Source organism: Nostoc sp., assembly GCF_036918245.1.
Lineage (GTDB): Bacteria > Cyanobacteriota > Cyanobacteriia > Cyanobacteriales > Nostocaceae > Nostoc.
This window is the reverse complement of record NZ_JBALEF010000033.1, coordinates 1-55,948: the sequence shown is the minus strand read 5'-3', so window position 1 is coordinate 55,948 and position 55,948 is coordinate 1. Positions and strand designations below refer to the sequence as shown.

Below are 55,948 nucleotides of genomic sequence, written 5' to 3'. Positions count from 1 at the left end.
TCTTTTTATCCCATTCTTACGGATGTTTTTAGAGCCACAGTCAGGACAATTCATGTTTTAGCACCCTATGTTCATACCCTATTATGCAACGCCAAATTATCTAGTTCAGAGGCGGTAAGGTCGCGCCATTGTCCCAATTGTAGGTCATCTAATTGTAGGTGAGCTATACTAACCCTGACCAGTCGCAAAGTCGGAAACCCGACAGCCGCAGTCATACGACGTACTTGGCGGTTTTTTCCCTCTGTCAAAGTCATTTCCAGCCAAGCTGTCGGTACATTTTTGCGAAATCTAATTGGTGGGGTGCGTTCGGGTAACTGTGGTTCTTCTGGTAATAGCTTAACTTCTGCTGGTTGAGTGCGGTAATCTTGAATTTCCACACCTGTTTGCAACCTTTTGATAGCTTCTGCATCTGGAATTCGCTCTACCTGTACCCAGTAAGTACGTTTATGACCAAAACGCGGATGGGCGAGGCGATGTTGCAATTGTCCATCGTTCGTTAACAGCAGTAATCCTTCACTATCCCAGTCTAAGCGTCCCACAGGATACACATCAGACACATCAATATAATCTTTTAAGGTGCTATGTGTGGGGGCATCTTTTGTAAACTGACTGAGAACGCCATAGGGTTTGTAAAAAATAATATATCGGTAATGATTAGTCATTTGTCATTGGTCATTTGTCATTGGTCATTGATCGAATGGCACTAAGAAAAGCGGAAACGCTTATCAATTAAGCAGTTTGTAATTGTTTACGTAATTCATGCCGTTCCTATTTTTGAAACATCTCTCCTTGATGCCCCATAAATTTCGCTGCGTCTGTAAATCACAGTTAGCGATCGCCTGACTCTCACTCATATTATGTGCGCTTAAAGACTTATCATTAAGACCTCAGAGGGGCGGAGGTGCAGAGGTACGGAGGGGAGGGGTTTTTGTGCTTTCTGCATAACATTCGGGAATTATAACTAATTAGCCGAACACGATATCATCTGATTACTGCTCAATGGCATTAAAAGCTGTAACCCTTATTCCTCATAGCTTAGAGCTTATCTTAGTGCCATTCGGTGCTATATCCCTGACCAATAGTAATCGGTTTATTTCCAGGTACTGTGGCGCTGCTGTGTTCAATTGTCCTCTCCTGTAGAGTGACCGCAGCGCGACCAGGCAGTGTGGTCGCCTGCTAACAACGCACGGCTCTGCATTGGCATCTGTTTGATATATAACTAACTGCATCAATTTTTGTCGCTGTGGTCTGCTATCTTGTAATGCCGTGCGCTAAGAGCGCCCCGCTTCGCTAACGTAGATGCTTGGCCACTTACGTCTAAATACTGGTGATAGCGATAAATCTGCCAAACTGTAGGCGTTACGAGTCAGCAATATTGCATCCGTCAGTTCAAAGGTCACATCATGCGCTCTACCTAAATGCTCATAAGCGGCTTGACGAAATTCTTCAAGTTTGGCAAGTTTCATATTGGCAGGTGAGAGTTTGTGGTTCTTCTCTCATCTACAGGCGTTGGGAGTCTGTGTTAACCGCAGACTGTCCCTCTAAAAATTTTATACTAACGACACGTACACTCCTTTGTTAACGATCGCCTGCTTTTAGTCTAAACTCCAGTTAACCTGAATCCTTACTTAAATAGGAGCTTTCAAAATTTTTTCCAAAATATCAACTGTTTCAAATACAGCCTGGTTATTAAGGGTGTTGAGATTAGCCCGGTAGTGAGAATAGTTTTCTGGTTGAATTAGCTTTTCGACAGCCCGCTCGATATTGTGAAAATTAGAAATTACAATCCCGAGTTCTTTATCCGTTATCCATTCACAAGAGAGTCTTTCCTGACTCATAGTGAAGGGATTGCGTTCTGTAATCACAGGTAACTTCATCGCTGTAGCCTCGGTGAGGCTACCAGGTCCTGGCTTACCAATAAAAAAATCGGCAAGATGCATATAATAAGGAATGTCTTCAGTAAAGGTAGTGACAAACCGCTTCTGAAAACCTTGACTTTGACGGAGTGCTGAAGCTAACTCTTCATTTCGCCCGCAAAGAAAAATGAGTTGGAGCTTGTCTTGAAAACATTCCAGACGTTGGGCAATTTCGAGTATAACCTTAGAGCCATAACCGCCAAACAGAACCAATCCAGTGGGCAAATCTGGATCTAGATCCAAGCGTTGTCTTTCGCTTCGGCGATCAACAGTAATGGGATCGTAGAACCGGGGATTAATGACCAATCCTGATGTGCGGAAGATTCGCTTTTCCTGATGCTCCAACGCGCGCGCTTGTTCGACTGCCTGTTCAGTAGGACAGATTAAGAATTGCTCCTGTGGTTCTATCCAGAAATGAGGAGGAGAATCCGCAAAATCCGTAAGAATAGTGACGAAGGGTGTTGTGGGTATTGCTTTTTGTAAGCTTTCCCTGAGTACTCGGTTATAAAATGGAATGCAGGATACTACTAAATCCGGCTGATTCTTCCGCCAGTGACTTTCAAGCAGAGCTATCAGCTCAGAAGAATTTTGACGAATGTTTGCCTTTGCCAAAGTCCGAAGTAATGGAAATAATGGAATGAGGAATGTCCAGCCTTTTTTTAGTACCAGGTTGTAGATATCATTTCCACTCTTACCAGTCATTCTGTAGAACATATCCGCATGTTCTATATTTTCAATTTCTTCAATATTGACTAGCTTAGGTTGCCAGTTCGGCTGTTGCTTCTTGATGACTTGGGACAAAGCATTTGCAGTGCTGCGGTGTCCACCACCACCACTATAAAAAATCAAATCTATTCTTGTCATCCAGTGACCTCTTCAAAAATGACTTTGGCAAAACCGCCCCACACATCTACATAACGCCCTCTTACTGAATAATTATCTACACAAATTATGCCACTAGTTAATTCTCTAATTCCTTTACGGATAGTATTTCTATCCCATCCCATCATAATAATTATCATTCCTATTTGTTGGTGATTTTATTTTTTGAACTTGCTCTAAGAGTCGAATGGCACTAAGAAAACCGTAAATTCCTGGTATTCCTGGCTTTTGGGTGTAGGTTGTGGGGAATTAAAAAGATGTTGTAGGATGTGACATACTCGCATTCAGTTGTCTTAAACACTACACCCAACACCCTACCCCCAACACCCTGACAAAAGCGAGGTTTCACATGAGTCTTCGCGCCATTCGATCCATTCACTGCTTAATAGCATAAATGTCTGTAATGCTTATGCACTAGAGCTTATAGCTTTTCTTAGTGCCATTCGGTCATTGCTCATTGGGCACTTGTACTGAGTGACTTGCCCTCTTGGTAGTCGTTGGCGCAGCCTCTCGTAGAGAAGGGAGTCGAAGTATTGGGCATTGGTCATTGGGTATAAGAGTTCGATAGTGGATTAACTTTACAGCAAGAAGTGCAAGCAATGAAAGCAATCGGCTGTCACCAAGCAATGAATTTAGATGGTGGTGCATTGAAAGCCTTTGCTGCTAACGGTAAAATTTTAGTTCCCGCCGGACGCTTACTAACTAATGTGATTGTTTGTTGTTTATGATGCTAAGAATCCTGCTCCTGCTGCTTTACAACAATCATGAGTCAGGTTTGAGAAAGGCGATCGCCCCATCATACCTGGTCGTTAAAAGCTTTTTATGGAGATTGCTGGAGTGCGATCGCTTATTTACAGCAGTTTTCATGTATTTGAACCACATCTGTTGTAGGGGCGCAAGGCCTTGCGCCCCTACCGCGTGGTCTATTTACCTGAAAATAGCTGTAACTGGCATTGCTAGAGTATCGATGAAAAAAAGTTTAAAATGCCGCAGCTACGCTCGTTGTAGACATCGCTTTTCTAAACGTCAAGGTATTATCTACTCGAACACCGTGCAGCATACATAAAGTCTGAGGTTTTGCATGAAAGTAGCAGTTTTCAGTACAAAAGCCTACGATCGGCAGTTTTTGTCAGCTGCAAATTCTCCCATCCAACACGAATTAGTGTTTTTTGAACCCCGTTTAAATCGGGATACGGCTATCCTTGCTGCCGGATTTCCGGCGGTTTGTGTATTTGTCCATGACCAGGTTGATGCCCCAACTTTAGAGATTCTCGCCTCAGGGGGAACTCGTCTGGTTGTGCTTCGCTGTGCAGGGTTTAACAATGTAGACTTACAAGCCACAGCAGATTTAGGAATTACTGTTGTGCGTGTTCCCGCCTATTCACCTTATGGGGTAGCAGAACACGCCGTAGGATTGATTTTGAGCTTAAATCGCAAAATTCATCGTGCCTATAACCGTGTCCGAGAAGGCAATTTTTCTTTAGATGGACTGTTGGGATTTAATTTGCACGAGCGCACAGTGGGAATTGTCGGCACTGGCAAAATCGGTCTGATTTTAGGACAGATTATGAAGGGGTTTGGCTGTCACCTACTCGCCTATGACGTTTATCGCAATCCCGAATTGGAGGCGCTAGGTGGAAAGTATGTAGAACTACCTGAGCTATTTGCCAATTCCGATATTATCTCCCTGCATTGCCCCCTGACTCTCGAAACCCATCACTTGATTAACACTGAGGCTATAAAACAGATTAAGCCAGGTGTGATGCTAATTAATACTAGCCGAGGAGCGCTGATTGATACCCAAGCTGTGATTGAGGGATTGAAGTCTGGTAAAATTGGCTATCTTGGTGTAGATGTCTACGAACAAGAATCGGAATTGTTCTTTGAGGATTTGTCTGGGGAAATTATTCAAGATGATATTTTCCAGCGTCTGACAACGTTCCCCAATGTACTCATTACTGGACATCAAGCCTTTTTTACAGCAGAAGCTCTCTACAATATTGCAGAAACAACTTTTGCTAATATTACCGATGTTGAACAGGGTCATTCTTGTGCAAATGAAATTCGCGCCTAAACCTTTAGCAATCTCAAATCCCAAATTGTGTTACCTCATAAATTATTAACACTTTTGCCCCCAGACATCACCAAGATGGTACACTACATCCATGCTAGGGGTGCCTAAATAACCAGGCTGAGATCACACCCTTAACACCTGAGTCTGGGTAATACCAGCGGAGGGAAGCTGTTTATTGAGGAATTACAATATGCGGACTGAATGGGTTGCTAAACGACGTGGGCAGGTTAATGTATCTCAAATGCATTACGCCCGCCAAGGTGTTATCACCGAAGAAATGCACTACGTCGCCAAACGGGAAAATCTCCCGGCCGATCTCATTCGTGAGGAAGTAGCGCGGGGACGAATGATTATCCCCGCTAATATTAATCACACTAATTTAGAGCCGATGGCTATTGGCATCGCCTCTAGATGTAAGGTAAATGCTAATATCGGCGCTTCCCCCAACTCTTCTAATCTTCAAGAAGAAGTTGATAAGCTGAATCTGTCCGTGAAGTATGGCGCTGATACCGTGATGGATTTGTCCACAGGTGGCGGTAACTTGGATGAAATTCGTACCGCAATCATCAAGGCTTCACCTGTTCCCATTGGTACAGTGCCAGTGTACCAAGCTTTAGAAAGCGTCCACGGCACAATCGAGAATCTGACTGCTGATGATTTTCTCCATATCATCGAAAAGCACGCCCAGCAAGGAGTAGACTATCAAACTATCCACGCAGGGATTTTGCTTGAGCATTTGCCTTTGGTGAGAAACCGGCTCACTGGTATTGTCTCTCGCGGCGGCGGGATTTTGGCGCGGTGGATGCTACATCACCACAAACAAAACCCGCTTTATACCCACTTCCAAGACATTATTGAGATTTTTAAAAAGTACGATGTCTCCTTCAGTTTAGGAGATTCCCTACGTCCCGGCTGCACCCATGATGCCTCAGATGAAGCACAATTAGCTGAATTGAAAACCCTCGGACAGCTAACTCGCAAAGCCTGGGAAGATGATGTACAGGTGATGGTGGAAGGGCCTGGACACGTGCCAATGGATCAAATTGAGTTCAACGTCCGTAAGCAGATGGAAGAGTGTTCAGAAGCACCTTTCTATGTTTTGGGGCCATTGGTAACAGACATTGCTCCCGGTTATGACCACATCACTTCAGCTATTGGAGCCGCAATGGCTGGATGGTACGGTACTGCAATGCTGTGTTATGTAACACCTAAAGAACATTTGGGTCTACCAAATGCCGAAGATGTGCGAAATGGGTTGATTGCCTATAAAATAGCAGCTCATGCGGCTGATATTGCTAGACATCGCCCTGGTGCAAGGGATAGAGATGATGAACTTTCCAAGGCGCGTTACAACTTCGATTGGAACCGTCAGTTTGAATTATCACTCGATCCAGAAAGAGCCAAGGAATATCACGATGAAACTCTGCCAGCAGATATTTATAAAACTGCTGAGTTTTGTTCGATGTGTGGGCCTAAGTTCTGCCCAATGCAAACTAAGGTTGATGCTGATGCGCTGACAGAATTAGAGAAGTTCTTGGCGAAAGAGGCTGTGACTCAAAGCTAACAGATTAGACCTCTTGCAAAAGTCGGAAAACCGCTGTAACTGGTATCAACTATAAGTTAAAACTCTTTTAAAACCTCATTCCCAGTCGGAGACTGGGAATGAGACAAAATGGTTTTGCTTCTCTCAAAATATCAGGTTAGGTTTTGCGATCGCACTTTTACTTCCTACAAGAGTAATCCAATTGCTATCGCTCCCCAATCAAAGCTAAATCAGTAATTCTGGTTGGTAATCTATGCGATCACATTTAATCGCGCCTACTTACTTCGGTAAAACCAGGCTTTGACGCACAGCACGCTTGCGGTCGCTTTTACGAATACCTCCAGCCATCTGATACTCATGGCTATTATTACCATATTTATAAGCAATACCACGCAAAATTTTCTCAGAATAGTCTGCCAAATCTTGTTCATTTTCAACGATCTGGGTTAGTAAGACATCAATAGTGGAGAGCGTAGTATTGTATGCTTCTAAAGATTGACGGAGACTTTCGATTTTTTCAGTATAATCTTTGACTGTTAAGCTCTCTCCGACATCGAGAGTTGGACTAATAGATTTAATGCTTGCTAGACGTAGTTCAGCTTTGCCAAGAGTACGTGAATTGCGTTTTGACCTTGCCATAATTAATACTCATTTTCTGAATTCCTGATAACTCTATAGTGGACAATTGTTGAAAAAGTTGTCATACGTGAAATTGTTGATTTTTCTAAAAAAGCCTAAAATTTAAATCCCATACAACATTTTTTGCCAATTGAAACCATATTTATTGTTGAAGCACAGCAGTGCTGTACCTCAAAAGCCTGTTCTATTTAAGGGAAGATGCTGTAACACAAGTCTGTTTCTGATAACGTGAAGGCGGAAGCTGTTACAGGCTGCGCGTAACAGGGAAACGTGAAGGCGGAAGCTGCTACAGGCTGCGCGTAACACGGAAACGTGAAAGCGGAAGCTGCTACAGGCTGCGCGTAACACGGAAACGTGAAGGCGGAAGCTGCTACAGGCTGCGCGAAACACGGAAACGTGAAAGCGGAAGCTCCTACAGACTGCGCGTAACACGGAAACGTCAAGACGAAAGTTCCTACAGGGAAGAATATTTTGATTTTTGCTCAGTAATATGTGGTTATTTAACAGAGCATTAAAAATACCCCACCCTAGCCTTCCCCTTGCTAAGGTTTCCTACTACCCCTATCCCCTCTGCTTTCAACCTGCCTACATGAGCCTGCAAGTTAATTTCGCTCTTTTTCACTTATATGCTTACCCCTTATCTTAGAGATTCTTAGAAGGGATTTATTACACAGTGCGATCGCCCCCTCCCCCCCTACAGCTGCTCCATCTTCACCCCTGCCACTTCCATCATCACCGTAGTAATCGGCACGAGTCGCCCCACAGTGGTGTAATAGCTATTCCCCACTGGTGTTGTAGTCGAGCGCTCCCGAAACCGCCGCATGGTGATGTGAAACCACTCCCGCGTTTTTGGCATCGGCAACCGATACAAAAGCCGCGTATTGACAAAGTAATAAAACAGCCAGTCTGCCTCGGTATAGAGAAAGCAGCCGGGGGTTCCCTTCTCTAGGTTGCTGTGTGTCTCGAAGAACAAGTTACGAGTTTTATTCCACCTATCGCCCTTAATCTCAATTAAGATTTCGCCACTGTGCGTTGTCCAGATGAGGTCAATATCTCTGCGTTGATAGTCTTGGTCATCCTCAACATTAACAACATTAATAGTTTCTGGCTTTGACCACAACCACGCCTCAATGTCAGCAGCAGCTTGTTTAGCTACCTGCACCGCGTCATCCATACTGTAGACGTAGGTCATAGTTTTAGTTCTACCATTAAAATTATTTAGTACAATTGTATTATTGATTGATATAGAAAATTAATTTATGCACCTTCTGTGGTTTCGTCGAGATTTACGTTTGACTGACAATGAAATTGTTGCTTTAGCGTCTGCTAATAATGCTACAGTTTTAGCATTCTTTATCATCGACCCTTGGTTTTATCAATGGGTTGATGTAGGTAAAGCACGGGTGCGGTTTTTGTTTGAGTCTTTAGAGAATCTAGATAGCAATTTACAAAAATTAGGCAGCAAATTAATATTATTTGAAGGTGATTCTGTAAAAATTATACAAGAATTAACTCAACAATTAACACAGCAGGGGCATAGACCAAAACTCTACTTTAATCGTGATGTACAAGTTGAGTATGGTGTTAGTCGAGACAAGGCTATTGTTCATTTTTATCAACAGCTAAATCTTAATTATCACATGGGGTTAAATAATTTTTTACAATTGGAAGATAAACGTGAGCATTGGTATAACGAGTATTACACATACCAAAGACAACCTATTTACCCAAAACCTACTAGTATTAATACTCCGTCACTGTCTCTAAATATTCCCTATCTGACATTTACAGAATTAAAACAAAAGTATTCAGCCTTTTGTCAAACAGAACAGGTATATTTTATTGGTGGAGAAACACAGGCACAAAGTACATTAAATTCATTTCTTAAAAGTAGATTTAATGGCTATCATTGGAAACTTTCACGCCCTTGGTTAGCACAGCAAGGAGCAACATCGCATTTATCACCACATCTGACTTTTGGTACAATTTCAACTCGCATTGTTTACCAAGAGACTAAGGTAAGGGCAGCAGAACTTACAAATCAGCCCAAGGCAGAATTTTCCTTAAAAGCATATCGTGACCGCCTACGCTGGCACGATAGTTTTACACAACGTCTTTATTTTTATCCAGAAATAGCTTATCAAAACCGCTACCCGGAATTTGATGAATGGTATACGCCCCTAGAGCTACCATCACAAAAGCAAGAACTGTTTCAGGCATGGCTTGAAGGGTTAACAGGCTTTCCTCTCGTAGATGCCAGTATGCGACAACTAAAAACTATGGGTTGGATGAACTTTCGCATGAGGGCAATGTGTGCCACATTTTTAACTATCAACTGTGGTATTTCCTGGCATCACGGGGCTAAACATTATATGAACTATTTAGTAGATGGAGATTTAGCAATTGATAATTGGCAGTGGCAGATGCAATCAGGTGTTACTAATCCCTTAAGTGATACTTTTCGCATATATAACCCAAATAAGAATATTCAGGAAAAAGACCCAGACCTCAAATTTATTTACTATTGGATAAGCGAACTAAAAGGGTACAGTCTACCAGAAATTATTCAAGGTAAATATATTGGCACTAGTTCTTATCCACAAACTATTTTAGATTGGGCTAAAACCCGCAAAACTAACGGTAAAATCATCTCTGACCTTCGGAAAAAAGTAAGAGAAAGGTTAACTCTCCAGGGTGGAACAGAATATGAAAGTGCAGTTGCAGCTAAAGAAACAGTCAATAAATACTGGCAGCACAAAGATAGACAGTACAAAGAATTCAAGGAATTAGAGGCAGAACTAGAGTAGTTAACGGGACTTAGACAAAAATTAAGCCCAAATAAAGCCTAAACTGGCGGTATAGAGAAATACTTGTGTTTAACTGATTCATCCCGCATTTATGCAACGCCTAAAATCCAATTTCAATGGTCAAACTGCGAATCTTTCCTGTATCTCCCTCAGCTTTATCTGCAACTTCCAGAGTCCAGGTTCCTTGGGGACTTTTACCTTTAAAGGCAGCAAGTTGAAGGGTGTTTACCTCGTCATAAGTTGTTTTAATATTATCTGTAGCTCCGCCCTGGCGATCGTGCAGAACTATGGGAAGTATGCCTATTTGCACCGGGGGAAGAAGAGTAACGATAAGATCCCCAATATACGTATGCTCGATATCTACATTAACTTTGATGGATTTTAGGAGGGTAGTATTAGCGATCGCCACCGACAATGTTGATGTTTGCAAGTCGTTAATTGGGATATCTTGCACTGCCTGGAAAATACTAATGGGCGATGTTTGAGCAGGCTTGGCTAATTCTACAGCTTTCAGAGCATTGATTCGACCGTAACCGTAGAAGGGGCTGCGACCATTGGCATCATATTTACCTCCGGCTGAATCGATGCGATCGCAGGAGCGTTTTATAATGTCTCGCACTTCATCCCAACGCAGATTTGGGTTTCTGGCAAAAATCAAGGCTGCTACACCTGCTGCACCTGGACAGGAACTAGAAGTTCCGCCAAATTCGTTCGTATAATTGCCTAAAGCTTCACCCAGATTTCGATTACCCGAATTATAACCAAGTACACCAGAGCGATCAGTTGTCCAAATTCCCGTGGTTTGAGAACTGTCACCATTGTTGCTGGGGAAGGCGCACCAAACTGCCTGACCAAAATCACTGTAAGCGCTTCTGGTACCGTAGTCGTTACAAGCTGCCACCGCAATCACCTTTTGGTAGCTGGCGTAGCCGTCGTTATCGACGCTTTCGTTACCATTGCCAGCTGCGAATAAAATTACACACCCCTTGCCATTGCGTCCTTTATTGATTGCAAAGTCTATAGCAAGTCGTGTGGAATCAGGCAAAGGTACTTTTTGCTTGTGTGCAGGATCGTCTGGCTCAAACCAAGTACCATCTGCTGGGCCCCAGCTACAAGAAATAACATCAGCACCATTTTGAGCCGCCCAAACAAAAGCATCTGCTTCATCTTGTGACCCCAGCGCCGAAGCTAGACGAATCGGCATGAGTTTTGCACCCGGTGCCACACCAGATGCCCCAAAGTTGCCGTTTCCACAAGCTACTCCTGCACAGGATGTACCGTGGTTATTATCATTTCCCGGTCTGGGATTGTTCGTTTTACGTGTGACATCACGCGGGGCAACAATCTTGCCAGAGGAACGGAACTCTTCATGATCGAGATCCACACCATCGTCGATAATTGCAATAATTGTCCCAGTGCCATTGCTCAACTTCCAAGCGGCTTCAACGTTGGCATGGGCGTTAATGATCTTACCGTTAATTGTTGTTTGTTTTAAGTGCCACTGCTGCGGGAAAACCTGACGTTGGCGTGACTCACGTGCTAGTTCAGGATGGCACAGTTCAACTGATTCTTCATTTAGAAGTCTCTCGGCAATGTCAAAGACGGCTATGCCAGTATTTGCAGGCGCACTGACAAAATAAGCATTTCGTGCGTATTCAAGTTGGCGTTTAATTGTTAAGTTGTAACGTCTTAAAACCTCTTGGCAGACCCTTGACTCTTCTTCGCTATCAAATTTAATAAAAAGGTTTTCAGTATAAACTACAGCTTGTTGGGATACTGGATCGATTAAGACACGTCCGGCAAATTGGACTTCGGACTCATTGTTGAGAATTTCACGAGCGCGATCGCGCAAAGCCACACCCTGATTCGGAACTTTTGCTTGCAAAATTTCTACACCCGCTTGCCGAAACCGTGTTTTTAACTCAAATTGATTGAGGATGCTACGAGCTATGGGTGATACAGGTGCGACTTCAAAGGATCTTGCACCAACAAGAGTGCTGCGGCTTTCGGTACGCACTACAACGTGTTCGTTACTGATAGCAAATTCATATTGTTGGCCATTCTGTCCACCATAGCGAACCTGAACCATTGTTTAATCTCCTAAATGTTTTGAAAATTGGGAATTGAGCATTGGGAAACCGTATTATGCCTTACTTTTAAAGCTTGCTGCACCCATCGTAGGCTGACGTTTACTTTATGGATGCTTCTGATTTCATGTGTTATATGTGTATTACGAGACAGAATTTAATCTATCTAAGTTCATACAAACCTTTGATTAGTCTTTCCAGAAAAGAGGGGATTCAAAATCAGGTTGTTTTAAGAATCTTCACGATCAGTAGGGGCGTATAACTGTGAATCACGATGAAAAGAATGTATTTCATACCACTGAAAAACGCTATAACATCATTAGAACTTGAGAAATATGTTTTATTTTCCGGTTGAGTATTTTCTACAGGTGTACTCTCTACCCCTGATTGGTGAAGTGAGATTTCAAAAAGACTACTTTTCTGAGTATCCTGAACAAATTCGCGTTGGTAGCGATGCCTACGACGGGCTACGCCTACGCACTGCTGTATCTTACATTCGTAAACCTGGGTACTATGCAGTACATTACAATCAACCCAGCACTGTGGCAATAGGAGCAATTTTCCAACTTAACGGCGGTGCAATCGCAGTTTTTTCAGGCGAACCCAATCAATCAGAACAGGGTATATTGAGTCCGGTTTATAGATTAGAATCTAATGGTTCTGTAGCAGTACCAACTGGACTGGTTTTTATCCGCTTTGCTGAAGGCGTTGATGTGGAGTCGCAGCACGAGGCAATTAATCGAGCGGGTTACAAAGTTGCACAAAGCCTTTCTTATGCGCCTCATACCGCTTGGTTACGTGCCCAATCAGGTAATATTGTTGATGCAATCGCTGGGATTTCTCAGTTAGAAGCGATCGCTAATGTTGAGAATGTCGAACCTCAAATGCTTATGGAAAGAGGTTTTAGATAAATTACAAATTATACATCTGGTAAAAGTAAGTGGGACGATCGTCAATTCGTTAGCTAAATAAACTTTTTTGGTTGAATGACTAAATTTATCCATGACCAATTTGCTCTCATACTATTTGAAAGAATTACTAAAACCTGATGGAGAAGTGCAAGGTTCTAGTCGTGTGGCGGGAGAAGTTCGAGAAATCGATGTTTTATATCATGTCCGCTTGATTACTTCTTAAACCCGAAGAACCCCACCCCGCCAAAGCTACGCTTCGTCTCCCCTCCCGAAGAGCGGGGAGGGGATTAAGGGGAGCCAGTGCGTTGGGGAGACAGCGCCGTGGGCGGGTTTCCCGACTTGAGGCGACTGTCGTCGGCTCTGCCGACTTGAAGCACCTGGCGTGTGGGGTGTAATAACTAGGGGAATCATAACTAATTATGCGGAGATGATATTATCTCACTCTAACTTTAAGATACTTTAATTATCAACGCACAGCTTTCAAGGTATCGTAAAGTAGCTTGTAGCGCTTAAACCCTGCTTCATACAAAGAATTTGCCTGCGGCTGTACTACATTACTATCCTGCGGTAAAATCTTGAGTGCAGCTGCTAAATTGGGGTAAACACCAATCCCCACCATTGCCAAAATAGCTGCTCCGTAAGCAGCTCCTTCTTCAGCTTTGGGAGCAATGAGTTTTGTTTGCAAAACATCTGCCAAAATTTGCAACCAGATGTGAGAACGTGCGCCTCCACCCGTTGCTAAGAGTTGATCGAGGGGAGCGATCGCACTAATTACCTCCAATGCTGACCGCAAGCTAAATGCAACCCCCTCCAGCACGGCGCGAGTTATATCTGCTTGCGTATGAGTTAATGACAAATTCACGAAAGCACCACGAGTCTCTGGATCGAGGTGGGGACTACGTTCTCCTGCAAGGTGGGGTAGAAATAGAATACCACGCGCACCAGGCTGCGATCGCTCTGCCATATCCATCAAATCGGTGTAGGATATATGCGGGGCAAATGTATCTCGATACCAACGCAGAGAACCACCAGCCGCCAGCGTTACTCCCAGCAGATGATAGCCACCATCTACATGACAGAACAAATGTACCCGACCTTCGGGATCGGGAACTGGGCGATGTCTACCACGGGCTACGCCTACGCACGGTGCAAAAATAACTCCCGATGTGCCAATACTCAAACTACCCCGGTTCAGGTTGCTTGATGAAATGCCCAAACCGATGGCTGCTGCGGCATTGTCACCTCCACCTGCGATTACAGGTAATCCTACAGGTAATCCCACACGAGCAGCTATTTCTGATTTTAGGCGTCCAGCGATCGCGGTAGATTCAATGACTGGGGGGAACAACGCTGGATTGATATCAAGAGCATGGAGAATATCTGTATCCCATTGCCGATTTGCCAGATTCAGACAGCCAACACCAGACGCATCAGATGGTTCTGTCACTGCTTCACCTGTTAGCACATATCCCAGATAATCTTTTGGTAAAAGAATTTGCCACAACCGAGAGTAGGCTTGTGGTTCTTCAGTCCGCAACCATAGAAGCTTTGGTAGTTGAAACCCTGTAATTGCCGGATTTCCAGTGCGCTGGATTAACTCCTGACGGGGAATAGTGGCTTCAATCTCAACAACAGCTTTACCCGTGCGCTGATCGTTCCACAAAATTGCCGGTCTAATTGCTTTGCCATCCGCGTCGAGAGGAACCATGCCATGCATTTGTCCAGATAAACCGAGGGCAATCGTTCGGTATCCGTCTAGCTGTTGAGTAACATCGAACAGAGCATCCAAACTGGCTTCCACCCAATTCGATGAGTTTTGTTCCGTCCAACCGGGTTGTGGAGTTAACAGAGGATAGCTTCTGGTTGACTGAGCGATAATTTGCCCTTGCAGATTAACTGCGATCGCTCGTACTCCTCCTGTACCCAAGTCTAAACCAACTACGATATCAGTCAATTGTCCCTCCAAATTCTTAATCCTAAATCAGCAATCTTACAGCAGTTTGCATATATTTAAGACCATACTCTGATTTTTATAACTAGAGCGCCAGTCTAGTAGAAAGTGTTGACATAATGCTATGTCGCTAAAAAATCAAGCCTAGTTCAGAAACCACTCAAAATAGCTATAGCGGTTATCAGTCTTCTGAAGTACAGTAGCAGCAGTGAGTAAACCAACCCAGTAAATTTTCTATCGTCACTTCTGCAAATGCCGCATCTAATGCCTTGAGTAAATCAGGATACGTCCTTGCACCGATGCGACGGAGAATGTTTTTAATCTTAGACCAACAGTTCTCACGCTTGTGAAAAATCGGGGGAGTAGGGGGGGAGATAAATGAGGCGAGCTCCTGCGGCGGTAAACAAGGCTTCAAGTTCATCACTTTTATGAATCGAGCAGTTATCCATGATCACTACTGCACCAGGACTTAGTTTGGGTACGAGCTTTTGAGCGATGAAGGCATCAAAAGTCAAAGCATCAATAGAACCTAAGCCACTCCACTGGGTGAGCAATCCCTTCAAGCTAATGGCACCAATCACCGAGACATTTCTCCCTTTGCGATTTGGCTTTGGAGCATAGGCCCGTTCCCCTGGTAGGGCGCGGGCATATTTGCGAATGAAGGACAAATTAACCCCCGATTCATCTAAGAAAATCAGATTTTCCACGGGTATCCCCCTTAAGAGTTTCCAGTACTCAAATCGAGCCAGTTGGACTTCATCAGTGCCTTTTTTCGTAGGGTGGAGACTTTTTTTTGAGGTTTAGGTTGAGTTTCCGACGAACCATCCGATTCACCGTCGCCACCCCAATTAACACCTCTGTTTTCTCGTAAAGTCGTTCCCGCAATTCGCTTAACGTCGCATCGGGCTGTGCTGCGACGAGTTGACCCAGGATTTCGATCTGTTCGGCATTCAACTTTGTTGGCGTCTGCTCAGTACGCACCTTGGCGCTGATCGTGCCCAATTCACGATGGCGTTTGAGTAAATTTTGGACAAAACTTAAGGTGACGCCAAAGTTTTTAGCCAGTTTTCGTTGGGAAATGTCACCGCAGGCATAAGCATCAACAACTTTCTGACGCAAGTCGAGAGAGTAAGCTTTCATAGCGACCAGTTATCAGTAGAATTGCTTTCTCCTAAGTGTACTGAACTGGACTGATAACCGCTATAGTTGAGTCAAAGTACCTGCTATTGGGTCATCAATCGGGATGGAGTTACCTTGGTCATCGTAGCCATTCAGGTAACGGAACCAAGCAGCAACCGTGAGGCTCATGTAATCAATCGCCCCACCCTTGCGTAGCGCGTCATGAACTGAGCCTAAAACAAATTTTGGCATTTTGGCGGAGCTATTGAGGCACAGACGCGGCAGTTGATCGCGAATCTTGGGATTGGCAAAGCGTTCAATTAAGGTCTTTTTATAATCGTCTAAATCAATTCCCGGCACAGATTGCAGTGTTGGCGTAACTTCTGCCATCAAATTATCGACGGCTTGCCGAATTAATGGATCAGCCATGACCTCATGAACGTAGGTGTAACCTGCCAAGGAGCCGAGATAGCCAATCAGCAAGTGACTGGCGTTGAGTAGCCGGATTTTCATCATCTCGTAGGGATGAACATCGCTGGTCATCTGCACGCCAACTGATTCCCAATCGGGTCTACCTGCGCTGAAATTGTCTTCGACTACCCACTGAAGAAACGGTTCGGCAACAACTGGAAAAGCATCATCGATATTAAACTGTTCCGCCACCATTTTGATATCTGCTGGGGTGGTGGCGGGGGTAATGCGATCGACCATGCAGTTGGGAAAGGCTACTTGTTCGGCAATCCAACTTCCCAATTCCAGGTTCTGCATTTGGGCAAATGCGGTTAACATTTTGCGGGCAATGTTGCCGTTACCTTGCAAATTGTCGCAGGACAAGACGGTAAACGGTGCTATTCCTTGTTGACGGCGGCGATTAAGAGCTGCTGTCAAAAAGCCATATACTCCTATTGGCTCGTCGGGATGCTGCAAATCGTACTGAATTGTTTGGTGATTGGCATCGAATTCACCGCTACCTTCAATATAGTAATAGCCTCCTTCGGTAATGGTGAGGGTGACGATGCGGCATTTGGGATCTGCTAAGGTGTCAATTACTGCTTGGCGGTTATCTGGAGCAAACAAATATTTTGTAATTGCTCCAATCACACGAGCGCGATCGCCTGATGGTGATCTTTCCACTAAGGTATACAAACAATCTTGAGAATTCAGTGCATCCCGCATCCGTTTATCGAATTCTAGTAGCCCAACTCCGCAGATTCCCCATTCACTATCGGGATTTTGATAAAAGTAATTATCCAGATATAATGCCTGATGTGCGCGATGGAACCCACCCACACCGATATGGACAATACCGTTAGTAATTTGATGGCGATCGTAATTGGGTACGCGAATGTTATTTCCTAAATGAGACAGAGATGTTTCATTCAGCTTGATTGCTGATCCTGTGCTGATATTGCTGTTCATGTGATTGATTCTGGGTTAGGTGGTGACGATGAACTTTGGGAATGGCTTCACCGTTTTGATCAAACAGATGGCAAAGCTCACCATTAATGTAAATCGGAACGTAATCGTGCATAATGGCTGGATTATCTCCATCTGTTTGCACAACTATAGTTTCGCCACCGGCAATTTTGATGTAGAGATAGGTTTCTTTGCCTAATCGTTCTACAACTAATACTTCACCATTCACGCTTGGGTTATTTTGATCGAGTTCCAGATGTTCGGGACGAATCCCTAATGTTGCTCTATCCCCAACTGACAGGGTTTGAGGCTTCACCGGAATCATTACAGTTGCGTCACCAGGGAGTCTGACTGTTGCCCCAGAGTCATTGACGGCTGACACCGTAACCGAGATAAAGTTCATTTTCGGTGAACCAATAAATCCGGCAACAAATAGATTGCGGGGATGATGGTACACTTCCAAAGGAGAACCCACTTGTTCGATGATACCGCCTTGTAATACCACAATTTTGTCGGCAAGGGTCATTGCCTCAACTTGATCGTGGGTAACATAAATCATCGTAGCTTGCAGGCTGTCGTGTAAACTGGCAAGCTCAATCCGCATCTGCACCCGCAAAGAAGCATCCAGGTTGGACAATGGCTCATCAAACATGAACTCCCTTATACGGAGTTGGTTGTGCAGATGGACGGGTAACATCAGCAGATTGGATCGCTCCCAGCACGATTTCAGCAAAGGGTGCAGCTTTTTGATAATTGGGATTTTGATATGTGGAAGTCCGAGTCCCTGGTGGTACGGCAACCCAGCCATTTTCCTTAGCAACCAGTTGAATATATTCCTTTTTGCGAGAAAGCCCTTGCATCACCACCATGTCGCCATTATTAACAGTGGTGATCGTTAGTTTAGTTTTCTCTGCGGCTTGGGAGCGCGGTGAACAAGCATATAGCAAATGCACCAGCATCACTCCAGCGAGAAATGCAGCTAGCACTTTAGCGAAGCGGCGAATACGCATCGCATAACTCCTTTAAAGTAAAAAACCGAACGAAATAAATTTTTGATTTTATGCTCTATTTTTGGGCAAAAGCTCAATAATAGAAATCATACCAATCTGATTTCCATCACGGCCATTTGCAACAATTCTTCAATAAGAGGTTGAATCTATGACGGCAAAAGCAACTTATCAGTTTGCAGGTAAGACGATCCTAATTACTGGCGGTGCGGGAGATATTGGCAAGGCAACTGCACACCGTTTTGCTGCTAATGGGGCAGGAATAGCCCTGCTAGATTTGAATGAACCGAAGATGGCAGATGTCGCTCAGGAACTAAAAGAGTACAACGTTCCAATTGGCACGTTTCGTTGTGATGTTACATCTAGTGATGATGTTGCCAAAGCTTTTACTGGCGCTGTCAAGCAGCTTGGGCGAATTGACTATGTATTTAATAATGCGGGTTATCAAGGAGTGTTTGCCAAAACTGACGAATATCCTGAAGACGACTTTCAAAAGGTGATCAACATCAACGTTATCGGCGTTTTCCACATTCTCAAGGCGGCTGCACAGCAACTACGCGATGCAGGTGGAGGTGCGATCGTCAACATGGCGAGTTATGCAGGCGTGGTTGGGCCGCCAAATATGTTGGCTTATGCTGCTTCAAAGTTTGCGGTGATTGGAATTACTCAGACGGCAGCGAAAGACTTGGCTCCCTACGGCATCCGCGTGAATGCGCTCTCGCCTGCGCTCATCGGCCCTGGTTTTATGTGGACGCGGCAAACCGAATTGCAAGCAGCAGTAGGGTCACAATACTTTGATGCCGATCCCAAGGTAGTTGAGCAACAGATGATCAATTCCGTGCCAATGCGGCGTTTGGGAAGTTTGTCAGAAGTGGCGAATGGAGTAGCGTTTTTGATGAGCGAAGAGGCAAGCTACATTACTGGCTTTAACTTGGAGGTTACTGGGGGATAATAGAAATTTAAAAATAATTGAGCAAAGATTATATCCTTGGGCATATCTTCTAAAAAATGCAATCATACCTTTGACAGATACATAGTTTTTGCAGGTAGTATATGGGACAACCGTTTTTGGAGCGGCGCGATGCCAGCAAGGCTGGCTTGCCCCTTAGGGCGCGCAAATTAGACCTGGCTGCTCATGCTGCTTGGCTCTATTACATCGCCGGCAATACGCAAGAAGAAATTGCCGCCAAGCTCAATGTGTCCCGGCAAGCTGCACAACGCTTAGTGGCACTGGCAGTCAGTGAAAAATTGATTAAATTTCGACTCGATCATCCCCTGAGTGAATGCATTGCTCTGGCTGAGTCGTTACGCGATCGCTTTGCTCTGTCACTTTGTGAAGTAGTACCAACTGACGCAGGTAGTGGTGATACATTATATGGAATTGGTGTATGTGCTGCCACCCACTTAGAGGTTTACCTGATGGCTAAAACCCCAACCATACTGGCGTTGTCATCAGGTCGCACATTGCGAACAATGGTGGAGCAGATACCCTCAATGAACCAACCCCAGCATAAGATTGTGTCAATTATTGGCAATATGTCCCACTCTGGGCGTGCAGGTCGTCACGAAGTGGTTATGCATTTATCTGATCGCGTCGGTTCCCAAGCTTACCCAGTGCCGACTCCCGTTGTCGCAACTAGTGTTGAAGAACGAGAACTCTTGCAGACTCAGCGATCGTTTATCGCCGTCAAAACTCTTGCAGAGCAAGCCAAAGCAACCTTTGTCGGAATTAGTCACATTGCCTGGAATGCTCCGTTACATCAAGACGGCTTCATCAATGACGATGAGGTGGCTGAATTGATTGAACTGGGAGCAGTAGGAGAAATTGCAGGTTGGGCTTACAGCGCTCGTGGAGTATTACTACAACAAGGGACAAACAGTCGGGTTGCCAGTGTAGCCCTCGAACAACCGACTCATCGACTGATTATTGGTGTGGCGGGCGGTGTGAGAAAGGCAGAGGCGATTTTGGCTGCTCTACATGGCAAGTTAATTACAGGATTGATTACCGATGAAGCTGCGGCCCAAGTGATTCTTTCTAAGATTTAGTAAATACTAAGTGAGATAATTTATGCTAGGTGTTGAGTTAGTAATTCATAATTCGTAATTTTTGGGTTTAATTCCCCATCTCCCAAAAAGAGAAGCTAAGACCGTCTACGTGGCGTTTTTTTCAGTCGTTCCCTGCCCGCTACGCGTAGCTTTCTTCCTCTTAGAGGTACTACAGATCCAAGAAACATCGGGTTCTAAATCCCCTTACATAACAGTCTTTAATTACGAATTACGTTAGCGAGTCTTCTCCCTTCTCTACGAGACGCTTTAGCGCATAGCCTTCTCTTCTCCTTCGGAGACGCTAACGCGAACGAGAGGCTTGTCTGCGACACGCTACGCGAACGCCAACGGCATGGCTTCGCTTAGAGCGAGTCATCGAGCGTCACAAGCGTCATTACGAATTATTTTAATGTTCTTGTCCCGTTGGTCGGATGAGGATTTCGTTGACATTAACACGCGGTGGTTGCGTAAGAGCGTAAACGATCGCAGCAGCAATGTCTTCGCTTTGCAGAGGTTGAATTGAATTGCGTCGTTCTTGAATCCGTTGTTTGGCAACGGGATCGGTAATTTGGTTGTCAATTTCCGTATCCACCAAACCAGGTTCGATTATCGTGACGCGGATGTTGTCTTTGTGGACTTCTTGGCGCAATGCTTCCGAGAGGGCATTAACACCCCATTTGGTAGCATTGTAAACACCAACGCCCGCCCGCGCTGTCCGGCCAGCCACTGAGGAAATATTGACTATATGCCCCGATTTTTGCGCCTTCAACAGAGGTAAAATAGCATGAGTCGCATATAAAAGTCCCAATACGTTGAGGTCAAACGATCGCCGCCAGTCTGAGCTATTTCCAGCTTCGATAGTTCCTAGCAAGGCAATCCCGGCATTATTCACAAGGATATCGACTCTTCCCAATTCTGCATTGGCCTTTGCCACCAAGTTATTTACCTGAGTTTCATCAGTTACATCGGTGACAATAGGCAATGCCTTGCCACCACTAGCTTCGATGCGTTCTGCTAATGCTTGAATGCGATCGCCCCGTCTAGCAGTAAGTACTACTGTTGCTCCAACTGAAGCCAAAGCGATCGCAGTTGCTTCTCCAATTCCCGCTGAAGCCCCAGTGATAATCGCTACTTTTCCTTCTAATTTCCCAGTCATTTATCTAACTCCTTAATGATTGAATATTGGGCATTGGGCATTAATTATTCTTTCCCTTCCAGTCCGATCGCAAGCTTTGCACTTACTATTATTGGGCATTGGGCATTGGGCATTAATTATTCTTTCCCTGCTCCTGTGCCCCCCTGCTTCCCTGCCTGCCACCTCTTACCGGTCCTCAAAACGGATGCAACAGCTGCCCCACACAGAATTAGGGCTGCAAAGCGAAAAGTTCCTTGAAACCCCGCAACGATCGCATTAGGAGGGGCAACAGAGACATCTGCACCCGCAGACATACTAGCGATTAAGGCTCCAAATACTGCCCCAATTAGAGAAACTCCTACGGTGTTACCTGATGTACGTGACAAAGACAAAAGCCCAGAAGCAATCCCTAGCCGTTCCCTCGGTACCGATCCCATAACAGTGCTGTTGTTGGGCGATTGGAATAAACCCAGTCCAATGCCGTAAATAAAATAGCGCGATACATAACCTAACTCAGTAATTTGAGCATCAAAGGTGCTAATCCCCAGACAGCCGCCAATCATCAACCCCAGCCCAATTGAACTGATTAGTCGAGCGCCAAAGCGGTCTGAAAGTATTCCAGCTAGGGGAGCAATTAGCCCACTAAGTACAGGTGATACGGCTAGTAACAGCCCTACTTTTACTGTCGGATAATGCTTGACGCTCTCTAGAAAGAAAGGAACGATGAGTAGCGAACCGCCAATAACAATGAATGCTAACCAGCCACTTAGCAAACCCATACTCAACTGAAGATTGCGAAACAGCTTTAGCTCTAGTAGTGGCTGCATTAGAATCGCTTCAACTACCAAAAATGTAATGAAACTCACGGCGGCGATCGCTAATAATACCAATGCATTAGTACTGCTAAAGCCCTGGCTTTGCCCTAGCGTCATACCAAAACCAAAACTACCCAGAGTCAATAAAGCCAATATGGCTCCCAAAAAGTCAAATTTCTGTTTGCCCTCAATGCGTGCAGAAGGTGGCACTACGCGAGCTATTAAGAAACTAGCGATAATCCCCAAGGGTACATTGATGAAGAATATACTATGCCAGCCTGACCAGCTTAAAAGCAATCCGCCAGCAGAGGGGCCAAAAGCAATTCCCAGTGACACTACACTACCGATGATGCCAACAGCCCGACCTCGCTCGGAAGAGGGAAAAACTTCTGTGATAATTGCTAAACCAAGCCCAGAAATGAACACAGCACCTAGTCCTTGAAGTGCCCGAAAGCCAATCAACCACTCAATACCCGGTGCAAAACCACACAACAGCGAACTGAAAGTAAACAGAATAAGTCCCCCCTGGTATAAGGACTTCTTACCCCACATATCCCCCAAGCGCGTTGCTCCCAAAACTAAACCGGAACTGACCAACTGGTAACTCAATACAGCCCATTGGGTGGTAGGAAAACTGGTGTTAAAGGCTTGCACTAATGTGGGCAAAGCAACATTAATGATGCCCACATCCAGGGTAGACATGAACACCCCAAGTCCGACACCGAATAAGACCCAATTTTTTTGAGACCCTGACAAAGCCAGAGGTTCTGCTTGGAATTGTGCCAACGTTTAGCCTCCACCTTTGACTTTACGGTTGTGAATAGTTTGCATACGTATATTCACTGTAAAGTCTATCATTTGCGATGCCAGTTTGCGGTGCAGCTAGTCGCAGCGCCTCTACTATTGCCGCGACTTGGGCATCAGAAACCTTTTGTTGTGCTTGATAACATGAGAATTACCATCGTATACAACAGTTAGCACCCAGCCTAGCTCAGGGTTTTGGGCATCTTGCGCGTGGATGGGTTCTGAAGCATAGCGGTTTTCTCCTAAGTCTGCTTCGGTGAGGGTTTCAGTTTTGTAGTCGAAGCGGGCGATCGCACCGAACCATTCTTTGCCTATATCCCCTCTTTGGGGCATTACAGCAGTTTTCATGTATTTGAACCACATCTGTTGTAGTAGGGGCGCAAGGCCTTGCGCCCCTACCGCGTGGTCTATTTACCTGAAAATAGCTGTAAGTAATGATACATAAGTATAGCGCCAAGGTTGCCCAACTTGCGTATGCCGCCGTAGGCATCGCTGCGCTACGGGAAATTCTTTTGCTGGTTCTGCGATCGCACTAGCCCAAGATTTATTTATTGACTTTCTAGTAATAGTATGCATAGTAAAATTTCTGGAAATATTGATAATGTAGACAATTGCATTCTTACATTGTTGCAATTTTTTAAAGATGCAAAAAATGGAGTAAGCGTTGTTGGTTTATCAAGAAAGGCTGTTTTCCTCCTGCCCCCTGCCTCCTTCTCACTACTCTGGTAAAAAATGCTGAAACTATTAAGATTAGAAGCATCTGCCTACTGAATACTTACTAAACCTTCCCACCCATGCCTCTGTCACGCATAGTAACGCTGATTGTCGGTCTGATCGTCATTTTGGGGCTAGCCCTATGGCTAATTGATTCCCTATCACGCCTCTATTGGCAATTATCCTATTCGCCGTTGCTAGGCAATTTACTGCTGTTGCTGCTGATTATCCTGATTGCAGCCTTGGTTGCAGCTTTTGTTTATTATGTATTGGTGATTAGATCCGGGGAAAAGCGATCGCGCCGCAACCCGAAGCGAGTGAGTGCGGCACAAATTCCGGCTGGCAAATCTGATGCTGCTTCTACAACTCTCCAGGCTGTGCGCCAACAGGTAGCACAAATTCAAGATGAAGTCACACGCCAAGCTTTATTAAGTCGATCGCGAGAGATTGAAGCCAACCTCGCACGGGGTGAAATTCAAGTAGTGGTATTTGGTACGGGGAGTGCTGGCAAAACTTCCCTAGTTAATGCGATTATGGGACGCATGGTCGGTCAGGTGGATGCACCGATGGGTACAACTCAGGTTGGAGAAACCTATTGTCTGCGGTTGAAGGGATTAGAACGCAAGATTTTAATTACAGATACGCCGGGAATTTTAGAAGCAGGAGTGGCGGGAACGGAACGGGAACAGATGGCGCGAGAACTGGCAACAGAAGCAGATTTACTGTTGTTTGTGGTAGATAATGACTTACGCCGCTCAGAATATGAGCCGCTGCGGGGGTTGGCAGAAATTGGCAAGCGATCGCTTTTGGTGCTGAACAAAACTGATTTATATACAGATGAAGATAAAGAATCCATCCTCGCGAGATTGCGTCAACGGGTACGGGGATTTATTGCTACTAATGATGTGGTAGCGATCGCTGCTAATCCTCAACCTGCACAACTCGAAACTGGCGAAACCTTCCAGCCGGAACCTGATATTGTTCCGTTGCTGCGGCGCACGGCTGCTGTTTTACGCGCCGAAGGTGAAGATTTGGTGGCGGATAATATTCTTTTGCAATCTCTACGATTGGGAGACGAAGCGCGAAAACTCATCGATGGCCAGCGTCGTCGTCAAGCTGACAAAATCGTAGAACGGTTTCAATGGATTGGTGCTGGTGTGGTATCAGTCACGCCGATACCAGTGGTAGATTTATTGGCGACAGCTGCTGTTAATGCTCAAATGGTTGTGGAAATTGGCAGAGTGTATGGCTGTGAATTGAATATGGAACGGGGACGAGAGTTAGCCCTTTCTTTAGCGAAAACCATCGCTAGTTTGGGCATTGTCAAAGGAGCAATTCAATTATTATCTACAGCGTTGCAACTCAATGTTGCCACCTTTATTATTGGTAGAGCAATTCAAGGCGTGACAGCAGCTTATTTAACGCGAATTGCAGGTAAAAGTTTCATTGAATATTTTCGTCATGACCAAGATTGGGGTGATGGTGGAATGACGGAAGTTGTACAGCGACAGTTTCAGATTAATCGCCGAGATGAATTTATCAAGGCTTTTATTCAAGAAGCGATCGCGCGAGTGGTGAAGCCGTTACAAGATAAATCTGAAGCGATCGAAGAACAAGAAAGCAGAGAGGAATCTCAATAACTATAAATTTTTTTTATAAAAAATTAGTGTAAAAATGTAAAAAATGCTTTTGCTTTTTTGCAAGAGCATTGAAATTTTTCGAGGAAAAAATACTTTGTCGGATAGGCAACAAATTACAGCAGTTTTCATGTATTTGAACCACATCTGTTGTAGGGGTGCAAGGTCTTGCGCCCTTCCCGCGTGGTCTATTTACCTGAAAATAGCTGTAAATCAGCCTATACACTTAGAGACGAATCCAACGAAGATGAACTTACGACATGCTACCTTTGCTGATTTGGATCTACTGCGACATTGGGACGATCAACCTCATGTGATTGCTTCAGACCCTAACGATGACTGGGGCTGGGAGGTGGAACTAGATCGTAATCCTGATTGGAGGGAGCAATTGATTGCTCAAATCGAAGGTCGTCCCATCGGATTTATCCAGATCATAGATCCTGCACGAGAGGAAAGTCACTATTGGGGCGATGTCGCAGCCAATTTTCGTGCCATTGATATTTGGATCGGGGAAGCAACTGATTTGGGTAAAGGTTATGGCACAAAAATGATGCAGCTAGCAATTACCCGATGTTTCGCAGACTCATCTGTGACGGCTGTAATCATTGATCCGCTAGCTAGTAATACTCGCGCTCACCGCTTCTATGAACGTCTTGGCTTCCAATTTATTGAGTATCGACGATTTGGTGACGATGAGTGCTTTGTTTATCGCTTGAGCCGAACAGATTGGCAACACCACTCTTATTAAGGTAGCGCGTGAAGACTGTCCAAAATGCAGCGTCAGCATTCGATAGAATCCCTAAAACAAGCTTCCAAGCCACAAAACCAGCACAAATGGACTCAAAGGCATAAATGATTTGAGCAATTCCGGCAAACACAAAAATCCAGCCAAATACTAGCGCTGAAGTAACGGACGCAAAGAAGGGAAATGCGATGCCTGCGGCGGGCTGCGCCAACGCAATCATGCCTAATACAATCATGACGATTGCGATGGCGTACCCGCCCTTTCCGGTGGCGATCGCAGTTAACCAAGCAGAATTAATCTGAAGGTTTTCCCTATTTTCAAGATCAGTGACTCTTATAAAAGTTCTCCTAGAGTCGTTTCAACATTTTGAACTAGGCAATCCCGATGCCGCCTGTTACACCATAAACTTCTCCCGTGATGTAGCTGCCTTCTTGGGAAGCAAGCAACACATACACAGGAGCAATTTCCACAGGCTGACCGGGTCTTCCGAGCGGAACTTCAGAACCAAATTTCTCGATCTTCTCCTGGGTCTGACCACCACTCGGCTGTAGCGGTGTCCAGAATGGACCGGGTGCGACTGCATTAACGCGCACTCCCTTCTCGATCATCTGTTTGGCGAGAGATTTGCTGAAATTCTCAATGCCCGCTTTCGTCAGCGCATAGTCAAGCAGACTCGCTGAAGGTTGATATGCCTGAATCGAAGTGGTGTTAATAATTGATGCTCCGGGCTTGAGATGTGGAACGGCTGCTTTGGTAATCCAAAATAGCGCGTAGAGGTTTGTCTTCATCACTTTATCGAAATGCTCAGTCGTGATATCGCTAATTGATGGGTAAGATGTCTGTGCGCCAGCATTGTTCACGAGAATATCTAAACCGTTCAAAGATTGCACTGCATCTGTCACCAACTTTTGGCAAAAATGCTCGTCGGTGATGTCACCGGGAAGTGCGACCGCTTTGCGCCCTGATTGTTCAATCAATTGGATCACCTCTTGAGCATCAGCCTCCTCGCTCTTAAGATAGCCGATCGCCACATCAGCACCTTCCCGCGCAAATGCGATCGCAACAGCGCGCCCGATACCAGAATCGCCTCCCGTGACCAATGCCTTCCGACCTGCAAGCTTTCCAGATCCAATGTAGCTCTGCTCACCGTGATCCGGTTGGGGCTGCATCTTTTGAGCAAGTCCTGGTACGGACTGCGGTTGTTCGGGAAAGGGCGGAGCAGGATATTGCTGCCGGGGGTCTTGCATCTCTAATCGCTCGTCTTTCATCACTTGTTCTTTTGATAGTTTTGCAATTCAAGACTCAAGTATCAAGCATTGAGGAGAACGATTCCTCACCCTTTGAGCAGAATAATGTTCCAGAGTATGTAAGACTTAGGCACGGGCTAATTGATGCGCTTGTGGCTGCTCCCGTCACAAACTCTCAGTTTACTAAGTAGTTTAAGAAAGGAATGGCACTAATAAAAGCTGAAATAGTTGCCTGATAAGGGGTTTAGAAAACTAATAGTTTTAAGGTCGGGAATCAGAATAATCTGCAACTCTCAGTTTGCGATCGCTGCTTCATTAATCTACATTTTTCCCAAGTGATAAAACCCTTGTAAATAATACATTTGCACTTTTCTTAGTGCCATTTTGCTTTAGCCACCAGCCACCAACACCAACAACCATTATCCCGCCAAGGGCGCTAGGTTCTGGAACAGGGGTTAAATTGGTATCGACCACAAGTTTAGCAAATGCTTGACCACCACTCTCAGAAAAAAGATATTCCTCAACAAGATCCCCTTGAAGCGCACCTCCAATTGAGAAAAAATTTCCGTTTCTGGCGTTAATATCTGCAATGGCGTTGGAGTTGAGAGCAAAATTCCAGATATTTAAGTAAAAATACTTAATAAATTCATTTGGCATTTTAGTAACAAAAGTTCAAGATATATATTTTTCAAGCATTCCGGAAACAGGAGGGAATGTCAGAAAAACTAAATAAAAGGACTTACTGAGTAACCAGGTCATGACCTACCACATAATCGGTAAATTACTACAAGGGCGTTACCAAGTTGTCCAAAGCCTCGGTGCAGGGGTGTTTGGACAAACATACATAGCTGTAGACGTAGATTATCCAGAGAATCCCAAATGCGTTGTTAAGCAGATTAAAGTTAGCAGTTCCGAATCTGGCTACTTGGAGATGCTGAGGTTACTGTTTCTGACTGAAACCCAAACCCTCAAACTTCTGGGAAGCCATGACCAAATTCCTGAATTCATCGCCTGTTTTGAAGAAAACGAGCGATTTTATTTAGTGCAAGAGTGTATTGAAGGACATGCGCTGACTGCGGAATTGCCCATCGATCGACAATGGGGCTGTCTGTGGAGTGAAAGCGAAGTTGTAGAATTCCTGATCGATGTCTTAGGTATTCTAGAATTTGTCCACTCTCAAGGCGTGATTCATTGCGATATCAAACCGGAAAACTTGATTAGACGTGATAGCGATCGCAAGTTAGTTATGATTGACTTTGGCTCAATCCAGTCGATCGATTTTGGCATAGGTGCGGAATTGCCCATTTATAGAATTCCCGTCACATCATTGGGATACATACCGCCAGAGCAATTTATTGGTCAAACACAGCCCAACAGTGATATTTATGCTTTGGGTATGATTGCCATTCAGGCTTTAACAGGGCTAGAACCACTACAATTAAAAACCGATCCTTCTACTAATGAAATTTTTTGGCGTTCTCAAAACACGCCAGTTAACGATTATCTAGCTGCTGTTCTCAGCCAAATGATCCGCTATAATTACCAAGACCGCTTTCAGTCTGCGGGTGAAGTGCTGCGGGTACTCAAACAAATAATCTGGGAAACTCAGGCATCAGAAAGATTAGAGGAAGATTCTCAATTTTCCTTAAAAGTAGCGAAAAATTCTGCATTTGGAAAATCATCCCCATTATTAACGGGAATGAAAGTAGGATTGGCAGCTAATTCTTTAGTGATGGGATTTGGTGTATATTCTTTAGTTAATACTGCACCTGCATATTCAGAAACAGATACATTATATAAAGCAACAAAAGAATATCAAGCAGGAGATTTGGCAGAAGCGATCGCACTCGCTAAATCAATTCCTTCCCACAGCAATGTTTATCCAGAAGCGCAAGCTACAATTGAAGAATGGCAAGAGCAATGGCAAATAGCTGCACAGCAATACGAAATCGCACAAACAGCTTTTAATCAGAGCAGATGGTCAGATGTTCTTCATGCTGCTGCTAAAGTTCCAAAGATTTTATATTGGCAATCTAAAATAGATAAAATAGTTCAGCAAGCATCCGTAAACATTGAAATACAAACGCAAGATTTATTAGCAAAAGCTTACGAAAAAGCCGCTGAAAAAGACTTTTCTGCCGCCTTACAATATCTGCGTCAAATTCCTCAAGAAAGTCATGCGGGTGCTTTAGTTCAAGACAAGTTAGCTGAATACAATCGAAAGCGGCAGATCAGAGCAGCTTACTTTTTACAGAAAGCCAATAAACAAGCATCTATTGGTGATTTCAATCGAGCTGTAAAATTTCTCAAAAATATTCCCCAAGATACTCTAGTTTATGCTCAAGCTCAAGTCAAATTGAATCAGTATACTCAAAAACAACGCGTGTTAGCTGACAATCAAAAGATAGCTTCTGCAAAAAGAACAAATTTATTCGTCCCGAAAAACTCGGCTACTAAGGTTGAATATCTTCAAGAAGTAAATTACTTGCAAGAGGTTAATATTCGGTAGGTTTAATAATTCGTAATTCGTAATGACGCTCTTGTTAGCTTGCTTCCCCGTAGAGGAACGATGGGGGACAAAGGGACAAGGGGAATAACTCATGCCCAATGCCCTCTACTTTTTACCAAGGAACCACACCATTTTCATCAAAAAAACCTCCGCTAGAACCATCATTAGGTAGAGTAGCTAGTCTTACTGCTGCGATCGCACCTTGCTCAACAGTGCGATACCCTTGGTATTGATTAATGTCAGTTGCTGTAAAACCAGGATCGGCAGCATTGATTTTAATTGGGGTATCTTTAAGTTCGGCAGCCAATAAAACTGTGATTGCATTCACTGCTGTCTTTGATGAGTTATAAGCAAGAAGCTTAAAATCAGCGAATTCATAATTTGGATCGGAGTTCTGAGTCAGAAAACCTAAACTACTTGATAAATTCACTATTCGCCCTGCTTTTGACTTCTTTAAAAGTGGCAACAACGCTTTTGTAACTGCAAACACTCCAAATACATTCGTTTCATAAGTATGTCGTAGTGTTTCAATATCAACTTGACTAGGTGGAAGGCGATCGCTATCACTTAGTATTCCAGCATTGTTCACAAGGATATCAAGTTTTCCGAATTCGCTCTCGATTTGTTTAGCCGCAGAGTCGATTGTTTTTTGGTCGCTCACATCAAGTTGAATTGTTCGGGCATCGATCTGGCTGAGACGAAGTTTATTCGCCGCTTCTTCACCACGTCCTATATCTCTTGAACCAACAAGAACACTAGCACCTCTAGAACCTAGTTGGCGGGCAATCTCATACCCAATACCTTTGTTTGCACCTGTAATCAGCGCAACTTTACCTTTTAAATCTTCTGACATATTACTTCTCTATTTTGATCGACGCTGATAACTGTTACTATCTTCGAGCAAGTTTAGTATACAAGTAGTGTGTATCAACACAACATTCAAGAGTGATTGGCTGTCGTGTTTGCACCAGTAGTAATTCACACCTTAGATAGCTGTTGAGATAATATTTGCAGCCTAAAGTAGCAATTGACTCAAAAATTCTTGAAGAAAGTAGATATGCAAACCAAACAGCTTGGCAATTCAGAGCTTAACATTACCCCAATCGGCTTTGGAGCCTGGGCGATTGGTGGAGGTGGGTGGGCTTTTGGCTGGGGAGAGCAAAATGACCAGGAATCGATCGCAGCGATCAATCGCGCTCTTGACCTCGGCGTTAATTGGATTGACACCGCAGCTGTCTATGGTCTGGGGCATTCAGAGGAGATTGTTGCTAAGGCGCTCAAAGGTCGATCTAGTCGCCCTTACATTTTTACTAAATGTTCACTAATCTGGGATGAAAAAGGCGAAATTGGTCACAGCTTGAAGGCGGATTCTGTGCGGCGGGAGGTTGAAGCTAGTCTGCGCCGACTCGACATTGAAACCATTGACCTCTACCAAATCCACTGGCCCAACCCTGACTCAGAAGTTGAAGAAGGCTGGACGACTCTCGCCAAGCTCAAGGATGAGGGTAAGGTTCGCAATATCGGGGTTTCAAACTTCAATGTCGAACAGTTGAAACGTATCCAGGAGATTGCACCAGTTACGTCATTGCAACCGCCTTATTCATTGGTGAAGCCTGATGTCGAAAAGGAGATTCTGCCTTTTTGTAAGGAAAACAACATAGGTGTGATTGTTTATTCACCTATGCAATCTGGTTTGCTTACAGGAAAGATGACACCTGAGCGGGTTGCTAATTTTCCAGATAATGATTGGCGCAAAAACAATAGTGAATTTCAGGAGCCACGTCTATCTCGTAACCTGAAGTTAGTTGAGGTGTTGCAACACATTGGTCAACAACACGATCGCTCACCAGGCGAAGTGGCGATCGCTTGGACTTTAAATAATCCAGCGGTGACTGCGGCGATCGTTGGCGGACGTAATCCCAAGCAGGTGGAAGGAATCATTGGTGCTGGAGAATTTCGCCTCAATCAGCAGGAACTAAACGATATTGACACTTTCCTGCGCGAGAATCCATAAAATCTCTGGTGCAAAAGCTCACAAACCCCACGGCTTTAGCCAGGGGTTTATTCATACTTTTATTCAGCAACCGCTAAAAGTTATTTCACTTTGTCGCTACGCCGATAAGATGAGGACTAACAATTGGCAATTGTGCATCAAATCGCTCATAATGGATGTTACTAAAACCAGCTTTTCCTAATGCTATCCAAGTTTCTCTATCTGGATGACAACCATTACCTATAACTTTCCAAATCGGACTAATTGTGTTTTGTAGTTGTCGCAATAAATTTCCTTGAGGTGCAGCGACATGTTCAATAAACAAGAAGCGTCCACCTGGTTTAAGTACTCTTAAAATTGCCTGCAATGTATAATCTATATTCGGCACTGAGCACAAAACTAATGTACTAACAACAGTATCGATGCTGTTATCTTCGGCATCTAACCATTCAGCATTACCAATACGGAGGTCGATATTTAAACCCAGTTTTTCTGCTTGTTTTTGAAGAGAGGAATGCGTATGTGAGTTTGGCTCGATTCCTATCCAATGGATATCTTTAGGATAGTAGGGTAAGTTAGCGCCTGTTCTGGGGTCAATTTCTAACACTTTACCTTGGAGATTAGCAAAAAGAGAACGTTTGCGATCGCTGACAATCTTATCGTATTTACTAGTACTTGAAGCCATCATCCAGGCAAAAAACTGTTTGCCAAAGTTTGCAAAAAGCTGATTTTTTGAATCTCCAATAATTTGGTTTACAGTCATTATCTACTTCCTACTTGTTGAGCCGATAAATTGGTGGGCCAAAAACCATTTCTAGCCTCAAGGTACAATACTTCGTGTTTCTTGTACCTCACCCATTAGACTCACCTGATAGGATGAATTTAATTAACGTATTAGGCATAGCGACTGGCCGCAAGATATCACAGAAAGGACAAAAGGGTAGAGGCGTCTGTATATAGGAAGGACGATGAGCGATCGCTATGGTTGTACAATTTAGGGTAATCATAGCCAGAGATTTTTGAATAGCCGCTTTGGTTTCATTATCTACCGCAGAAATACCCTCATCTCAAATCAGAATTGGCGGATCTTTGACAATAGCATGGGCAATACCTGCGGTTTTTGCTAACCTACGCAATTCACTGTGGCTGACCTCCAGAAAGTTTCTGACCCCATTTGCCAACAAGTCAAAGAGATCGCTGTTTCCTATTTTAAGTATCCGTGATAAAAGCTAGTATAACTGCGGATGTTATAATCCGAAGTGGGTTTTGCAAAACAGCGTTTATTGAACTACAATCGCTCTAATGAAGTACGAGATACCAAATTGGCAGCGGACGCAACTGAAATTGTACAACGAATAGTGACAGAAAAATCAGCTGAAAACAATTATTTCATTCAATAAAAACTATGAGCTTTAAACTTCAAGCTTTGCAACTTCCGACTCTCCAGAAAAAATCCGAAGGGCTGATTGTAACTGCTTGGCAAAAATTTCTTTTAAATTATGACTTCTCCATTGCTGCCGTTGATGGGGATTTTGGGAATATTACAGCTCAAGCAACTCGTGATTATCAGACTAGTAACGCTTTAACAGTAACGGGAATTGTTGATACTGCTACTTATAAAAAAGCGCTAGAGCAAGGTTTTGCAATTTATTTTGCTATTTATACCGATGCCGGAAAAAAATTATTAACCTATCTTAACTTTGGAGAGAATGAGGTCAAGGATTTACAAAAAAGTTTAACAGCGATCGGTCGTTTGAATCCGCCGTTAGTAGCTGATGGGGACTTTGGCCCCAACAGTACAAAAGGACTAGCCGAAACTTATAAAATAAGAGACATCAATTTTCGAGCCGAATTAGCTCAACAGCTTTCTAATACAACAAAAACCAAGCTTGGCATTGATTTGGAGTTGGCTTTAGACAACATAACTGAATACGCCAAAAGATTAAGACAACGACTGAGTGGAAAAGCCTGGGTTAATTTTTTCCCAGACAGCGACTTAATTGATGATTTAGCTTCTCCCTTCCGTCAAAAAGTACAAGCTTTTGAGCAAGCCTTAAAAAATGCCGGAGCTAATATCGATATCGCTTCAGTATTCCGCCCCTCAGAAAGAGCTTATTTAATGCACTATGCTTTTCGTATTAGTAATAATGAAATTGCTGCCAAAGATGTTCCACCTATGCCTAATGTAGATATTAATTGGCTACATTACACCAATGCTGGTTCTGTCCAAGCTGCTAAAGAAATGGTGTCTGCTTATAATATTGCTTTTCGACCTGTTCTTACCTCTCGTCATACCCAAAGATTAGCAATTGATTGGGAAATTACTTGGTCAGGAACCTTAAATATCAAAAACGCTAGTGGAACTATAGTTAGTATTAATCAGCCACGAACGAGTTATGAAAATCCTACTTTATGGCAGGTTGGCCGTTCTTACGGTGTGATTAAATTATCTAGCGATCGCCCCCATTGGTCTAATGATGGACATTAATGGATAGAGGAACCGCATATATGGAGAATGCAGTTCCAAAATTCAAAGTGAAATTATTGAAGAATAATTCAGGAGTGAGCGAGGAAAGCTCCACCAAGGCTTGAGAATAACTCTTCGTGGGGGATTTCCATTTGCATCTCCCAATCTCTGCATATTCTTTGAGTACGGTAAACCGTATTTGCTCGTTAGTTCCCAAAGATTAATTAAATTGTTAAGTTTAATTACATAAATGAAAAAAAAAGGCTGCAAACATTGCTAAATCGGAGAAATTATGAGAAACGCTAGTATCCTTGACGATCAAGACAAGCTGAACAACTTTGTGTCACCCTTAGCAAGTCTTCTCCCTTGGCTCTAGAGTCATCATCCCAAAGGGAGACACCAAGGGCGATAGCGAGTCCGCGAACGTCACAAGCGTCATCAGCGTCACAGCCCATCGTAGACATTGCTTAGATTGGGCGAACATACCAGCATTTTGACCAGTCTTTAATCAAGTTTCTCAAAGTGTTAAGGAAAATGAGAAAAAGGGGAGGCTAGGTAAAACCAATGCCCAATGCCCCATGCTCCATACACAATTTTCAAATTAGTTTTCATTTTAAGGATTGGTAAAATCTATGGCAATTAAAGAACAGCCTAAGTCACCTCGGTTTCGGATCGTTGCTAATATATTACTGGCAGTATCAGGGCTATTCCTGCTCTTAAATTTATTTCTGCCTGGTTTATTTGCTTCTGGCCCTACTGGTGTTCCTTATAGCTTATTTATTCATCAAGTACAGGAAGGGGAAGTCAGCCGCGTTTCCGTTGGTCAAAACCAGATTCTTTACCAACTAAAAACAGAAAATGCCGAATCGCCGTCGGTATTTGCAACTACACCAATCTTTGATTTAGAGTTACCCAAACTTCTAGAAGAAAAGGGAATTGAGTTTGCTGCTACACCGCCACCCAAGAATACTTGGTTTACAACCCTCTTAAGTTGGGTGATTCCACCACTGATTTTTATTGGTATTTGGCAGTTCTTTCTCGCCCGTGGTAGCGGTGGTGGTGGCCCCCAAGGTGTTCTCTCCATTGGTAAGAGCAAGGCTAAGGTTTACGTTGAAGGCGAATCGGCTAAAATCACCTTTACAGATGTGGCTGGAGTCGAAGAAGCAAAAACTGAGTTAGTGGAAATTGTGGATTTCCTTAAGACTCCGGCACGGTTTACGCAAATTGGCGCTAGGATTCCCAAAGGTGTGTTGTTAGTTGGCCCTCCAGGTACTGGTAAGACACTTTTAGCGAAAGCCGTAGCAGGAGAAGCAGGAGTTCCATTTTTCAGCATCTCTGGTTCCGAGTTTGTAGAATTGTTTGTCGGTGTAGGTTCTTCCAGAGTGCGGGATTTGTTTGAACAAGCCAAAAAACAAGCTCCCTGTATTATATTCATTGATGAATTGGATGCGATTGGTAAGTCTCGTAGCAGTAACGGCTTCTACGGTGGTAACGATGAGCGAGAACAAACCCTCAACCAATTACTAACTGAGATGGATGGGTTTGCAGCTGGGGATGCAACAGTAATTGTGCTAGCAGCTACCAACCGCCCGGAAGTACTAGATCCTGCATTGCTGCGTCCAGGCCGCTTTGACCGCCAAGTGTTGGTAGACCGTCCCGATTTATCCGATCGTGAGGCAATTCTCAAGATTCACGCTCAAAAGGTAAAATTAGGAGATGATGTAGATTTAAGAGCGATCGCTACTCGTACCCCCGGTTTTGCTGGCGCAGATTTGGCAAACTTGGTGAACGAAGCTGCATTATTGGCAGCACGCAATCTGCGTGAAAAAGTTGCTCAAGAAGACTTTGCCGAAGCAATTGAGCGGGTAGTCGCCGGTTTAGAGAAGAAAAGTCGCGTGATGAACGAGACTGAGAAAAAGATTGTTGCATACCATGAAGTTGGTCACGCAATGGTGGGGGCGCTCACAACCGGAAACGGTCGTGTAGAAAAGATTTCGATTATTCCTCGTGGGATGGCTGCTTTGGGCTACACTCTGCAATTACCAACTGAAGACCGCTTTTTGATGAATGAAGATGAACTGCGGGGTCAGATTGCAACTCTGTTAGGTGGACGTTCCGCTGAAGAGGTTGTGTTTAATAGTATTACCACAGGTGCTTCCAACGATTTGCAACGAGCAACTGACTTGGCAGAACGGATGGTAACAGCTTATGGTATGAGTAAAGTCTTAGGTCCATTGGCTTATCAACAAGGACAACAAGCAGCATTCCTGGGTAATGGTGCTACTAATCCTCGGCGGGCGGTAAGTGAAGATACATCCAAAGCCATTGATAGCGAAGTCAAGGAAATCGTGGAAACAGCCCACGAACAAGCCGTAGAGATTCTCAGACAGAATCGAGACTTGCTAGAAGCGATCGCTACTCAACTCTTAGAAACAGAGGTCATTGAAGGCGAAAAACTGCACAGTTTGTTGAGTCAAGTGAAACCTGTAACTCATTCGTAATTCGTAATGACGCTCCTACGTCGCTAACGCTGCGCTAACGTAATTCGTAATTAAGAAAGTCAGATTTCATCCACAGAGGTACGCAGAGAATAACTTTGCGTACCTACCCTGCAAGAAGGCGAAGCGCCTATGCGTTAAACCTCTGCGCTACTTTGCGTTTCAGAAATGCCACTCACTGCAATACAAACACCAGCCAGGAAAAACGCCAATCCACCCCCAACCGCACCAACAAAAGGTGTTATCTGTTGCGGTTGAGGAAATATAACGCCAAACAAACTCATAGCTAAAGCGAAGCCACCAAAATACATCCCAATTCCTAATCCCGCCCACTGCTGGGGTACTAGCCCCAAAGCAAAAGGAATTGCCCCGTTGACAATTAAACTAAAGCTAGCGACGATTAACAAAATTATCGGAATTTGTGCGCCCACAGATATCATTATCAATAACGAAGGAATGATTGCACAGATTCCACAAAGCATTGCTTGACGATTACCAATTTTGACAGCGAAGATTCCAGCGGGTATGCTGGCAATTGCGATCGCTATTCCAATCCACACCATCAGCACATCAATATTATCAGTATTCAATTGGGTTTTCAGCACTTTACCCAAGACATCCATGAGAAATCGAATACCCCACGCGACACCGAAACCAGTTCCTAAAATCAACGCCAATTTCTGTAAGGGCAACTTTACTGTTTCTGCTTGGTGTCTATCCACTGGTGCTTCTGGAGGATTGACTAACCGCAACACAGCCGCCGCCCCCAGCATGACAAAAGAACCAATCGCAAAGGTATAAACTGGGCTTAAGTTTAGAATAAACTTGTAGCTTATCGGTCTAAAAGCCCCAATCACACCGCCTGTTAAAGTGACAAAACTTACTGCTAAAGGTAACTGGGCTGGTGTCGAATACATCCCCAATAGGCACATAACTGGAGAACGAAATATTGTCATTGCCAATGCCCAAGCTACCAATACTATAGGTAAGAGCAATCGCATCACGGTAGTAGGCGGGATCAAACTTACAACGCATGGTATGGCAATAAACAAAGCCGATGCAAGAATCATACCTACTGAGATAAAAGGAAACCGAGTTCCTACCCAGCGTCTAGCTTGGTCTGAAAGTCCACCCATCACTGGTTCCAGCACCGCACCCAAGGCATTTTCGACTAGCACCAAACCAACTGCCAATGAGGCAGGAAAACCAAACTGAGTCAGAAGTTGCGGCAAATAGATATTATAAATTAACCACGAGAGGGTAATTGCTCCCTGCACCACTGCCAACACCCAAACTTGCACCCATAAAATATTCAGATGAGATTTCGAGGTAGTCATAAGGAGATGGGGAGTAGGGAGTGGGAATTGGGAATTGGGAATTGGGAATTGGGGAGTGGGGAAAAACTTACTTACTAAAACTTCCCCTCTGCTCCCCTGCTCCCCCGGTTACTGAGCGTAGTCGAAGTATGCTCCCCTGCTTCCCTCATCCACTTAGAGAAAACGGTGTATTTTAATACTCCGGAACTGACGGATCAATTTCTTTACTCCAAGCGGTAATTCCGCCTTTGACATTCGTCCCGACAATCCCGGCTTCCTTGAGGATGGCGAGGGCTTTTGCTGATCGCCCGCCCATCTTACAATGAGCAATTAAACGATGACCGTTTAATATTTCCTTCACTTTAGCAACGCCATTCCCATTTTCAATGTCTGATAAGGGCACCAACACTGAACCCGGAATCTTGGCAATGTCGTACTCATGGGGGTTGCGGACATCCAGCAGTACAAAATCCTTCGCACCGCTATCCAGCAACTCTTTCAAATCCTTGACGGTCATTTCTTGACTTTCCATCTGCTGTTTTGCCTCCTCTGCCTTAGCTTGTGGAATCCCGCAGAATTCTTCGTAGTCTATCAGCTTTTCAATCACTGGGCGAATCGGATTCGGACGCAGCTTTAACTCCCGAAATTTCATATCCAAGGCGTTGTATAGCAGTAATCGCCCACTGAGAGTGTTGCCTTGTCCCAGAATGATTTTAACAGTTTCGGTTGCCTGGATCAAACCAATAATTCCTGGCAAAATTCCCAATACGCCACCTTCTGCACAAGAAGGAACCATTCCTGGTGGTGGTGGTTCTGGAAAAAGGTCACGATAATTCGGGCCACCTTCGTAATTAAATACACTAGCTTGCCCTTCAAAGCGTAAAATTGAACCGTAGACGTTGGGCTTATTCAGCAATACGCAGGCGTCGTTAACTAGATATCTGGTGGGGAAGTTATCAGTACCATCCACTACGATATCGTAAGGTTGAATAAGCTCCAGGGCGTTTTCAGAACTCAGACGGGTTTCGTATAAATCAACCTGACAATAGGGGTTAATCTCGTGAATGCGGTTTTTTGCTGATTCAATCTTGGGTTTACCCACCCAGGATGTACCGTGAATTACTTGGCGTTGCAGATTAGAAGTATCGACAACATCAAAATCGACAATCCCGATGCGTCCAATACCCGCCGCCGCCAAATATAAAAGTAGTGGTGAACCTAATCCACCTGTACCGATACACATTACACTAGCGGCTTTCAGGCGCTTCTGTCCTTCTAGTCCTACTTCCGGTAAAATCAGGTGTCGGGAGTAGCGTTCGTAATCGTCTTTGGTCAACTGGATTTCGTCCAGATTGGGATTGAGCATAGCAGTTATGATGTGGGAAAGCGGAATATTAATCCTATCGAAAAACTGGATCTTATATAGAAATAGGAGTGGGAAAGACGAATTTTCATCTGTGATAGCGGCGAAAACCGCTATAAGTGACTGTCTTTAAACTAAGCCAGTTATTTTATATTTTCAATTTCCTCTGCTTGAAACTGATGAGTATCATCAAGGCTCCAACTTTTGAGTTCTCCAGCTTTGCCGTTTTGGACGGAAACTATTATATACGAGTATCCCTGCCAAGCGTATAGGCGATCGCATTCTGAAGGGATAGCAGGATGATCTGGGTGGGAGTGAAAAATGCCGATAATGTTCAGTGAGCGATCGCGTGCTTCCCTTTGTGTTTTTAGCATAACTTCGGGTGCGATCGTATATTGCCGTCTTTTACTTTCTGTTGTGCGTCCTCCTGGAAACTCAGCAGTCGCTTCTGTATTCCAAGCATTTTCTGTTGGCATGACTTCTACCACAGTTTTGCCCTCATTAGCCAGATAGCCCAAAATTATACCACAGCACTCATCTGGGTAGGTGCTTTCGGCATGGGTGCGGATGGTTTGCAAGTGTTCTGGGCTAAGTTGGATCATGTCTGCGTTTGTAATTTTAGCAACTTCTAACAATTCTTGCTTAATGCGTATGCTAGCAAAAACCGCAGGCGATCGCAGCCTGCAACGCCGAAAAATATGTATTTTTTATCGCTTCCTCAAACATTTGCTTACTGCTTTGTTATTGCCTAAAAAGGAGAAAAATATGAAGAATATACAAAGTTCAGCAAGTAATGTAAAAGGTATGTAAAGATACCCTAAATCATAGACATCTAAGTAGGATATTAACTATGTAGTTATTTTGAGGCTAAAACGTCAAATTTCAGTGAGTTTTTGTCCTCTAAAACAGCATTAACTCAGGGTTGAGAACTTAAAGTTACTGAAAAAATCGATTCAGGTAGGTAAAAGTTATGGCAGATATCATTGGAACCAATGGTAATGATACGCTAGTGGGTAGTAATGGTGCGGATACGATTAAGGGTCTTGCAGGCAGCGACACCCTGACTGGTGGAGGCGGCAAGGATAAATTTGTTTACAACTTGCCTGACTCCTACTATGGTTTCATCACTGATTTCGATGGCATAGGTAAAGGAACAAACCCAACAGCAGGAGTCATTGCTAAAGTCGATACCATCAAATTCCAAGGCGATAGTTTTAAAGCCCAAAATCTGTTGCTGACCCAGAACGGCAACAATCTGGAAATCAACTTTGAAGGTGTCCTTGACTATGGCCTAGTCATCCTGCAAGACTTTGCCCTAGAAAACCTAGATAACCTTAGCTTATCTACAGGAGCCAGTGTAAATTTGGGCAATATCCTATTTGATGGGCAAACTAGCATCACAGACAGCTTTGATGTTTTCAATGCCAACTCCACCCAAAGCACTATTTTCAATAAGAACACAGTCACTTTTCTTAACGACCTCGACAACAATGTTAACGGCTTTGATAACTCAGATGATGTCATCAATGGTCAGGGGGGTGATGACAAAATCAACGGCTTAAGTGGCAACGACTTGTTGCGTGATGGTGCGGGCAATAATACCCTCAACGGTGGCGCAGGTAACGATACCTTGAGTTTTAGGGGTTTTACAGGCAATAACTTACTCTCTGGTGAGGATGATAATGATTATATTTTTCTCTATAATAGCTCCGACATCTTTTCATCCTCCTCAAGCAATAACACCCTAAACGGTGGTCCTGGTGACGATACATTGCGTGCTGACTACCGTGATTATAGCTCATTAGGCGATAACCTGTTATCTGGGGGCGATGGTAATGATTCTCTCCTCATTTCTGCTACCGGGATCTTTTTCCCAGGGGATCGCTCGTATGACAAAAACACCCTCAGCGGTGGTGCAGGTGATGATACCTTGAGTACTAGTGGTTTATCAGGCGATAACCTGTTCTTTGGGGGCGATGGCAATGATTCCCTCAGCACCTTTGGCGCCGAGAATTCCAGAGCCGCCGAGGGTAATAATACCCTCAACGGTGGTAATGGCGATGATACCCTTAATGGTGGTAATGGCATTGGTAATAGCAATGACTATCTCACAGGTGGCGGTGGCAAGGATAAATTTGTTTACAACTTAAGCTACAGCCCTAGTACTATCACTGATTTTGGTGGAGTAGCTAAAGGAACAAATCCTACATCAGCAGTCATTGCCGAAGTGGACACCCTAATATTCCAAGGTGCAGGCTTGACTGCTCAAAATTTGCTGCTGACCCAGAATGGCAACAATCTGGAAATCAGCTTTGTAAGGGTGTTTAATTTCCGCCCAGTCATTCTGCAAAACTTTGCCCTGGAAAACCTGGATAACCTAAGCTTATCTACAGGAACCACTGTAGACTTGGGCAATATCCTATTTGATGGACAAACTAGCATCACCGACAGCTTTGATGTTTTCAATGCCAACTCCACTCAAAGCACTATCTTCAATAAGAACACAGTTACCTTCCTTAACGACCTCGACAACAATGTTAACGGCTTTGACAACTCAGATGATGTCATCAATGGTCAGGGGGGTGATGACAAAATCGACGGCTTAAGTGGCAATGACTTGTTGCGTGGTGGTGTGGGCAATAATACCCTTAACGGTGATACTGGTAACGATACCTTGGATGCTAACTCTTCACCAGGCAATAATCTGCTTTCTGGGGGCGATGGCAATGATTCTCTTAGCGCCTCTGGCTACCAGTACTACGACACCTACAGCAAACAAGACGACGACCTTCGCTCATCTGGTAATAATACCCTCAATGGTGGTGTAGGTAATGATACTTTGAATGCTAGCGGTTCAAAAGGTGATAACCTGCTCTCTGGGGGCGATGGCAATGATTCTCTTAGCGCCTCTGGCTCTAAATCATCAGCGAGTACCTTCTACTACTACTTTTCCGATTCTCGGTCAGAGGGCAATAACACCCTCAACGGTGGCGCTGGTGATGATTACTTGAGTGCTAGTGGTTCATCAGGCGATAACTTGCTTTCTGGAGGCGATGGCAATGATTCTCTTGACGTCTCTGGCTTTTTTGACTCAGTTACTGACTCAAGTAGTGACTCTCTCACCTTAGGCAATAACCTACTCTCTGGGGGCGATGGCAATGATTCCTTCTATGTAAGCAGCCAATCCCCATCATACTATGTAAGCACCCCATCCCCATATCCTCCTGCCGCCTCTGACTTTGTGACTCAAACGGTAGATGGGGGTAAGGGTGACAATTTGTTGTCCGTCGATTATAGCGATGCTGAAGGGGGGATCGTTTCGACTTTTAACGCCACTACTAACATTGGAGAAATTACGGCGGGCACGAGTCGGGTTAACTATAAGTTGATCGAACGATTAAATATCTTAGGTACATATTACGACGATAACATTGTGGGGAACAGTGGGAACGATACGCTCTCCACAGGTACTAGTGGTAAAGATACGATAGATGGGGGGACAGGTGAGGATGTATTGTCTGTCGATTACATATATTATGGTAGCCAGGGAATCACAACGACTTTTAATGCCGCTACTAACATTGGAGAAATTACGGCGGGCACAAATAGCGTTAACTACAAGAATATCGAACGACTAAATATCTCAGGTACAGATTACGATGACTTTATTGTGGGGAACAGTGGGAACGATACGTTTTCCACAGGATATAGTGGCAATGATACCATAGATGGGGGTAAGGGTGACGATGTGTTGTCCGTCAATTACGATTATTATCCTTCAGACGGGATTACTTCGACTTTTGATGCCACCACTAATATTGGATCAATCATTGGATCAATTGCGGGGGACACGAATGGCGTTAGCTACAAGAATATCGAACGATTAAATATCTCAGGTACAGTCTCCGATGACTTAATTGTGGGGAGCAATGGTAACGATACGCTCTATGGGTACGCTGGCAATGATAGCCTCTATGGAGGCAATGGCAACGATACGCTCTATGGTTACTCTGGCAATGATAGCCTTTATGGAGGCAATGGTAATGATACCTTTACTTTCAAATATATTGACAGTATTTTTGATACTATTTATGACTTCAACGCGACTAATGACCTCATTCAATTATCGGTTGATGATTTTGGTTCTGGTGTCGGCTTACCAATAGGTTCACTTAAGCCAAGTCAGTTTACCCTTGGAACATCTGCAACCACAAGCGATCAACGATTCATCTATGACAATATTACAGGTGCACTATATTTTGATCCAGATGGTAGTGCCAGTGCAGTCACTCAGGTAAAATTTGCACAATTTTTGGGTGGTGTGACACTAACTGAAAAGAACTTTGTGGTTGTTTAATCTTAAATTAGCGCTCTAGTACATCACGGCATAAATAAACATACCATTCAAAATGGCGCAAAAGCCCAGAATACAACTCTTTTGACTTTTGACTTTTGACTTCCGCGCAGCGGTACTAGGCATGGAATGGGAGGTACTTAAAACAGTACCTCCCATTCGATTGTTCAATGCAATTAGTGCTAACAGAGAGTATGTGTTGGGTTTTATTCCTCAACTTTTGGCATGGGTGCGGATGGTTTGCAGTATTCTTGGTTAAGTTGGTTTATGTCTGCGTTGATAATTTTTATAACCTATAGCGATTCTTGCACGGATATATATTGGCAGGCGATCGCTCTCGATTGTAGTATAAGTTAACCAAGGCATAGGCTAGCAAAAACCGTAGGCGCTCGCGTACTTTTGTGATCAGCCAAAGGAAAAAATGGATAAAGTCGAGTTAAGTAATCATATTCAAAATCTCTCATCATCTTAATGAATACTTTGTTTTTTGCCTGCGTTTATTTATTACTTCTTAGCTGATGATATAGAAGGTGAAGAGCTTGTTTTTCTATCTGTCGGACTCGTTCACGACTAATACCCATACGCTGACCAATCTGGTCTAGAGAAAGTTTATTTCCATCTGTTAAACCAAAGTGTAAATTTAAGATTTCTTGTTGTTGTCTAGATAAACTTGACAATAAATCTTCAAGTTCTTGATTGAGAGATTGCTCAGTAGTATAGCCATTTTCAGAATATCTATAATCTTCGATTAAATCTTCTAATTTTACATCTTTGACTGAGCCAACTCGAAGATCGAGAGAGATAGTTTGACGAGCCAAAGTTAAATATTCCCGAATCTGACTAGGCTCTAAAGAAAGTGCATGAGCAATTTCCGTAGTGGTAGGAACGCGACCCAGTTTTTGAGATAACTCTCGCTGAACACGCTTAATTTTATTTAACTTCTCATTGATGTGAATCGGTAATCTAATTGCGCGTCCTTGTTGGGCGATCGCTCTGGTAATTCCTTGACGAATCCACCAGTAAACGTAGGTTGAAAATCTGTATCCTAGAGCCGGATTGAATTTCTCAATCCCTCTTTCCAAACCCAAAGTACCTTCTTGAATTAAGTCCATCAGTTCTAAGTTCCGTCTCTGATATTGCTTGGCAATTGACACCACAAGCCGGAGATTAGACGCCATCATTTTCTGCTTGGCTTTTTTCCCTTGATTTAGCTGTTGAAGTAGTTCCTGTTCGCTTAACTGCATCTGGTCAGCCCATTCTGACAGTGTGGGGGTACGATTTAATTCAACAGTCAGTTTTTCGGATTCAGCAAGTATTTTCATCATCTGCTGAACTTGTTGGGCAAAAAAAACTTCTTGCCCCTGGGTTAACAGAGGTATCCGCCCAATTTCTTGAAGATAAGCACGTACTGTATCAGTTGGAGCTTTAGTTGTGTTAATAGCTTTAGTAACTGTAAATGATGTTAAGTTACTCATGTTGAGTTAGCCTCTGTCTATTAATTAGGGTATTTTTTATTCGGGAAAAAGCGCAGATAGTGACTCGACGAGCCATAGATATTTTTATAAAAAAACCAAGTATCAAGTACTAGTTCCAAAAGAGCAATTAATACCCAAATTGCTAAAGAAACAATTACAGGTAGGCTGAGATCGGGAAATTTCCTTTGCAAATCGATAATGCCAAATAACAGCAAAAATACAAGCGAAACTCCTAAAAGAAATGACAACTTTACAATTGCAAGAATGAAACGGCTCATCTCTAGGATGCGATTGTAAAGCCTGGAAAATCTCTCTAGAATTTCTTCCATGTTATTGATGACAAGTAAAATTTGTTGTTGATGCAGATGGGTGGGTAAGGAGCATTTTTGCTGCACTCGCATCAATTCGTGTTCATTCTTGAAATTATCTAAAAGCTTTTCCCAAGGTAGAGCCTGGGAGCTAGTTGACCAGATTGGGAAATCCTTTAAATGCAAGGGAACTAAATAATTAATCAGTGCGATCAGAGTTTCATCAAAATTACTGAGTTCGGGGGGAAGAGACTGAGTTAGACGAATCAGTTGGTCAATCTGAATCTGAAGTGTATAGTAGTCCTCATATCTCCTTTGAGCGATCAACTGACTAGTAAAGGTGAGGAAAACAATTAACACCCCCAATAAAGCAGCTAGAGACTGAGATACAGCAGAAAAGAATTCAATCGCTACCTGTTTAGGTACTGTCAGCCAAGGGGCGTTTTCCCGCATAGCAAAAACCAAGGTGGCAATAAATACAAACCCAACGATCGCTAGCTGATGATGGGTAACAATAGCTATGATTGTCCGCACTAAAGGAGTGTTACTAAGTTTAACCAGGATTTGCAAACCTGGGACTGGTTCACAAATTTGAAGTCGTTGGGCTTTGCGGGTTGACATGATAGAAAACTACAGTTCCTGACTTGTTGACGACAGTACTTATTCCCCACGCTGCAAACTCACATGATTGGCCCCAGACTGAATCAATTTACTCAGATCAGCAACGGCGCTAGCATACTGAGGATCGGCTAATGTCCCCAAAGTTTGGTTTTGCACTAATGCTTTCTGTTGTGCCTCGGTTAATGCCACATTAATATCTGGGGCAATGCCGACATGATTGATATCTCGACCTTTCGGTGTATAGTATTTAGCGATCGTTAGTTTCAGCCCCGAACCATCCTCCAGTGGCTCTACGGCTTGAACTAAACCTTTACCGAAGGTGCGAGTCCCTACTAAGGTGGCGCGATTATCATCTTGCAGCGCTCCCGAAAGAATTTCGCTGGCGCTAGCAGATCCCTTATCAACCAGTATTACTAAGGGTTTGTCGGTGAGAGGATGTCCCGACGCATTGTAGCTTTCTTTAACTTGGTCTCGATTTACCAAAGACACGATCGCCCCTTGCTTCAACCACATACTGGCAATTTGCAAACTCGCATCCAGCAGTCCACCTGGATCGGAACGCAGATCCAAAACGTAGCCCTGCACCTGTTGTTTTTCTAATGCTTGAATTGCGTAATGCATCTGTGCAGGGGCAGTTTGCGTAAACTCTGGCAAACGAATATAACCAATCTTGCCTACTGACGTTGTTTGCGTGTTGTAAGTTACAGGATGGATAGCAATATTGGCGCGGGTAAGTTTGAAAGTTTGCGATTGGCTACCCCGTTGAATCGTGAGTACTACCTTAGTTCCTACTGGACCGAGAATCCGCTTCACCGCATCCTCAATTTTCATCCCCTGAGTTATTTGACCGTTAATTTGGACAATTACATCGTCCGGCAAAATACCCGCTTTAAAAGCAGGGGTTCCTTGAATTGGGGCGACGACGGTTAAGGCTTTAGTTTTTTCATTCTGTGCCAGTTCCAGCCCTACACCACTGAGGTTGCCAGAAATATCGTTATTTAGGGCTTTAAATTCTTGTGGGTCAAAAAACTCCGTGTAGCGATCGCCTAATTTCGCCACCATTTCTTGAATCGCTCCATAAGCCTGTTTCTTGGAACTATAAGAACGGCTAAGATACTGCTGTCGAATTGCTTGCCAATCTTGATGGTTAAAGCTGACATCAACATAATTCTTATCTAGAATTTGCCACACCTCATCCACCAGTTTTTGAGAGCTAGGTTGTGGTTTACCTAGAGCTTTGGAAGTGTAGAGACTAGTTCCTACAATGATTGCGGCTATAACAGCCAGTTCTATCTTGACGAGAAATTTTTGTTTAAACATACTTAAATTATTGAAGAAGAATACAGAATTCAATCAATGAAGGGTTGAATACCCCCAGTCGCAGATAATTGCTTTTGAATTAGAGCAAATTTCAGTACACAACTTAAGTCTCAGAGGCAAGTATAAAGCTTATTTTACTTCTGAATTCTGACTCCTGAATTCTGAATTCTATTTTGATAAAACTACTAGGAATTATCTTGAGATTTTCCTTTGCGGTGGGGATAGGCAGTCTTAAAAATATCCTGAATTTTAGTCTTTTGTTCAGCAGTAAGATTTAGGCTCAACACTGCTTTACGCATTTTTTCGCCTTTTTGTAATTTCGTTGACAATTCCTTTACCTGATCTGGGGTCAGAACTGCCTCAACTTGCTTGCGAATTTCTTCACGCTTTTGAGTGCGTTCTGACGTATTCGATGCCGGAGAGTTTGTCGTAGAAGTATCAGATACCTTTGTGCCAGAATCATTCCCTTGAGACACATCTGGAGATTTAGAACTGCTGCAACCTGTCATTCCTCCAATTAGAATAGTTGCAAATAGCAGGGTTGGTAAAATTATCTGTTTTTTAATCATTTATTTTTCTGGTTTTTTTGTGTGTAATAGAACTGTTCTGACTCAATTTCGGTGAGAAGATGTTAAAAAAGTTGCTGCTTTACTCACACCAGCTAATCTTAGAAGTTGGAATGAGTTTGCACATGAGCTAGAATTCCTAACCTGACCAGTAAAAAAGTACTCAAGTTATTGTGACTTTTTTCCTAATTTAGAAATAATTAATTAGTCGGAACGGCTCTATCAATACTAGAGACAGATTCGTTATATAGAAAGGAGAGTTTTATCTAAACAGCACCTATCTCTCAGCTTCCTGCCTTCTGTACCTATTTCCCTCTAAAATAGTGAAAATACCTATGGTTTTGTTACAAAGACCATTGAGTTGGAACAGTTCTATGGTTAGCTTGACCTACACATCTTTCCGTTTGTTGCTTTACCTAGAGTGGCTGTTATTAGCCACGGCAGTGTTCATGGAAGTTCTGCTGCCGTTTCAGTTGTCCTGGTCTTTGCCGCTAGGAGTTCTAGCGATCGCCACCTTCAGCTTGATGGGTTTGAGACTACCAATGGTGAAGTTGGAAAGAAAATTAATTTATACAGCCCTGGAATTCGGTTTAATTTTGCTGCCAGCAACTCAACATACTTTATCGACTCGCTCCGTTTTCCTGCTGTGTCTGGTACTGGTGATGCGGAGTTGTCTCATATTTAAGCGATCGGGACAGTTGGCTGTCTTGATTTTATCTCTGCTTGCTTATGGAACACTGCTTTTATCAAGACCGATTGTACCTGAGAATTTTCTGCCAGATAAGCTGATCCTCATGTCCTGGGATTGGCGATTAAGTAATATATTATTGTTTAGCTTAACCTTAGTATTCGCTTTATTGTTAATTAATGCCCTGCTTGCAGAACGCCAAAGTCGAGAGCAATTAGAAATTGCCCATCAGCAATTAGAGATCACCAATCAACAACTGTGCCAGTATGCGCTAAGGATTGAAGATCAGGCAACCTTGCAAGAACGCAACCGAATTGCCCGCGAAATTCATGATGGGTTGGGACACACTCTCGCCGCCCAAACCATTCAGATTAATAATACTCTGTTGTTTTGGCAATCAAATAATGATAAAGCATTGACATTTCTCAAACAGGCAAAAGAACTAGGGGCTGAGGCGCTGCTAGAAATTCGGCGATCGCTTTCAGTTTTGCGTTCAAATCCTTTGCAAGGGCAATCTCTCAAATCATCCATTGAAAAGCTGCTAACAGATTTTCAGCAAACCACAGGTATTGAACCATCCTGTAAAATTGATCTCTCGTACACTTTACCAACAGAAGTAAACACAGCCCTTTACCGCATTGTGCAAGAATCGCTGACAAATATTTGCAAACATGCTCAGGCGACAAGTGTCACCGTAAAACTTCTGGCTCACGCTGGGATGATTCATCTGTCAATCGAAGATAATGGAAAAGGTTTTAACCCCACTCAAAATACAACTGGGTTTGGATTACAAGGGATGCGAGAACGGACGGTTGCACTGGGCGGCCAGTTGAATCTCCACAGTCAACTAGGAACAGGCTGCTGTATTTCTGTTTCTTTGCCACTCTCAAAGCTGTTGGTGTTTTAGCTTATGATTCAGATTTTATTAGTTGACGATCAGCATCTTATTCGCCAGGGACTTAAGAGTATGCTTGAGTCGAATGCAGAGATGCAAGTAATCGGTGAGGCAGAAAATGGGCAACGGGCACTCGAGGTGATTGCTGCACTGCAACCCGATATTGTGCTAATGGATATCCGAATGCCCGTAATGGATGGAGTTGCCACCACAAAAGCGATCGCTCAACTATATCCTGACATTAAGGTTCTCGTCCTCACCACCTTCGATGATGATGAGTATGTTTTCCAGGCGATGCGGCTGGGTGCAAAGGGCTATTTGCTCAAGGACACCGAACCAGATGAATTAATGTTGGCAATTCGATCTGTCTACAAGGGACAAACCCTACTCGGCCCGGGATTGTTTGAGAAAGCACTCACGCCGATTGCCCCACCTATCCAGTCTGTGCAACCCCCTCCAGAATTAGCGCAACTCACAGCCAGAGAATTAGATGTATTGCGGTTAATTGCTTGTGGAGCCAATAACCGGGAAATTGCCGAATCGCTTTTTCTTTCAGAAAATACTGTTAAAAATTATGTTACCAACATTCTGAGTCGGTTGAGTTTACGCGATCGCACTCAAGCCGCTTTGTTTGCCCATTCGTTGTTTAGTGGACTTAAGTAGAGTCTACTTGGGCAAGGGATATATCGTTCACTAGAAATACAAATAGCTGGGAAACGCAATCGAGAAGGCGTTATATCATCTCCCCTTGATTTCTTATTAAACCTGAAGAACCTCACCCCTTAATCCCCTCCCCGATGCTTTGGGGCTACGGTGTATACACAAGTCAAATTACCCCCCTTAATCCCCCCTTATTAAGGGGGGAAACAAGAAAATCTGGTTCCCTCCCCTTTATAAGGGGAGGGTTAGGGTGGGGTAAAACCTTGGTTAATCAGCTATTTCAGACTTGTGTGTACACCGTAGCCGATGCTTTAGCGGGGTGGGGTTCAAATTTTGTGATTTATACAAGAAGTCTATTGCACATTGTGTATTAATGCACAACAACTGAATATAGATATTTTGACATCCCCTTTCAGGGATAATTCTTGTTATACAGCAGCCTACAGGGAGAACTTAATATGACATCTCCAGAAACGGTTATATGGCTACAAAAACGCACGAGTTTAGGAATTCTCTCACCTGAAGTATTAAATGCGATCGCTCAAGTAATTGAAGAACAAGTAGTGAGTGCCGAAACTGACTTAGTTAGTGAAGGCAATTCTCCAGAAGCCCTTTATATTCTTGTAGAAGGTCAACTTGAAAGCAATACCACCAATCAAAGCAACCCAGCTTTAGCTTGTGGATTTCTCCCAGGCGCAGTGATTGAACTCAAAGAATTGCTGTTGGATGAATTAACTCCATTCACAATTACGACAGTAACCGAATGTCACTTCTGGGTTGTACCTGCTGTTAAATTTCGGGAATTAGCCACCCAATACCCCGAAATTGCTCAGGCTTTTTCGCGTCAATTGGCTCAAGAATTAGCTCAAGCCACATCTGCACTTGGCTATGAACAAGAACGTTCTATTGCCTTGCGGCCATATTTAGTCACCAAAGCGCAACGCGGAATTGTCGGTACAAGTCGCTATGCTGTGCGGCTGCGGGAGCAAATTCGAGAAGCGGCGGCTGACCGCAAATCAGTGGATATTTTCGGAGAACCAGGGTTAGAAAAAGACAATATAGCAGCCCTGATCCACTTTGGTTCTGCCAAACGGCGAGAACCAATTATTAAAGTAAATTGTGGTATTCTCCAAACTAGCGGTGCAGATTTATTTGGTCGCGCTGGCGGCAAACCAGGACTGTTGGAATGGTTGGGGGAAGGTACTCTAGTTTTCAACAACATCCAAGAGTTGCCCGAAGAATTATTACCTGCGGTGACGCAGTTGCTCAAAACTGGTACATATACCCCCGTCAGTCGTTCTGGAGATTCAGCCGCCCAACCTCGTCCCAGTCAAGCCAGAATTCTGATTGTTTCAGAAAAAACTCAGCCGACAATTGAACGCTGTATTGGTCACATTATTAAAGTACCACCGCTACGGGTGCGGAAAGCTGATATTCAGACACAAGTTGAATATTATACCAGTCTTTACACTCGCTCTAGAGGCGTTTCTAAACCGCACCTTACCCCAGAAGCTTTGCGTCGCCTCCAGTCTTATGATTTTCCTGGCAATCTCAAGGAATTGAAAAATCTGGTAGAAAGAGCGATTGTGCAAGCTGAAGGTGCGAATGAATTAACAGAAGAAATTTTCTGGCCAGCCGAAACTAAGAAAAAACGATTTCGCGTAAATCTGTTAAATGCCTCTCCTCGTTTGCGGCGGTTTTTACGTAGTGACTGGTGGCCCGATCGCATTAATTATGGTTTTACTGCAACGGCTTTTGCAATTATTGTTGCAGTATTATTTATTGGACCGCAAACCCGCGATCGCAATTTCGTCTTAAATCTATTTTGGGCTTGGTGGTGGCCTTTCTTCTTATTTCTCTTTCCCTTTTTGGGTCGTATCTGGTGTTCTGTTTGTCCCTTCATGATTTACGGGGAAATTACCCAAAAGCTCTCTTTATGGCTGTGGCCTCGAAAACTCAAGCGCTGGCCAAGAGAACAAGCTGAGAAATGGGGCGGATGGTTCATGTTTGGGTTATTTACCCTAATTTTCTTATGGGAAGAACTTTGGCATTTAGAAAATACTGCTTACCTCAGCGCTTGTTTGCTGCTATTAATTACTGCTGGGGCGATGATTTTCTCGGCTCTTTTTGAACGGCGGTTTTGGTGTCGTTATCTCTGTCCCATCGGCGGGATGAATGGTTTATTTGCCAAACTCTCAATGACGGAACTCCGGGCACAGCAAGGGATATGTTCTGCCAGTTGCACCACGTATCAGTGTTATAAAGGTGGGCCGCAAAAAGGCGAAGGGCTGGAAACTAATGGATGTCCTTTATACTCACACCCAGCCCAATTAGAAGATAACCGAGATTGCGTACTGTGCATGACTTGCCTCAAAGCCTGTCCCCATCGTTCCGTTGAATTCAACTTGCGTCCCCCTGGTATTGAACTGTGGACAACTCATGTACCCCGCAGCTATGAAGTAGCATTATTGTTTTTGCTGTTGGGTGGTATATATCTACACCGCTTACCAGAGTTGCAATCTTGGTTGGGGCTGCAACTGGATTTAACTGAGTTTTGGCAGCACTTGGGATTATCGCTGCTAGTGTTAATTATTCCAGTGGCTCTTACCTTGGGGGCTTATGGCTTGATCCAAGTGTTCAATTTTAACCATAAGCCTCGATCGTTTGTAGAACTCGCCTATGGCTACTTACCATTAGTGTTGGGGGGAAACTTGGCTCACTATCTACGTTTGGGCTTAGGCGAAGGCGGGCGGATTTTACCTGTTACCTTTGCTACTCTTGGTTTGAGTGGGGAACAATTGCCAATCTTGGTTGCTCACCCGGCTGTGATTGCCTTTTTGCAAGGTACAACGATAATCTTCTCCGTCTTACTGACTATTTTTTTAACGCAAAAAATTGCCAAGCAATCAGTGGGTACACCAAAGGGGTTAGCGAAGCTATCGCTGCTTTGGCAACACCTAGCAGCGATCGCTTTGGGAGTTAGTATGTGGGCAATTATCGTCTTTTGAGCATTACATCTTCCACCAGGCGGTTTTTAATCGCCTGGGCTAGGTGCAAAATGTGAGTAAAGAACATTCTTCCCTACGAACGTGATAGAAAATACTTGTATGATTTATGATTTTTGACTCATAGTGTAAGGATTACAGATAATGCACGTTCTAAAAAGATCCATCAAACCAGCAACTTATATATCATTCCTCCACATTTACCAAACCACTTGGGGGACTGCTGGTGATATTTGTTTAATCCGTGAATCTGTAGCTAATGATAGTACAGCGAAGTTTATCGGGCACAAAATACAACTAGTAGTTCCAAAAGGACTGGAGCGCGATCGCATCGCCAACTGTCCAATAATTAAAGTTGCAGGTAATGTTGGCGACGGACATCCCAAAGAACACCCCTTGGAATGGGAGGCTTATGAAGGTGTAAATGAAGAAATAGCTTTAGCAGCTCTCAAACCTTGGGGCTTCAAGTTAATTGAACTCTAATGTGGCAATCTGACAAGCTCAACTCGCTTTCGTTCTTCTGAAACTATTTTTCCCCTAGCGCCATCAGACATTGGCTCAAATGGAAAAATTCATTTAATAGACATAGGAGTGAAATTAATTATGCGTTGCCCGAAATCCTTGGTAGGCATAATTCATAAATTGTATCTACGGCATTTTCACTCCTATGTCTAATGTACCAAACCAGGTTTCTAAATCCGCGATCGCCTGAAAATCCAACAATGCTTCACCGAGATTTTCTAATTGTTCTAAAGAAAGAGTTTCAATACGGTCTAGCACTTCTTGGGGTAATTCTCCCACCCGTCGAGTCAGCAGACGGAGAATCAGCAATTGTCCTTCTGCCTTTCGTCCTTCTTCCCGTCCACGTTGTTCGCCGCGTTGTTCGCCACGTTGTTCGCCTTCTGCGAGAATTTCTTGATAAATTACTGACTCGCGCATCATACCCTCCCGAAATAATTGTCGAATCAAGTCTTGATTGTATTTTAACCCCGCTAAGATTTGGGTATACGCGGAAATTTCTGGTCGTTGTCTTGGCTCAAGTTGATTGACTTTGACCACAACTTGTTGCAACAAAGCTTGGGGTTGCGTGGTTGCGGCCAGTGGTGCTAATGGTAACAAAGCTGGGTCATTGAGGAATAGTTCAGGATTTTCTTCCCATAAGCGAATCACGCGATATTCATGACGGGTAGTTTCGACACAGAAAACAGTTTCAATTACTGTTTCTGCTGCGGGGGGAAGCAGTAATACGACAACTTGCGTTATTGGTAGACGATACAAACGATACAAGCGTACCCAATAATCTAGCATCCGCAGGGGTAGGGGTGGCGTAGATTCAAGTTTGGTTTGAAATTCCAGATGGAGAATGCGTCCTTGTAATTGTAAGAATGTGACATAATCAGCGCGAATTGGTTCGATACTCAATTCAGTTTTGAGGACTTTGACGGAAGTTTGCGGTGTTCCTAATACCCAACTGGCAAAGGTAGCAGGATGTTTTTCGGACAGGAGTTTGCAGAGGTTATCAAAGGACATTGACGATCGCTAACAATTGAACGAGGTATTGTTATTATCTTGTGCAGTGGTTTGAGTAGGCGATGTCTACGATGGTCACTGACTTGTACTGAGCGCAGTCGAAGTAGCTTTGCCGAAGTGCGGGCTATTCGGCGTCGCACCATCGCTCAAGCAAGCTCATTATTATACTCTGGCCGTATCTTTTTAAATTCCTGTAGTATTTACATTAATATTCCATTTCTGGCTAGGTTGAGTTATCAGACGGTAAAAAGATAACTGTAGCGGTTCCTGATTTACTAGTAAAAAACCTAACTCCCTTCTCTTTCCCTACCAAGGAAAGGGCAGAAACAGCCTTTATTACTAAAGAAATTACGAATTATACAAATGCATCTACACATAATTAAAAAGCGATCGTCGCCCTTTTTCCTTTTTACCTTTATCCTGCTGTTGACTCTCCTCCTTGCCCTGCCTGGGGTAAGCACGAAAGTGCTTGGGATAAACAGGAATAATACGCTTGTGGTAAGCGCGAAAGAACAGCCTAAGCTCAAACCAGAAGCATGGCAGATTAACGGTATCGTTGTTGCCCTTGGTGATGGATATGACGGAGTAAAGAAGTCTGCACTAGATAAATTAGTTAAATATGATCTAAAAGATTTAAAATCTCTGGGAAAGAAACTAGAGGATATTGCTCAGAAAGCTGCCGAAATCCTCAAGGATAAAACCGTTGAATCTACTGTTCGTTCCAGTGCAGCATCGGCATTGGCAAATCTGGGGGAGGCTGCCAAACCCTACGTCAAAAACATCCTCGACTTCCTCAAGGATAAAACCGTTGAATCTACTGTTCGTTCCAGTGCAGCATCGGCATTGGCAAATCTGGGGGAGGCTGCCAAACCCTACGTCAAAGAC

48 protein-coding genes, 4 pseudogenes and 1 riboswitch are annotated in these 55,948 nt (G+C 43.8%); of the genes and pseudogenes, 21 read left to right on the top strand and 31 right to left on the bottom strand.

Translation table 11 applies throughout. The annotated features are described in order from the left end of the window. Positions 1 to 71 precede the first annotated feature (71 nt). The 3 genes from V7L12_RS07475 to V7L12_RS07465 all read right to left on the bottom strand — a co-directional run bounded on the left by V7L12_RS07475 (position 72) and on the right by V7L12_RS07465 (position 2,780). Positions 72 to 662 carry an rRNA large subunit pseudouridine synthase E gene (locus V7L12_RS07475; protein WP_335083485.1) on the bottom strand — a complete coding sequence of 197 codons (591 nt, stop codon included), beginning with the start codon at positions 660 to 662 and terminating at the stop codon, positions 72 to 74. 609 nt (positions 663 to 1,271) lie between these two features. Next, positions 1,272 to 1,466 (bottom strand): hypothetical protein, encoded by a 195-nt coding sequence (locus V7L12_RS07470; RefSeq protein ID WP_335083483.1) that lies wholly within the window; start codon positions 1,464 to 1,466, stop codon positions 1,272 to 1,274. A 162-nt stretch (positions 1,467 to 1,628) separates the two neighbouring features. Next, the gene (locus V7L12_RS07465; protein WP_334817445.1) at positions 1,629 to 2,780 is read right to left on the bottom strand and encodes a glycosyltransferase; all 1,152 of its coding nucleotides are present in this window, start codon (positions 2,778 to 2,780) and stop codon (positions 1,629 to 1,631) included. A 617-nt stretch (positions 2,781 to 3,397) separates the two neighbouring features. Between V7L12_RS07465 and V7L12_RS07460 the strand changes: the two genes are divergently transcribed. The 3 genes from V7L12_RS07460 (at position 3,398) to thiC (ending at position 6,436) form a co-directional block, all read left to right on the top strand. Continuing rightward, entirely contained in the window at positions 3,398 to 3,526 is a 129-nt protein-coding gene (locus V7L12_RS07460) for a hypothetical protein (protein ID WP_335083481.1), read from the top strand. Positions 3,527 to 3,879: 353 nt separating this feature from the next. After that, positions 3,880 to 4,872, top strand: coding sequence for a 2-hydroxyacid dehydrogenase (locus V7L12_RS07455; RefSeq protein ID WP_335083479.1), 993 nt, complete (start codon positions 3,880 to 3,882; stop codon positions 4,870 to 4,872). Between the two features lie 86 nt (positions 4,873 to 4,958). Then, a riboswitch (TPP riboswitch) is annotated at positions 4,959 to 5,055 on the top strand. A 7-nt stretch (positions 5,056 to 5,062) separates the two neighbouring features. Further along, positions 5,063 to 6,436: a phosphomethylpyrimidine synthase gene (thiC, locus tag V7L12_RS07450; RefSeq protein ID WP_334817451.1), complete on the top strand. Its 1,374-nt coding sequence runs from the start codon at positions 5,063 to 5,065 to the stop codon at positions 6,434 to 6,436. Positions 6,437 to 6,694: 258 nt separating this feature from the next. Here the strand turns inward: thiC and V7L12_RS07445 are convergent, their stop codons facing one another. Both V7L12_RS07445 and V7L12_RS07440 read right to left on the bottom strand, forming a co-directional pair. After that, positions 6,695 to 7,054 (bottom strand): hypothetical protein, encoded by a 360-nt coding sequence (locus V7L12_RS07445; protein ID WP_334817453.1) that lies wholly within the window; start codon positions 7,052 to 7,054, stop codon positions 6,695 to 6,697. Positions 7,055 to 7,748: 694 nt separating this feature from the next. Beyond that, positions 7,749 to 8,246: a hypothetical protein gene (locus V7L12_RS07440; RefSeq protein WP_334817455.1), complete on the bottom strand. Its 498-nt coding sequence runs from the start codon at positions 8,244 to 8,246 to the stop codon at positions 7,749 to 7,751. Between the two features lie 67 nt (positions 8,247 to 8,313). On the opposite strand from V7L12_RS07440, the gene V7L12_RS07435 reads away from it, so the two are divergent. Continuing rightward, complete coding sequence (locus tag V7L12_RS07435; RefSeq protein ID WP_335083477.1) at positions 8,314 to 9,861, top strand: FAD-binding domain-containing protein; 1,548 nt, start codon at positions 8,314 to 8,316, stop codon at positions 9,859 to 9,861. Between the two features lie 100 nt (positions 9,862 to 9,961). Here the strand turns inward: V7L12_RS07435 and V7L12_RS07430 are convergent, their stop codons facing one another. Then, a complete protein-coding gene (locus tag V7L12_RS07430; RefSeq protein WP_335083476.1) occupies positions 9,962 to 11,950 on the bottom strand; it encodes a S8 family serine peptidase in 1,989 nt (662 codons plus the stop codon). A 333-nt stretch (positions 11,951 to 12,283) separates the two neighbouring features. Here V7L12_RS07430 and V7L12_RS07425 point away from each other — a divergent pair, with 333 nt between their 5' ends. Together V7L12_RS07425 and V7L12_RS07420 are read left to right on the top strand one after the other, a co-directional pair. Further along, positions 12,284 to 12,859, top strand: coding sequence for a hypothetical protein (locus V7L12_RS07425; RefSeq protein WP_335083475.1), 576 nt, complete (start codon positions 12,284 to 12,286; stop codon positions 12,857 to 12,859). Positions 12,860 to 12,934: 75 nt separating this feature from the next. Then, a pseudogene (locus V7L12_RS07420) lies at positions 12,935 to 13,058 on the top strand (DUF4351 domain-containing protein); the annotation flags it as partial. A gap of 267 nt (positions 13,059 to 13,325) precedes the next feature. Here V7L12_RS07420 and xylB read toward each other — a convergent pair. The 6 genes from xylB to V7L12_RS07390 form a co-directional block, all read right to left on the bottom strand. Then, positions 13,326 to 14,813, bottom strand: coding sequence for a xylulokinase (gene xylB, locus V7L12_RS07415; protein ID WP_335083474.1), 1,488 nt, complete (start codon positions 14,811 to 14,813; stop codon positions 13,326 to 13,328). Positions 14,814 to 15,148: 335 nt separating this feature from the next. Next, positions 15,149 to 15,517, bottom strand: a complete 369-nt coding sequence (locus V7L12_RS07410; protein WP_335083472.1) for a transposase — start codon at positions 15,515 to 15,517, stop codon at positions 15,149 to 15,151. Positions 15,518 to 15,569: 52 nt separating this feature from the next. Then, a complete protein-coding gene (locus V7L12_RS07405) occupies positions 15,570 to 15,950 on the bottom strand; it encodes a transposase (protein WP_335083470.1) in 381 nt (126 codons plus the stop codon). A gap of 60 nt (positions 15,951 to 16,010) precedes the next feature. Then, positions 16,011 to 17,348 (bottom strand): mannitol dehydrogenase family protein, encoded by a 1,338-nt coding sequence (locus V7L12_RS07400; protein WP_335083468.1) that lies wholly within the window; start codon positions 17,346 to 17,348, stop codon positions 16,011 to 16,013. Continuing rightward, positions 17,305 to 17,997 carry a TOBE domain-containing protein gene (locus tag V7L12_RS07395; RefSeq protein WP_335083466.1) on the bottom strand — a complete coding sequence of 231 codons (693 nt, stop codon included), beginning with the start codon at positions 17,995 to 17,997 and terminating at the stop codon, positions 17,305 to 17,307. The genes V7L12_RS07400 and V7L12_RS07395 overlap by 44 nt, the downstream gene beginning before the upstream one ends. Further along, positions 17,990 to 18,355 (bottom strand): hypothetical protein, encoded by a 366-nt coding sequence (locus tag V7L12_RS07390; RefSeq protein WP_335083464.1) that lies wholly within the window; start codon positions 18,353 to 18,355, stop codon positions 17,990 to 17,992. Before V7L12_RS07390 ends, V7L12_RS07395 begins: the two co-directional genes overlap by 8 nt. Positions 18,356 to 18,503: 148 nt before the next feature. On the opposite strand from V7L12_RS07390, the gene V7L12_RS07385 reads away from it, so the two are divergent. Together V7L12_RS07385 and V7L12_RS07380 are read left to right on the top strand one after the other, a co-directional pair. Further along, positions 18,504 to 19,304, top strand: coding sequence for an SDR family NAD(P)-dependent oxidoreductase (locus tag V7L12_RS07385; protein ID WP_335083462.1), 801 nt, complete (start codon positions 18,504 to 18,506; stop codon positions 19,302 to 19,304). A gap of 101 nt (positions 19,305 to 19,405) precedes the next feature. Continuing rightward, entirely contained in the window at positions 19,406 to 20,398 is a 993-nt protein-coding gene (locus V7L12_RS07380; protein WP_335083460.1) for a sugar-binding transcriptional regulator, read from the top strand. A gap of 406 nt (positions 20,399 to 20,804) precedes the next feature. Here the strand turns inward: V7L12_RS07380 and V7L12_RS07375 are convergent, their stop codons facing one another. The 4 genes and pseudogenes from V7L12_RS07375 to V7L12_RS07360 all read right to left on the bottom strand — a co-directional run bounded on the left by V7L12_RS07375 (position 20,805) and on the right by V7L12_RS07360 (position 23,728). Then, positions 20,805 to 21,554: an SDR family NAD(P)-dependent oxidoreductase gene (locus tag V7L12_RS07375; RefSeq protein WP_335083458.1), complete on the bottom strand. Its 750-nt coding sequence runs from the start codon at positions 21,552 to 21,554 to the stop codon at positions 20,805 to 20,807. Between the two features lie 116 nt (positions 21,555 to 21,670). Beyond that, positions 21,671 to 23,134 (bottom strand): DHA2 family efflux MFS transporter permease subunit, encoded by a 1,464-nt coding sequence (locus V7L12_RS07370; RefSeq protein WP_335083455.1) that lies wholly within the window; start codon positions 23,132 to 23,134, stop codon positions 21,671 to 21,673. Positions 23,135 to 23,296: 162 nt separating this feature from the next. Continuing rightward, positions 23,297 to 23,563: pseudogene (locus tag V7L12_RS33140) on the bottom strand (carotenoid oxygenase family protein); the annotation flags it as partial. Further along, entirely contained in the window at positions 23,564 to 23,728 is a 165-nt protein-coding gene (locus V7L12_RS07360; protein ID WP_335083453.1) for a hypothetical protein, read from the bottom strand. A gap of 218 nt (positions 23,729 to 23,946) precedes the next feature. On the opposite strand from V7L12_RS07360, the gene V7L12_RS07355 reads away from it, so the two are divergent. Both V7L12_RS07355 and V7L12_RS07350 read left to right on the top strand, forming a co-directional pair. Beyond that, positions 23,947 to 25,506 carry a YcjF family protein gene (locus tag V7L12_RS07355; RefSeq protein ID WP_334817479.1) on the top strand — a complete coding sequence of 520 codons (1,560 nt, stop codon included), beginning with the start codon at positions 23,947 to 23,949 and terminating at the stop codon, positions 25,504 to 25,506. Between the two features lie 244 nt (positions 25,507 to 25,750). Continuing rightward, positions 25,751 to 26,251 (top strand): GNAT family N-acetyltransferase, encoded by a 501-nt coding sequence (locus V7L12_RS07350; protein WP_334817480.1) that lies wholly within the window; start codon positions 25,751 to 25,753, stop codon positions 26,249 to 26,251. Here V7L12_RS07350 and V7L12_RS07345 read toward each other — a convergent pair. The 3 genes from V7L12_RS07345 to V7L12_RS07335 form a co-directional block, all read right to left on the bottom strand. Continuing rightward, positions 26,169 to 26,468: a DUF308 domain-containing protein gene (locus V7L12_RS07345; protein WP_335083487.1), complete on the bottom strand. Its 300-nt coding sequence runs from the start codon at positions 26,466 to 26,468 to the stop codon at positions 26,169 to 26,171. The genes V7L12_RS07350 and V7L12_RS07345 overlap by 83 nt on opposite strands. Positions 26,469 to 26,619: 151 nt before the next feature. Beyond that, positions 26,620 to 27,516, bottom strand: a complete 897-nt coding sequence (locus V7L12_RS07340; RefSeq protein WP_335083451.1) for an SDR family oxidoreductase — start codon at positions 27,514 to 27,516, stop codon at positions 26,620 to 26,622. A 294-nt stretch (positions 27,517 to 27,810) separates the two neighbouring features. Next, positions 27,811 to 28,152, bottom strand: a complete 342-nt coding sequence (locus V7L12_RS07335; RefSeq protein ID WP_335083449.1) for a PEP-CTERM sorting domain-containing protein — start codon at positions 28,150 to 28,152, stop codon at positions 27,811 to 27,813. 100 nt (positions 28,153 to 28,252) lie between these two features. Here V7L12_RS07335 and V7L12_RS07330 point away from each other — a divergent pair, with 100 nt between their 5' ends. After that, positions 28,253 to 30,004, top strand: coding sequence for a serine/threonine-protein kinase (locus V7L12_RS07330; protein ID WP_335083447.1), 1,752 nt, complete (start codon positions 28,253 to 28,255; stop codon positions 30,002 to 30,004). Between the two features lie 112 nt (positions 30,005 to 30,116). Here V7L12_RS07330 and V7L12_RS07325 read toward each other — a convergent pair whose 3' ends face one another. Then, entirely contained in the window at positions 30,117 to 30,857 is a 741-nt protein-coding gene (locus V7L12_RS07325) for an SDR family oxidoreductase (RefSeq protein ID WP_335083445.1), read from the bottom strand. 204 nt (positions 30,858 to 31,061) lie between these two features. Here V7L12_RS07325 and V7L12_RS07320 point away from each other — a divergent pair, with 204 nt between their 5' ends. Beyond that, positions 31,062 to 32,018, top strand: coding sequence for an aldo/keto reductase (locus V7L12_RS07320; protein ID WP_335083443.1), 957 nt, complete (start codon positions 31,062 to 31,064; stop codon positions 32,016 to 32,018). A gap of 85 nt (positions 32,019 to 32,103) precedes the next feature. Here the strand turns inward: V7L12_RS07320 and V7L12_RS07315 are convergent, their stop codons facing one another. Both V7L12_RS07315 and V7L12_RS07310 read right to left on the bottom strand, forming a co-directional pair. After that, positions 32,104 to 32,760, bottom strand: coding sequence for a class I SAM-dependent methyltransferase (locus V7L12_RS07315; protein WP_335083441.1), 657 nt, complete (start codon positions 32,758 to 32,760; stop codon positions 32,104 to 32,106). Between the two features lie 187 nt (positions 32,761 to 32,947). Then, positions 32,948 to 33,182, bottom strand: a pseudogene (locus V7L12_RS07310) (ABC transporter); the annotation flags it as partial. A 220-nt stretch (positions 33,183 to 33,402) separates the two neighbouring features. On the opposite strand from V7L12_RS07310, the gene V7L12_RS07305 reads away from it, so the two are divergent. Then, positions 33,403 to 34,485 carry a peptidoglycan-binding domain-containing protein gene (locus tag V7L12_RS07305; protein WP_335083439.1) on the top strand — a complete coding sequence of 361 codons (1,083 nt, stop codon included), beginning with the start codon at positions 33,403 to 33,405 and terminating at the stop codon, positions 34,483 to 34,485. Between the two features lie 281 nt (positions 34,486 to 34,766). Here V7L12_RS07305 and V7L12_RS07300 read toward each other — a convergent pair whose 3' ends face one another. Then, on the bottom strand, positions 34,767 to 34,928 hold the full coding sequence (locus tag V7L12_RS07300; RefSeq protein ID WP_335083437.1) for a hypothetical protein: 162 nt from the start codon (positions 34,926 to 34,928) through the stop codon (positions 34,767 to 34,769). A gap of 168 nt (positions 34,929 to 35,096) precedes the next feature. Here V7L12_RS07300 and ftsH4 point away from each other — a divergent pair, with 168 nt between their 5' ends. After that, the gene (ftsH4, locus tag V7L12_RS07295) at positions 35,097 to 36,965 is read left to right on the top strand and encodes an ATP-dependent zinc metalloprotease FtsH4 (RefSeq protein WP_335083435.1); all 1,869 of its coding nucleotides are present in this window, start codon (positions 35,097 to 35,099) and stop codon (positions 36,963 to 36,965) included. Between the two features lie 134 nt (positions 36,966 to 37,099). Here ftsH4 and V7L12_RS07290 read toward each other — a convergent pair whose 3' ends face one another. The 3 genes from V7L12_RS07290 to V7L12_RS07280 all read right to left on the bottom strand — a co-directional run bounded on the left by V7L12_RS07290 (position 37,100) and on the right by V7L12_RS07280 (position 40,243). Continuing rightward, positions 37,100 to 38,299 carry an MFS transporter gene (locus V7L12_RS07290; protein WP_335083433.1) on the bottom strand — a complete coding sequence of 400 codons (1,200 nt, stop codon included), beginning with the start codon at positions 38,297 to 38,299 and terminating at the stop codon, positions 37,100 to 37,102. A gap of 172 nt (positions 38,300 to 38,471) precedes the next feature. After that, a complete protein-coding gene (gene moeB / locus V7L12_RS07285; protein ID WP_335083431.1) occupies positions 38,472 to 39,644 on the bottom strand; it encodes a molybdopterin-synthase adenylyltransferase MoeB in 1,173 nt (390 codons plus the stop codon). 140 nt (positions 39,645 to 39,784) lie between these two features. Beyond that, positions 39,785 to 40,243, bottom strand: coding sequence for a M67 family metallopeptidase (locus V7L12_RS07280; RefSeq protein ID WP_335083429.1), 459 nt, complete (start codon positions 40,241 to 40,243; stop codon positions 39,785 to 39,787). On the opposite strand from V7L12_RS07280, the gene V7L12_RS07275 reads away from it, so the two are divergent. After that, on the top strand, positions 40,242 to 40,451 hold the full coding sequence (locus tag V7L12_RS07275; RefSeq protein ID WP_335083427.1) for a hypothetical protein: 210 nt from the start codon (positions 40,242 to 40,244) through the stop codon (positions 40,449 to 40,451). The genes V7L12_RS07280 and V7L12_RS07275 overlap by 2 nt on opposite strands. Before the next feature lie 160 nt (positions 40,452 to 40,611). After that, positions 40,612 to 43,998, top strand: a complete 3,387-nt coding sequence (locus V7L12_RS07270; protein WP_335083425.1) for a beta strand repeat-containing protein — start codon at positions 40,612 to 40,614, stop codon at positions 43,996 to 43,998. Between the two features lie 494 nt (positions 43,999 to 44,492). On the opposite strand, the gene V7L12_RS07265 is transcribed toward V7L12_RS07270, so the two are convergent. From V7L12_RS07265 to V7L12_RS07250, 4 genes are all read right to left on the bottom strand, one after another. Beyond that, a complete protein-coding gene (locus V7L12_RS07265) occupies positions 44,493 to 45,470 on the bottom strand; it encodes an RNA polymerase sigma factor, RpoD/SigA family (protein WP_335083423.1) in 978 nt (325 codons plus the stop codon). Between the two features lie 20 nt (positions 45,471 to 45,490). Beyond that, positions 45,491 to 46,399: a hypothetical protein gene (locus V7L12_RS07260; RefSeq protein WP_335083421.1), complete on the bottom strand. Its 909-nt coding sequence runs from the start codon at positions 46,397 to 46,399 to the stop codon at positions 45,491 to 45,493. Between the two features lie 39 nt (positions 46,400 to 46,438). Beyond that, positions 46,439 to 47,719 carry a S41 family peptidase gene (locus tag V7L12_RS07255; protein ID WP_335083419.1) on the bottom strand — a complete coding sequence of 427 codons (1,281 nt, stop codon included), beginning with the start codon at positions 47,717 to 47,719 and terminating at the stop codon, positions 46,439 to 46,441. Between the two features lie 185 nt (positions 47,720 to 47,904). Further along, the gene (locus tag V7L12_RS07250; RefSeq protein WP_335083417.1) at positions 47,905 to 48,288 is read right to left on the bottom strand and encodes a hypothetical protein; all 384 of its coding nucleotides are present in this window, start codon (positions 48,286 to 48,288) and stop codon (positions 47,905 to 47,907) included. A 371-nt stretch (positions 48,289 to 48,659) separates the two neighbouring features. Between V7L12_RS07250 and V7L12_RS07245 the strand changes: the two genes are divergently transcribed. The 4 genes from V7L12_RS07245 to V7L12_RS07230 all read left to right on the top strand — a co-directional run bounded on the left by V7L12_RS07245 (position 48,660) and on the right by V7L12_RS07230 (position 54,016). After that, positions 48,660 to 49,880, top strand: coding sequence for a sensor histidine kinase (locus V7L12_RS07245; RefSeq protein WP_335083414.1), 1,221 nt, complete (start codon positions 48,660 to 48,662; stop codon positions 49,878 to 49,880). Between the two features lie 3 nt (positions 49,881 to 49,883). Further along, positions 49,884 to 50,531: a response regulator transcription factor gene (locus V7L12_RS07240; RefSeq protein ID WP_335083412.1), complete on the top strand. Its 648-nt coding sequence runs from the start codon at positions 49,884 to 49,886 to the stop codon at positions 50,529 to 50,531. 455 nt (positions 50,532 to 50,986) lie between these two features. Continuing rightward, positions 50,987 to 53,536, top strand: a complete 2,550-nt coding sequence (locus V7L12_RS07235; RefSeq protein WP_335083410.1) for a sigma 54-interacting transcriptional regulator — start codon at positions 50,987 to 50,989, stop codon at positions 53,534 to 53,536. A gap of 141 nt (positions 53,537 to 53,677) precedes the next feature. Next, entirely contained in the window at positions 53,678 to 54,016 is a 339-nt protein-coding gene (locus V7L12_RS07230) for a hypothetical protein (protein ID WP_334817518.1), read from the top strand. A gap of 165 nt (positions 54,017 to 54,181) precedes the next feature. Here V7L12_RS07230 and V7L12_RS07225 read toward each other — a convergent pair whose 3' ends face one another. Further along, entirely contained in the window at positions 54,182 to 55,063 is an 882-nt protein-coding gene (locus V7L12_RS07225; RefSeq protein ID WP_335083408.1) for an Rpn family recombination-promoting nuclease/putative transposase, read from the bottom strand. A gap of 495 nt (positions 55,064 to 55,558) precedes the next feature. On the opposite strand from V7L12_RS07225, the pseudogene V7L12_RS07220 reads away from it, so the two are divergent. Continuing rightward, a pseudogene (locus tag V7L12_RS07220) lies at positions 55,559 to 55,948 on the top strand (HEAT repeat domain-containing protein); the annotation flags it as partial.

What these genes read in the sequence shown, in the direction of transcription:
- V7L12_RS07395 (WP_335083466.1), bottom strand. Translation starts at nt 17,997, where the DNA reads ATGTTTGATGAGCCATTGTCCAACCTGGATGCTTCTTTGCGGGTGCAG.
- V7L12_RS07305 (WP_335083439.1), top strand. Translation starts at nt 33,403, where the DNA reads ATGAGCTTTAAACTTCAAGCTTTGCAACTTCCGACTCTCCAGAAAAAA.
- V7L12_RS07400 (WP_335083468.1), bottom strand. Translation starts at nt 17,348, where the DNA reads ATGAACAGCAATATCAGCACAGGATCAGCAATCAAGCTGAATGAAACA.
- V7L12_RS07280 (WP_335083429.1), bottom strand. Translation starts at nt 40,243, where the DNA reads ATGATCCAACTTAGCCCAGAACACTTGCAAACCATCCGCACCCATGCC.
- V7L12_RS07455 (WP_335083479.1), top strand. Translation starts at nt 3,880, where the DNA reads ATGAAAGTAGCAGTTTTCAGTACAAAAGCCTACGATCGGCAGTTTTTG.
- V7L12_RS07300 (WP_335083437.1), bottom strand. Translation starts at nt 34,928, where the DNA reads ATGTCTACGATGGGCTGTGACGCTGATGACGCTTGTGACGTTCGCGGA.
- V7L12_RS07275 (WP_335083427.1), top strand. Translation starts at nt 40,242, where the DNA reads ATGTCTGCGTTTGTAATTTTAGCAACTTCTAACAATTCTTGCTTAATG.
- V7L12_RS07460 (WP_335083481.1), top strand. Translation starts at nt 3,398, where the DNA reads ATGAAAGCAATCGGCTGTCACCAAGCAATGAATTTAGATGGTGGTGCA.
- V7L12_RS07260 (WP_335083421.1), bottom strand. Translation starts at nt 46,399, where the DNA reads ATGTCAACCCGCAAAGCCCAACGACTTCAAATTTGTGAACCAGTCCCA.
- V7L12_RS07330 (WP_335083447.1), top strand. Translation starts at nt 28,253, where the DNA reads ATGACCTACCACATAATCGGTAAATTACTACAAGGGCGTTACCAAGTT.
- V7L12_RS07325 (WP_335083445.1), bottom strand. Translation starts at nt 30,857, where the DNA reads ATGTCAGAAGATTTAAAAGGTAAAGTTGCGCTGATTACAGGTGCAAAC.
- V7L12_RS07355 (WP_334817479.1), top strand. Translation starts at nt 23,947, where the DNA reads ATGCCTCTGTCACGCATAGTAACGCTGATTGTCGGTCTGATCGTCATT.
- V7L12_RS07445 (WP_334817453.1), bottom strand. Translation starts at nt 7,054, where the DNA reads ATGGCAAGGTCAAAACGCAATTCACGTACTCTTGGCAAAGCTGAACTA.
- V7L12_RS07335 (WP_335083449.1), bottom strand. Translation starts at nt 28,152, where the DNA reads ATGCCAAATGAATTTATTAAGTATTTTTACTTAAATATCTGGAATTTT.
- V7L12_RS07350 (WP_334817480.1), top strand. Translation starts at nt 25,751, where the DNA reads ATGAACTTACGACATGCTACCTTTGCTGATTTGGATCTACTGCGACAT.
- V7L12_RS07375 (WP_335083458.1), bottom strand. Translation starts at nt 21,554, where the DNA reads ATGACTGGGAAATTAGAAGGAAAAGTAGCGATTATCACTGGGGCTTCA.
- V7L12_RS07225 (WP_335083408.1), bottom strand. Translation starts at nt 55,063, where the DNA reads ATGTCCTTTGATAACCTCTGCAAACTCCTGTCCGAAAAACATCCTGCT.
- V7L12_RS07345 (WP_335083487.1), bottom strand. Translation starts at nt 26,468, where the DNA reads ATGATTGCGTTGGCGCAGCCCGCCGCAGGCATCGCATTTCCCTTCTTT.
- V7L12_RS07255 (WP_335083419.1), bottom strand. Translation starts at nt 47,719, where the DNA reads ATGTTTAAACAAAAATTTCTCGTCAAGATAGAACTGGCTGTTATAGCC.
- V7L12_RS07340 (WP_335083451.1), bottom strand. Translation starts at nt 27,516, where the DNA reads ATGAAAGACGAGCGATTAGAGATGCAAGACCCCCGGCAGCAATATCCT.
- V7L12_RS07430 (WP_335083476.1), bottom strand. Translation starts at nt 11,950, where the DNA reads ATGGTTCAGGTTCGCTATGGTGGACAGAATGGCCAACAATATGAATTT.
- thiC (WP_334817451.1), top strand. Translation starts at nt 5,063, where the DNA reads ATGCGGACTGAATGGGTTGCTAAACGACGTGGGCAGGTTAATGTATCT.
- V7L12_RS07240 (WP_335083412.1), top strand. Translation starts at nt 49,884, where the DNA reads ATGATTCAGATTTTATTAGTTGACGATCAGCATCTTATTCGCCAGGGA.
- V7L12_RS07245 (WP_335083414.1), top strand. Translation starts at nt 48,660, where the DNA reads ATGGTTAGCTTGACCTACACATCTTTCCGTTTGTTGCTTTACCTAGAG.
- V7L12_RS07320 (WP_335083443.1), top strand. Translation starts at nt 31,062, where the DNA reads ATGCAAACCAAACAGCTTGGCAATTCAGAGCTTAACATTACCCCAATC.
- V7L12_RS07425 (WP_335083475.1), top strand. Translation starts at nt 12,284, where the DNA reads ATGTTTTATTTTCCGGTTGAGTATTTTCTACAGGTGTACTCTCTACCC.
- V7L12_RS07235 (WP_335083410.1), top strand. Translation starts at nt 50,987, where the DNA reads ATGACATCTCCAGAAACGGTTATATGGCTACAAAAACGCACGAGTTTA.
- moeB (WP_335083431.1), bottom strand. Translation starts at nt 39,644, where the DNA reads ATGCTCAATCCCAATCTGGACGAAATCCAGTTGACCAAAGACGATTAC.
- V7L12_RS07315 (WP_335083441.1), bottom strand. Translation starts at nt 32,760, where the DNA reads ATGACTGTAAACCAAATTATTGGAGATTCAAAAAATCAGCTTTTTGCA.
- V7L12_RS07465 (WP_334817445.1), bottom strand. Translation starts at nt 2,780, where the DNA reads ATGACAAGAATAGATTTGATTTTTTATAGTGGTGGTGGTGGACACCGC.
- V7L12_RS07250 (WP_335083417.1), bottom strand. Translation starts at nt 48,288, where the DNA reads ATGATTAAAAAACAGATAATTTTACCAACCCTGCTATTTGCAACTATT.
- V7L12_RS07475 (WP_335083485.1), bottom strand. Translation starts at nt 662, where the DNA reads ATGACTAATCATTACCGATATATTATTTTTTACAAACCCTATGGCGTT.
- ftsH4 (WP_335083435.1), top strand. Translation starts at nt 35,097, where the DNA reads ATGGCAATTAAAGAACAGCCTAAGTCACCTCGGTTTCGGATCGTTGCT.
- V7L12_RS07405 (WP_335083470.1), bottom strand. Translation starts at nt 15,950, where the DNA reads ATGAAAGCTTACTCTCTCGACTTGCGTCAGAAAGTTGTTGATGCTTAT.
- V7L12_RS07380 (WP_335083460.1), top strand. Translation starts at nt 19,406, where the DNA reads ATGGGACAACCGTTTTTGGAGCGGCGCGATGCCAGCAAGGCTGGCTTG.
- V7L12_RS07270 (WP_335083425.1), top strand. Translation starts at nt 40,612, where the DNA reads ATGGCAGATATCATTGGAACCAATGGTAATGATACGCTAGTGGGTAGT.
- V7L12_RS07360 (WP_335083453.1), bottom strand. Translation starts at nt 23,728, where the DNA reads ATGCATACTATTACTAGAAAGTCAATAAATAAATCTTGGGCTAGTGCG.
- V7L12_RS07440 (WP_334817455.1), bottom strand. Translation starts at nt 8,246, where the DNA reads ATGACCTACGTCTACAGTATGGATGACGCGGTGCAGGTAGCTAAACAA.
- V7L12_RS07435 (WP_335083477.1), top strand. Translation starts at nt 8,314, where the DNA reads ATGCACCTTCTGTGGTTTCGTCGAGATTTACGTTTGACTGACAATGAA.
- V7L12_RS07230 (WP_334817518.1), top strand. Translation starts at nt 53,678, where the DNA reads ATGCACGTTCTAAAAAGATCCATCAAACCAGCAACTTATATATCATTC.
- V7L12_RS07390 (WP_335083464.1), bottom strand. Translation starts at nt 18,355, where the DNA reads ATGCGTATTCGCCGCTTCGCTAAAGTGCTAGCTGCATTTCTCGCTGGA.
- V7L12_RS07385 (WP_335083462.1), top strand. Translation starts at nt 18,504, where the DNA reads ATGACGGCAAAAGCAACTTATCAGTTTGCAGGTAAGACGATCCTAATT.
- V7L12_RS07470 (WP_335083483.1), bottom strand. Translation starts at nt 1,466, where the DNA reads ATGAAACTTGCCAAACTTGAAGAATTTCGTCAAGCCGCTTATGAGCAT.
- V7L12_RS07290 (WP_335083433.1), bottom strand. Translation starts at nt 38,299, where the DNA reads ATGACTACCTCGAAATCTCATCTGAATATTTTATGGGTGCAAGTTTGG.
- V7L12_RS07265 (WP_335083423.1), bottom strand. Translation starts at nt 45,470, where the DNA reads ATGAGTAACTTAACATCATTTACAGTTACTAAAGCTATTAACACAACT.